Raw genomic sequence first — 54,514 nt, 5'->3', positions numbered from 1 at the left:
TCGATGACGTGCCACTGGCGCTGAATGTCACCGGGCTTCGGGGTGTACGTACGCACGTTAGTTTGCCTTCGTTCGGGTTCTCTCGGTGGCGCTAGTTGGGATCACGCCGTTTCTCGGTGTGCCGTCCGGGGCTCGGGTGAGGGCCGAGCTGCATCCGGTGCCCGAGACCCCGGTGCACCGGAGCGCCATGCGTCCTGCAACTGGACGGCGGATCCGGGTACACGTGAACCGAGGCGGGACACGCACAACAGCACCCCACGTTACCGGATCGGACGGGCAAAGACCACTCCGCGGCATACACCCGGACGGTGCGGCGGTCAATCCCGGTGCAGGGGGTCCCGGAGGGCGCGGGTGCGCTCGGCCCGCTCCCCCAGTCCGGCGTCGCCCGGGTAGCGCACCTCCTCGAGGACGAGGGCGTGCGGGGGCGCCAGGAGCACCCGCGCGTCGCGCACCCGGTCCGCCAGGCGGCGGCCCAGCCAGTCCCGGCCCTCGCGCCCGGCGCCCACGCGGGCCGCGGCGCCGACGACGGAGCGGACCATGTGGTGGCAGAACGCGTCCGCCTCGATGCCGAGCACCACCAGGCCGTCCCGGTCCCGCTCGACGGACACGGCGAGGACCTCCCGCACCGTGGTGGCGCCCTCCCGCGGCCGGCAGAAGGAGAGGAAGTCGTGCAGCCCGACCAGCTCCTGCACGGCGGCGGCCATCACGCCGGCGTCCAGCTCGTCCTTGGTCCACCAGGTCAGGTGGCGGGTCAGCGGGTCGTGGCCCGCCGCGCCGTCGTCGATCCGGTAGCTGTAGCGGCGCGAGACGGCCGAGAACCGGGCGTCGAAGCCCGCCGGCGCGGCCGCGGCGCGGCGCACCACGACCGCCCCCGGGCTCTCCGGCAGGCCGCCCTCGCGGCGGCCGCGCCCCAGCACGTGGCCGAGCGCACCGGTGAGCCGGCGCTCGAGCGCGGCCCCGGGGTCCTCCCCGCGGCCGCGGGCGAGACCGCGCCACTCCTCCGGGGTGAGGTCCAGGTGCACCACCTGTCCGCGGGCGTGGACACCGGTGTCGGTCCGGCCCGCCACCACGACCCGCACCTCCCGGCGCACCAGCACGGCCAGGGCGTCCTCGAGGGAGCCCTGGACGGTGGGCAGCCCCGGCTGGCGGGCCCACCCGGCGAAGGGCGCTCCGTCGTAGGCCAGGTCGATCCGCACCCGCACGGGGGACTCGGTCATGGGCGTTCCTCTCGATCGGGGGGCGGCGGCCGGGCTCGCGCTCGGGCGTGCGGGGCCGGGCACGGCAACGCCGCCGGGGACCAGGTCCCCGGCGGCGTGCGCGGTGTTCGTCCGGACGGACCCGCTCAGCGCAGCTTCTGCGCGGCGGACCCACCGGCCGGCTGGAAGCCGGCGGCCTCGGCGTTGGCCGGGGAGTCGAACCAGATCTCGGCGGTGGTGCCCGCGTACCAGCGCGAACCGGGCACGTGGTACTTCATCGAGTTCCGGTTGCCCTTGATCTCGAAGCCCTCGGGGGCCTCGCCGGACTCCAGCGGGGCGTGCGAGCCGGGGAACTCCGCCTCGGTGTTCTCGGCGGCGACCTCCGCGGCCTGCTCGGAGCCGACCTCGGGGGCCTGCTCCTCGGCGGGGATCTCCTCGGCGGCGACCTCGGCGGCGGTGCTGTCGGCCGGGGTGTCGACCGGGGCGGCGGGCGCCGGGGCGGCCTTCGCGGTGGCGCGCTCGGCCTCGGCCACGGTGGCCTTGGTCGCGACGGGCTCCATCACGAGCTCGATGACGGCCATGGGGGCGTTGTCGCCCTTGCGGTTGCCGATCTTGGTGATGCGGGTGTAGCCGCCGTTGCGGTCCTCCATCGCCGAGGCGATGGTGGTGAACAGCTCGTGCACCACGGACTTGTCGGTCAGCTGCGCGAGCACGCGCCGGCGGGCGGCCAGGTCACCGCGCTTGGCGAAGGTGATCAGCCGCTCGGCGTAGGGACGCATCCGCTTCGCCTTGGTGACGGTGGTGGTGATGCGCTTGTGCTCGAACAGCTGCTGGGACAGGTTCGCCAGCATCAGGCGCTCGTGGGCGGGGCCGCCTCCGAGGCGGGGTCCCTTGGTGGGAGTAGGCATGGTTGTTGATCTCCTGGAAGTTCGTCCCGCCCGGGCCGGGCGGCCGGTGGGACCTCAGCGGGAAGGACTAGTGGTCGTCGTCGTCGAACGGGTTCTCGTCGTCGATCGCGGCGGCGCGAGCGGCGAGGTCGAAGCCGGGGGGCGAGTCCTTGAGGGACAGGCCGAGGTCGACGAGCTTGGCCTTCACCTCGTCGATCGACTTGGCGCCGAAGTTGCGGATGTCCATCAGGTCCGCCTCGGAGCGGCCCACGAGCTCACCCACGGTGTGGATGCCCTCGCGCTTGAGGCAGTTGTAGGACCGCACGGTGAGCTCGAGGTCCTCGATGGGCAGCGCCATGTCGGCGGCCATCGCGGCGTCGGTCGGCGAGGGGCCGATCTCGATGCCCTCGGCGGCCGTGTTGAGCTCGCGGGCCAGGCCGAACAGCTCGACCAGGGTGGTGCCGGCGGAGGCCACGGCGTCACGCGGGGTGATGGCCTCCTTGGTCTCCACGTCCAGCACCAGCTTGTCGAAGTCGGTGCGCTGCTCCACGCGGGTGGCCTCCACGCGGAAGGTCACCTTGAGCACCGGCGAGTAGATGGAGTCGACCGGGATGCGGCCGATCTCCGCGTCGCCCGCCTTGTTCTGGGCGGCCGAGACGTAGCCGCGGCCGCGCTCGATGGTCAGCTCGAGCTCGAGCTGGCCCTTCGCGTTGAGCGTGGCGATGTGCAGGTCCGGGTTGTGGATCTCCACACCGGCCGGGGCCGTGATGTCCGCGGCGGTCACGACGCCCGGGCCCTGCTTGCGCAGGTAGGCGACGACGGGCTCGTCCTGCTCCGAGGACACAGCGAGCTTCTTGACGTTGAGGATGATCTCGGTGACGTCCTCCTTCACGCCCTCCACGGTGGAGAACTCGTGGAGCACCCCGTCGAGCCGGATGCTGGTCACGGCAGCACCGGGGATGGAGGAGAGCAGCGTGCGGCGGAGGGAGTTGCCGAGGGTGTAGCCGAAGCCGGGCTCGAGCGGTTCGATCACGAAGCGGGACCGGTTGTCGGCCACGACCTCTTCGGAGAGGGTGGGGCGCTGTGCGATGAGCACTGATGTTTCCTTTCAGCGGGCATCCGCTATATGACGCGCGCAAATGGTGGAAAACAGTTGATGGGTGCGGACCGGTGCCCGGTCCTTCAGTCGGCGTGCCCATCGGGACCCCGGCGGGGTCCCGATGGGCACGCTCGCATCAGACGCGGCGGCGCTTCGGCGGGCGGCAACCGTTGTGCGCGCTCGGGGTGACGTCCGAGATGGAGCCGACCTCGAGGCCGGTGGCCTGCAGGGAGCGGATGGCGGTCTCGCGCCCGGAGCCCGGGCCCTTGACGAACACGTCGACCTTGCGCACGCCGTGCTCCTGCGCGCGCTTGGCGGCGGCCTCGGCGGCCATCTGGGCGGCGAACGGGGTGGACTTGCGCGAGCCCTTGAACCCCATCTCCCCGGCGGAGGACCAGGAGAGGACGGCGCCGGTGGGGTCGGTGATGGTGACGATGGTGTTGTTGAACGTCGACTTGATGTGGGCCTGGCCCTGGGTGACGTTCTTCTTGTCCTTGCGGCGGGGCTTGCGGGCAGCCGCTGCGCGAGTCTTCGGGGGCATGGATGTCTCCTACAAAGTTTTCAGGAAGGGCGGTGAAGAGTGGTGGTGGGCCGCTCGGGGGACCGTGGGGTCCCGGCGTGCGAGCGGCAGCCGGCTACTTCTTCTTGCCGGCGACCGTGCGCTTGGGACCCTTGCGGGTGCGGGCGTTGGTCTTGGTGCGCTGGCCGTGCACCGGCAGGCCGCGGCGGTGCCGGATGCCTGGTAGCTGCCGATCTCGACCTTGCGGCGGATGTCGGCGGCCACCTCGCGGCGGAGGTCACCCTCAACCTTGTAGTTGTCCTCGATGTAGTCGCGCAGCTCCACGAGCTGGGCATCGGTGAGCTCGCGCACGCGCAGGTCGCCCGAGATGCCGGTGGCGCCCAGGGTTGCCAGCGCGCGGGTGCGGCCCACGCCGTAGATGTAGGTGAGCGCGACTTCCAGCCGCTTCTCACGGGGAAGGTCGACGCCTGCGAGACGAGCCATATCGGCGGTTCTCCTTGTGCTGTTCCAGAGGTCTGGAGCATCGCTGTCCGGTCGGTGACGTCATGTCCGTCCGCCGGTCCCCGGCCTCTGTACCGGGGGCGCCCGCCTGGATCTCTCCGGTCGGGAGCGGTGCCTTTCGTGGTTCCACTTGCGTGGGTGGTCGGGGCTGGTCAGCCCTGACGCTGTTTGTGGCGCGGGTTCTCGCAGATCACCATGACCCGCCCGTTGCGGCGGATCACCTTGCACTTGTCGCAGATCGGCTTCACGCTCGGTTGGACCTTCATCGCATTCCTTCGCGTCGTTCTCTCGAGTGGGTGCGGCCCGGACGGCCGCCGGTCCTACTTGTAGCGGTAGACGATACGACCGCGGGTGAGGTCGTACGGGCTCAGCTCCACCACCACGCGGTCCTCGGGGAGGATCCGGATGTAGTGCTGGCGCATCTTGCCGGAGATGTGGGCGAGGACCAGGTGACCGTTGTTCAGCTCAACGCGGAACATCGCGTTGGGCAGAGCCTCGACCACAGTGCCTTCGATCTCGATGACTCCGTCTTTCTTGGCCATATCCTCCGCTAACTTCAGGTGCCCCCCGCCGGGGCGGCGGGCAGGGTTTCGGGTGTACATCGTCGTTAAACGCCGCAGCGGACCTGTACGCGCGCACCATCACCGTTCGTGGTGCACGGTGAGGGTCGGCGGGGTCCGATGAGTGCGGAATCGCTGGAGCACAGACAACCAACAGAACACTCTACGTGATCGGGGGTGCCGCCCGCAACGCGGGAGGCACCCCCGGGCCGCGCCGCCCGGGACGACGCCCGCGCCACGGCTCAGGGCACGGCTCGGACCACGACTCAGACCACGGCGGCGAGCTGCCCGCAGGCGCCGTCGATGTCCGAGCCGCGGGTGTCCCGCACGGTCGTGGGGATGCCGTGGGCGCGCAGGCGCTCCACGAAGTTCTGCTCCACGCCCGGCCGGGACGCGGTCCACTTGGAGCCGGGGGTCGGGTTGAGCGGGATGGGGTTCACGTGCACCCAGCCGGCCCCCCGGGCGTTGAGCTTCTCCCCCAGCAGGTCGGCGCGCCAGCCCTGGTCGTTGATGTCGCGGATCAGGGCGTACTCGATGGACACCCGCCGGCCGGTGACGTCGTAGTACTCGCGGGCGGCGTCGAGGGCCTCGTCCACCTTCCACCGGGTGTTGATCGGGATCAGGTCGTCGCGCAGCTCGTCGTCCGGGGCGTGCAGGGACAGGGCGAGCGTCACGGGCAGCTTCTCCCGGGTGAACTTCCGGATCCCGGGGACCAGGCCGACGGTGGACATGGTGATCCCGCGCGCGGAGATGCCGAGGCCCTCGGGCGAGGGGTCGATCAGCCGGTGCACGGCGCCCAGGGTGGCCTTGTAGTTGGCCAGGGCCTCCCCCATCCCCATGAACACGATGTTGGAGACGCGCAGCGGCTCCTGCTCGGCCCGGCCCACCTTGCCGCCGCGCAGCAGGCGCGCGCCCTGGACCACCTGCTCGACCATCTCGGCGGTCGAGAGGTTGCGGGTCAGCCCGGCCTGCCCGGTGGCGCAGAACGGGCAGTTCATCCCGCACCCGGCCTGCGAGGAGATGCACATCGTCACCCGGTTGGTGTAGCGCATCAGCACCGACTCCACCATCGCCCCGTCGAAGAGCCGGTGCACGCTCTTGAGCGTGGCGCCCTGGTCCGCCTCGAGCGTGCGCACGGAGGTGAGCAGCGTGGGCAGGGCTTGCGCCACCAGCTCCTCCCGCCCGGCCGCGGGCAGGTCGGTCATGTCCTCGGGGGCCGAGGCGAGCCGGTCGAAGTAGTGCCGGGAGAGCTGCCCCGCACGGAAGGGCTTGTGCCCGAGCTGCGTCAGGAACTCGCGGCGGCCCGCGAGGTCGAAGTCGGCGAGGTGCTTCGGCGGCTTGCCCCGGCGCGGCGCGGTGAAGGTCAGCTGGCCGGGTTTCGGGCGGACGGTGAGCTCGACGGGCGTCGCGGTCCGGCCGTCGGCCGGGCCGCTCTGCTGCGGTGCCTGGGTCACGGTGGTCTCCTCGGGGGGTCGTGGGTCGGTCTGCCGGGTCACGGGCGGTCCTCCGGGATCGGGACGGGGGTGACGCCGAGCGGCTCGAGCTCCGAGGCGCCTCCGTCCTCGGCCGTGAGCACCCAGATGCCGTCGGCGTGCAGGGCCACGGAGTGCTCCCACTGGCTGGAGCGGGCGCCGTCGGTGGTGACCACGGTCCAGTCGTCGTCGAGCACGCGGGTGCCGATCCCCCCGCGCACGAGCATCGGCTCGATGGCGAGGGCCATCCCCGGGCGCAGCCGGGGCCCGCGGTCGGTGCTGCGGAAGTTCAGGACGTCGGGGGCCATGTGCATCTTGGAGCCGATCCCGTGCCCCACGTACTCCTCCAGGATCCCGAACCGGTGCCCGGAGACCTGGCGGACGTGGTCCTCCACGGCCGCACCGATGTCGCCGACGTGCGTGCCGCCGGCGACGGCGGCGATCCCGCGCCACATGGCCTGGCGGGTGACCTCGGACAGCTCCGCGTCGGCGGGGTCCGGGCGGCCGAGCAGCACGGTGCGCGCCGAGTCCCCGTGCCAGCCGTCGACGATCGCCCCGCCGTCCACGGAGAGGATGTCGCCCTCCTGCAGCACCTGCTCGCCGGGGATGCCGTGCACCACGACCTCGTTGACGGACACGCACACCGCGGCCGGGTAGCCGTAGTAGCCGAGGAAGTTGGAGCTCGCGCTGTGCTCCTCGAGCACGGAGCGGAACACGGCGTCGAGGGAGGCGGTGGTCACCCCGGGCACGGCGGCCGCCACGGCGGCGTCGAGGGCGCGCGACGTCACCACCCCGGCGCGCTGCATGGTGCGCAACTGGGCGTTGGTCTTGTACTCGATCCGGCGGCGGCCGAACATGCGGTGTTCCTTCCGGGCCGCTGCCCGAGGTCGGGTGCTCGCGGCGGTCGTGGGTTAAACGTGAGACCCCCGGGGGTGTCCGGGGGTGTCACGGAGTCGGCGGTGCGGGGCGTCCGGTCAGGACAGCTCCGCCAGGATCCGTGCGGTGACGTCCTCGACGCTGCCCAGCCCGTCGACCTCGCGGACGATCCCGCGCCGGTCGTAGAGGTCCACGACCGCGGCGGTCTCCGCGTCGTAGACGTCGAGGCGGTGCCGGATGACGTCCTCAGTGTCGTCCGTGCGACCCTCCTTCTGCGCCCGGCCGAGGAGCCGCTGGACGAGCTCGTCGCGGTCGGCGGTCAGCTTGAGCACGGCGTCGAGCTCCTGGTCCAGCTCGGCCAGGATCGCGTCGAGCTCCTCCACCTGCGCGGCGTTGCGCGGGTAGCCGTCGAGCAGGAAGCCGTCCGCGGTGTCCGTCTCGGCCAGCCGGTCGCGCACCATCCGGTTGGTCACCGAGTCCGGGACGAGGTCGCCGGCGTCGATGTAGCTCTTGGCCTCCTGGCCCAGGGCCGTCCGGCCCTTGATGTTGGCCCGGAAGATGTCACCGGTGGAGATGGCCGGCACGCCCAGCTTCTCCGAGATGCGCACCGCCTGGGTGCCCTTGCCTGCACCTGGGGGGCCGATGATGAGCATGCGGGTCATGAAGTCTCCTTGCGGTCGGGAATGGCTGCGGCCCCAGTCTACCGGGCGCCCTCCCCGGGGACCGGGGCCGGGCTCAGCGGAGCAGGCCCTCGTAGTTGCGCTGCTGCAGCTGCGCCTCGATCTGCTTCACCGTGTCCAGCCCCACGCCCACCATGATCAGCAGGGAGGGCCCGCCGAACGGGAAGTTCTGGTTGGCGTCCACCAGCACGAGCGCCACCAGCGGGATCATGGACACGATGCCCAGGTAGAGGGCCCCGGGGAAGGTGATCCGGCTCAGCACGTACTGCAGGTACTTCTCCGTGGGCCGGCCCGCCCGGATGCCGGGGATGAAGCCGCCGTAGCGCTTCATGTTGTTGGAGACCTCCTCCGGGTTGAACGTGATCGACACGTAGAAGTACGTGAAGAACACGATCATCAGGAAGTACAGCACCATGTACACGGGGTGGTCCCCGGTGACGAGGTAGGTGTTGATCCAGTTGACCCAGCCGGGGATGTCGGAGCCGTCGTCCGGCATGCCGAACTGGGAGAGCATGCCGGGCAGCATCAGCATCGAGGACGCGAAGATGATGGGGATGACGCCGGCCATGTTGACCTTGAGCGGGATGTAGGTGGTGGTGCCGCCGATCGTGCGCCGGCCCACCATCCGCTTGGCGTACTGCACCCGCACCCGGCGCTGGGACTGCTCCACGAAGACCACGCAGGTGATCACCACGAGACCCACGGCCAGCACCGACAGGAACACGCCCCAGCCCCGGGTGCGCAGGATCTCGCCGAGGGCGGAGGGGAAGGTCGCGGCGATCGAGGTGAAGATCAGCAGGGACATGCCGTTGCCCACGCCCTTCTCCGTGATCCGCTCCCCCAGCCACATGATGATGGCGGTGCCCGCGGTCATCGTGATGATCATGATGACGACCGTCAGGACCGTGTCGTTGGGGATGATCGGCAGCGGGCAGTCGCCCAGCAGGGCGCCCGAGCGGGCCAGGGAGACGATCGTGGTGGCGTTGAGCAGCGCCAGCCCGATCGTGAGGTAGCGAGTGTACTGGGTGAGCTGAGTCTGTCCCTGCGCGCCCTCCTCGTGCAGCTCCTGGAAGCGCGGGATGACCACGCGCAGCAGCTGCACGATGATGCTCGCGGTGATGTAGGGCATGACGCCGAGGGCGAAGACCGACAGCTGCAGCAGGGCGCCGCCGCTGAAGAGGTTCACCATGTCGTAGACCCCGCCGGTGGTGGTGCCCAGGGCCAGGCACTGCTGCACGTTGCCGTAGTCGACGCCCGGCGCCGGGATGAACGTGCCCAGGCGGTAGAGCACGATGAGGGCGAGGGTGAACCCCAGCTTGCGTCGCAGGTCGGGGGTTCGCAACGCCCGTCCGAAAGCGCTGAGCACATGTCCTCCTAGGAACTGGGTCCGACCGGCGTCCGGCCGCGGGGGTGGGGTGGGGCGGGAGCTCGGTCCTGCGGTCCGCGCGCGGGCGGGCACGGACGACTCCGGTCAGTCTAACGAACCCGCCGCGCCCGGGGCGGCCGGCGCGCGCCGGGCCGCGGGGCGGCCAACGGGTCAGGCCCCGCCCACGCTCGCGTGGACGGGGCCTGCTCCGACGGTGCCGTGGGCCCGGGCGTGCCCGGGCCCACGGCGCGCGCTCACAGCGCGGTGGTGCTGCCGCCGGCGGCGGCGATCTTCTCGGCCGCGGAGCCGGAGAAGGCGTGCGCCTTCACGTCGACCGCGACGGCGATGTCGCCGGAGCCCAGCACCTTGACGGGCTGGTTCTTCCGGACCGCGCCGCGGGCCACGAGCGACTCCACGGTCACCTCGCCGCCCTCCGGGTAGAGCTCGGAGAGCTTGTCGAGGTTGACGACCTGGTACTCCACGCGGAACGGGTTCTTGAACCCGCGCAGCTTGGGCAGGCGCATGTGCAGCGGCAGCTGACCGCCCGCGAAGCCCGCCTTGACCTGGTACCGGGCACTGGTGCCCTTGGTGCCGCGGCCGGCGGTCTTGCCCTTGGAGCCCTCACCGCGACCCACGCGGGTCTTGGCGGTCTTCGCGCCCGGGGCCGGACGCAGGTGGTGCACCTTGAGGGCGTGCACCTTCTCGGTGCCCGGAGCGGTGCTCCGGGTGCTGTTCTCTGCAGTGTTCTCTGCCATGGTTACTTGGCCTCCTCGACCTTGACCAGGTGGGCGACGGTGTTGACCATGCCCGCGGTCACGCCGTCGGCCTTGCGGACCACGACGTTGCCCGGCCGCTTGAGGCCGAGGGACCGCAGGGTGTCACGCATGTTCTGCTTCTGGCCGACCACCGAGCGGATCTGCGTGATGCGCAGCTCCGCCCCGTCGGGCTGGATACGCTTGCCGGACATCAGGCACCTGCCTTCTGGATCGAGCGCAGCAGCGGACCGGGGACGACCTCGTCGATCGGCAGCCCACGACGGGCCGCGACGGCCGCCGGCTCCTCGAGCTGACGGAGCGCCTCGATCGTTGCGTGCACGATGTTGATCTGGTTCGACGAGCCGAGGGACTTCGACAGCACGTCGTGGATGCCGGCGCACTCGAGCACGGCGCGGACCGGGCCACCGGCGATCACACCGGTACCGGGGGTCGCCGGGCGGAGCATGACGACGCCGGCAGCGGCCTCGCCCTGCACGCGGTGCGGGATGGTGCGGTCCTCGATGCGCGGGACGCGGAAGAAGTTCTTCTTCGCCTCCTCGACGCCCTTGGAGATCGCGGCCGGCACCTCCTTGGCCTTGCCGTAGCCGACACCGACCATGCCGTTGCCGTCGCCGACGACGACCAGGGCGGTGAAGCTGAAGCGACGACCGCCCTTGACGACCTTGGAGACGCGGTTGATGGTCACGACGCGCTCGAGGAACTTGTCCTTCTCCTCCTCGCGCCCGCCACGGCCGCCGCGGCCGCCGCGCTCGCCGCGGCCCCCGCGCTCACCGCGGCCGCCGCGCTCGCCACGGCCCCCGCGGTCGCCGCGGGAGTCCTGGGAGCGGTTGGCCTCGGTGGTCTGCTGGGCCCCGGTCGCCTCCGTGGAGGCAGTGCTCGCTTCGGTCACCTGGGTTTCCTTCTCGTTGTTCTGCTCGCTCACAGTGCCAGACCTCCTTCGCGGGCGCCGTCGGCGACAGCCGCCACGCGACCGTGGTACTTGTTGCCGCCGCGGTCGAACACGACGGCCTCGACACCGGCGGCCTTGGCGCGCTCGGCCACGAGCTCACCGACGCGCTTGGCCTTGGCGGTCTTGTCCGCCTCGGCACCGCGCAGGTCGGCCTCCATGGTGGACGCCGAGGCGACGGTGACACCCTTGGTGTCGTCGACGACCTGGACGAACACGTGGCGGGCCGAGCGGTTGACGACCAGGCGCGGGCGGGCGGCCGTGCCGGCCAGGTGCTTGCGCACCCGGACGTGGCGGCGGCTGCGCGCGGCGCCCTTGGACTTGCCCTTGATCTTCAGAGCCATGATTACTTACCAGCCTTTCCGGCCTTGCGGCGGATCTGCTCGCCGGCGTAGCGCACGCCCTTGCCCTTGTAGGGCTCGGGGGCGCGCAGCTTGCGGATCTTCGCGGCGACCTCGCCGACCTGCTGCTTGTCGATGCCGTTGACCGAGAGCTTGTTGACGCCCTCGACGGTGAACGAGATGCCGTCCGGGGCCTTGAAGGTGATCGGGTGGCTGTAGCCGAGCGCGAACTCGAGGTCCTGGCCCTTGGCCTGCACGCGGTAACCGGTGCCGACGATCTCGATGCCCTTGGTGTAGCCCTGGGTGACGCCCTGGATCATGTTGGAGATCAGGGTGCGGGTGAGCCCGTGCAGCGAACGGGACTCGCGCTCGTCGTTGGGGCGGGTGACGGTGAGGGTGCTGTCCTCGAGCGCGACGGCGATCGGGCTGGCAACGGTGTGCTGCAGCTCGCCCTTGGCGCCCTTGACGGAGACGACGTTGCCGTCGATCTTGATCTCCACACCGGCCGGCACAGAGATGGGGAGACGTCCGATACGTGACATGTTCTCTTCCTTTCTGTTCCGGGTTACCAGACGTACGCGAGGACTTCGCCGCCCACGCCCTTCTTCGCGGCCTGCTTGTCGGTCAGCAGCCCGGAGGAGGTGGACAGGATGGCGATGCCCAGGCCGCCCAGGACCTTGGGGAGGTTGGTGGACTTGGCGTAGACGCGCAGGCCCGGCTTGGAGATGCGACGGACGCCCGCGATGGAGCGCTCCCGGTTGGGACCGAACTTCAGGGACAGCGTCAGGGTCTTGCCGACCTCGGCCGCCTCTTCCTTGTAGTCCGCGATGTAGCCCTCGGTCTTGAGGATGTCCGCGACCCGGGCCTTGAGCTTCGAGTACGGCATGCTCACGGAGTCGTGGTAGGCGGAGTTGGCGTTGCGCAGACGCGTCAGCATGTCCGCGACAGGATCTGTCATTGTCATTTGGGGGCACGTGCCTTCCTCGTCCCGGTTTCCGCCGGCGCCGTGGGGCGCGCGAGCAGACCTGGAACGTAGCGAGATTAGTTGGTCTTGAAGGGGAAACCGAGCGCCTTCAGCAACGCGCGGCCCTCGTCGTCGGTCTTCGCGGTGGTGACCACCGTGATGTCCATGCCGCGGACGCGGTCGATGCGGTCCTGGTCGATCTCGTGGAACATCGACTGCTCGGTCAGGCCGAAGGTGTAGTTGCCGTTGCCGTCGAACTGGCGGTCGGACAGACCGCGGAAGTCGCGGATGCGCGGCAGGGCCAGGGTGACGAGACGGTCGAGGAACTCCCACATGCGGTCGCCGCGCAGCGTGGTGTGCGCGCCGATCGGCATGCCCTCGCGCAGCTTGAACTGCGCGATGGACTTCTTCGCCCGGGTCACGAGCGGCTTCTGGCCGGTGATCGCGGTGAGGTCGCGGACCGCGCCGTCGATCAGCTTCGAGTCCTTGGCGGCGTCACCGACGCCCATGTTCACGACGACCTTGACGACGCGCGGGATCTCCATGACGTTGCCGTAGCCGAACTGCTCCTGCAGCGCGGGGACGACGGTCTCGCGGTACTTGTCCTTGAAGCGCGGGGACACGCTGATCTCGGTGGTTTCGCTCATCACAGATCCTTGCCGGTGCTCTTGGAGACGCGGACACGGACGGTCTTCTGGCGTCCGTCGCGCTCCACGGTCTCGGTGCGGTAGCCGATGCGGGTCGGCTTGTTGGTCTCCGGGTCCACGAAGGCCACGTTGGACACGTGGATCGGGGCCTCGACCTTCTCGATGCCGCCGGCTTCGCCCTGCATGGAGGCCTTGCGGTGGCGGGTGACCACGTTGACGCCCTCGACGAGCACGCGGGAGGTCTCGGGGAACACGCGCAGGACCTTGCCCTGCTTGCCCTTGTTGTCCTTGCTGCCGGAGATGACCTGCACCAGGTCGCCGGTCTTGATCTTGAACTTCGCCATGGTCAGAGCACCTCCGGGGCCAGCGAGATGATCTTCATGAACTTCTTGTCGCGCAGCTCGCGGCCCACGGGGCCGAAGATGCGAGTACCACGGGGGTCCCCGTCGTTCTTCAGGATCACTGCGGCGTTCTCGTCGAACTTGATGTAGGAACCGTCCGGACGACGGCGCTCCTTCTTGGTGCGGACGATGACGGCCTTGACGACGTCGCCCTTCTTCACGTTGCCGCCGGGGATCGCGTCCTTGACGGTGGCGACGATGATGTCGCCGATGCCTGCGTAGCGACGTCCGGATCCACCGAGAACACGGATGGTGAGGATTTCCTTCGCACCCGTGTTGTCGGCGACCTTCAGTCGCGACTCCTGCTGAATCACTGATTACTCCTGTCGTCACGCCGGTTCCAACACCGATCGAGAGCACGGTGCGGGCCTTGCGGAACAGCTTGTCGGATGATGTGCCCTCCCCCGGCGTCGCACGCCGGACCGGGCCCAGCCCTCCATGCCAGGAGCATCTGAACCCGCCACCAGGCGGCGCGGAGGCGCCCTGCACGCGGTCATTATGCGCTGGCACGAAGAGCTGTGGGGTGCACGGGCAGACAAAAACGCCCATACAAGCTCACCAGCTTAGCACAGACGCCGCAGCGCCCGGGCCGCCGGGGAACGGCGGCGGCCCGCCCCTCGCACGGAGGGACGGGCCGTCGCCGCGGTGGCCGGCTCGGTGGAGCCGGTCCGGTCTACTTCGCCTTCTCGATGATCTCCACGATCCGCCACCGCTTGGAGGCGGACAGCGGCCGGGTCTCGGCGATCAGCACGAGGTCGCCGACGCCGGCGGCGTTCTGCTCGTCGTGGGCCTTGACCTTCGACGAACGGCGCATGACCTTGCCGTACAGGGCGTGCTTGACGTTGTCCTGCAGCTGCACGACGACGGTCTTGTCCATCTTGTCGGAGACCACGTAGCCGCGGCGGCTCTTGCGGTCACCGCGCTCGGGGGCCTGCTCGGCCCCGTTGTTGATCTGCTCGGTCACTTGGCGTCCTCCTCGGAGGTGGTCTCGGCGGTGGTCTCGGCGGAGCCCGCCTGGGGCCGGATGCCGAGCTCGCGCTCGCGCAGCACCGTGTAGATGCGGGCGATGTCGCGCTTGACCGCCTTCAGGCGGGCGTTGTTCTCGAGCTGACCGGTTGCGGACTGGAAACGGAGGTTGAACAGCTCCGTCTTGGCCTTGCGCAGCGCCTCACCCAGAGAGTCCTTGTCGAGGGCCGCGAGGTTCTCGATGCTGAGATCCTTGGATCCAACAGCCATTCTCATTCACCACCTTCGCGACGCACGATGCGTGCCTTCATCGGGAGCTTGTGGATCGCCAGGCGCAGGGCCTCGCGGGCGACCTCTTCGGAGACACCGGAGAGCTCGAACATCACGCGCCCGGGCTTGACGTTGGCGACCCACCACTCGGGCGAGCCCTTGCCGGAGCCCATGCGGGTCTCGGCGGGCTTCTTGGTCAGGGGACGGTCCGGGTAGATGTTGATCCAGACCTTGCCGCCACGCTTGATGTGGCGGGTCATGGCGATACGGGCGGCCTCGATCTGACGGTTCGTCACGTAGGCCGGCGTGAGCGCCTGGATGCCCCACTCGCCGAAGGCGACGGTGGTGCCGCCCTTGGCGGCGCCCGTGCGCTTCGGGTGGTGCTGCTTGCGGAACTTCACACGACGTGGGATGAGCATTTAGTTACCACCCTCTGCGTTGGTCGCCCCCGCGGCCGGGGCCTGGGAGGCGGGGGCGGAGTCGCCGCGCTCACGGCGTCCGCCACGGTCGTTACGGTCGGTGCGACGACGGTCGCCGCCGCCACGACGCTCACCCGGACCGCCGCGGCGGTCACGGTCGCCACCACGGCCGCGCGAGGGAGCGGCGGCCTGCTGGGCCGCCAGTTCCTTGGCGGTGAGGTCGCCCTTGTAGATCCAGACCTTCACGCCGATGCGGCCGAAGGTGGTCTTCGCCTCGAAGAAGCCGTAGTCGATGTTCGCGCGCAGGGTGTGCAGGGGCACACGGCCTTCGCGGTAGAACTCCGAGCGGCTCATCTCGGCGCCGCCGAGGCGGCCGGCGCACTGGATCCGGATGCCCTTGGCGCCGGCGCGCTGCGCCGACTGGATGGCCTTCTTCATGGCGCGGCGGAAGGCCACGCGGGAGGCGAGCTGCTCGGCGACGCCCTGGGCGACCAGCTGGGCGTCCACCTCGGGGTTCTTGACCTCGAGGATGTTCAGCTGGATCTGCTTGCCCGTGAGCTTCTCGAGCTCTCCGCGGATGCGGTCGGCCTCGGCGCCGCGGCGGCCGATGACGATGCCGGGGCGGGCGGTGTGGATGTCCACGCGCACCCGGTCCCGGGTCCGCTCGATCTCGACCTTCGAGATGCCGGCGCGCTCCATGCCCGTGGACATGAGCTTGCGGATCTTGATGTCCTCACGGACGTAGTCCTTGTACCGCTGGCCCTCCTTGGTGGAGTCCGCGTACCAGTGCGACACGTGGTCGGTGGTGATGCCCAGCCGGAACCCGTGCGGGTTGATCTTCTGTCCCACTTAGCGGACCTCCTCGCTGTCAGGGCTCGCCACGATCACGGTGATGTGGCTCGTGCGCTTGTTGATGCGGTAGGCGCGGCCCTGGGCGCGCGGCTGGAACCGCTTCATGGTCGGACCCTCGTCGACGAAGGCCTCGCTCACCACGAGCTCGTCCTCCTTGAACGGCAGGCCGTCGCGGTCGGCCAGCTGGCGCGCGTTGGCGACCGCCGACTGGAGGACCTTGAACACCGGCTCCGAAGCGCCCTGGGGGGCGAACTTCAGAATCGCCAGAGCCTCATTCGCCTGTTGGCCACGAATCAGGTTGACGACGCGCCGGGCCTTCATAGGCGTCACGCGGATGTAGCGCGCAGATGCCTTGGCTTCCATTGCTTTCCTTCTCTCGTCTTCTCGAAGTGCTCACGCTGCGGGATCCCGGAGGATCAGCGGCGCTTGCCCTTCTTGTCGTCCTTCACATGGCCGCGGAAGGTCCGCGTGGGAGCGAACTCGCCGAGCTTGTGCCCGACCATCGACTCGGTGATGAACACGGGGATGTGCTTGCGTCCGTCGTGCACGGCGATCGTGTGCCCGAGCATGTCGGGGATGATCATCGAGCGGCGGGACCACGTCTTGATGACGTTCTTGGTGCCCTTGTCGTTCTCCTTGGCGACCTTCAGGAAAAGGTGCTGATCGACGAAAGGGCCCTTCTTCAGGCTGCGTGGCATGTGTCAGGCTCCTTAGCGCTTGTTCTTGCCGGTGCGACGACGGCGGACGATGAGCTTGTCGCTCTCCTTGTTGGGGCGGCGGGTGCGGCCCTCGGGCTTGCCGTTCGGGTTGACCGGGTGGCGGCCACCGGAGGTCTTGCCCTCGCCACCACCGTGCGGGTGGTCGACGGGGTTCATGACCACACCGCGGACGGTCGGGCGGACGCCCTTCCAGCGGTTGCGGCCGGCCTTGCCCCAGTTGATGTTCGACTGCTCGGCGTTGCCGACCTCGCCGACCGTCGCGCGGCAGCGGACGTCGACGTTGCGGATCTCGCCGGAGGGCAGGCGCAGCTGGCCGTACTTGCCCTCCTTGGCCACGAGCTGCACCGACGCGCCGGCGGAGCGGGCGAGCTTGGCGCCGCCGCCCGGACGGAGCTCGACGGCGTGGATCACGGTGCCGACGGGGATGTTGCGCAGCGGGAGGTTGTTGCCGGGCTTGATGTCGGCGCCGGGGCCCGACTCGACGACGTCGCCCTGGGAGAGCTTGTTCGGCGCGATGATGTAGCGCTTGGAGCCGTCCACGAAGTGCAGCAGCGCGATGCGCGCCGTGCGGTTGGGGTCGTACTCGATGTGCGCGACCTTGGCGTCGACGCCGTCCTTGTCGTGGCGACGGAAGTCGATGACGCGGTACTGGCGCTTGTGCCCGCCACCCTTGTGCCGGGTGGTGATGCGGCCGGTGTTGTTGCGACCGCCCTTCTTGGGCAGCGGCCGGACCAGCGACTTCTCGGGGGTCGTGCGCGTGATTTCTGCGAAGTCGGCAACGGAGGAGCCGCGACGGCCCGGGGTTGTCGGCTTGTGCTTACGGATAGCCATGTGTCAGTTCCTCGTTAAAGTGGTCTCCGCTCAGGCGAGCGGACCGCCGAAGATGTCGATGGTGCCTTCCTTCAGGGTCACAACGGCACGCTTGGTGCCCTTGCGCTGACCCCAGCCGAAGCGCGTGCGCTTCCGCTTCCCGGCACGGTTGATGGTGTTCACGGTCTCGACCTTGACGCCGAAGATCTGCTCGACGGCGTACTTGATCTCCGTCTTGTTCGAGTCGGGCGCCACGAAGAACGTGTAGCGGCCCTCGTCGATGAGACCGTAGGACTTCTCCGAGACGACGGGTGCAATGATGACGTCGCGGGGATCCTTGATGGTGGTCGCGCTCACTTGGCGTCCTCCTGCTTCTTCTTGCCGGCGGCCGCCACGAAGGACTCGAAGGCGTCCTTGGTGAAGACCACGTCGTCGGAGACCAGCACGTCGTAGGTGTTGAGCTGGTCGGCGTAGACGGTGTGGACGTCGTCGAGGTTGCGCACCGAGAGCGCGGCCACGTCGTCGTTGCGGTGGAGCACGACCAGCAGGTTCTTCCGGTCGGTCAGCCCGCGCAGGGTCGCCGTGGCGCCCTTGGTGCTGGGGACGGAGCCCTCCACGACGGCCTCCACGACGTGGATGCGGCCGTTGCGCGCCCGGTCCGAGAGGGCTCCGCGCAGGGCGGCGGCCTTCATCTTCTTGGGCGTGCGCTGGCTGTAGTCGCGCGGGGTGGGGCCGTGCACCACGCCGCCGCCGGTCATGTGCGGGGCGCGGATCGAGCCCTGGCGCGCGCGGCCGGTGCCCTTCTGCTTGAAGGGCTTGCGGCCGGCGCCGGAGACCTCGGCGCGGTTCTTGGTCTTGTGCGTGCCCTGGCGGGCGGCCGCCAGCTGGGCGACGACGACCTGGTGCAGCAGCGGCACGTTGGTCTGGACGTCGAAGATCTCAGCGGGCAGGTCGACGTTGACGGTCTGAGTTGCCATGGCCTATCAGGCTCCCTTCACTGCGGTGCGGACGAGGACGACCGAACCCTTGGGGCCCGGCAGGGCGCCCTTGATGAGCAGCAGGGAGTTCTCGACGTCCACGGCGTGAACCGTGAGGTTCTGCGTCGTGTGACGGACGGCGCCCATGCGGCCCGCCATGCGCATGCCCTTGAACACGCGAGCGGGGTAGGACGCGCCGCCGATGGATCCCGGCTTGCGGTGGTTCTTGTGGGCACCGTGGGACGCGCCGACGCCGGAGAAGCCGTGACGCTTCATCACACCGGCCGTGCCCTTGCCCTTGGTCTTGCCGATGACGTCGACCTTCTGGCCGGCCTCGAAGAGCTCGACGGAGAGCTCCTGGCCCAGCTCGTAGGTGTCGGCGTCCGCGGTGCGGAGCTCGACGACGTGGCGGCGGGGGGTGACGCCGGCCTTCTCGAAGTGGCCGGCCAGCGGCTGGGTCACCTTGCGGGGGTCGATCGCACCGAACCCGATCTGCACGGCCGAGTAGCCGTCCCGGTCCTGGTTGCGCAGCTGGGTCACGACGTTGGAGTCCGCCTTGACGACGGTCACCGGCACGAACTTCCCGTTCTCGTCCCAGACCTGGGTCATGCCGAGCTTCGTGCCCAGCAGGCCCTTCACCTGGCGTTCGAAAGTGGTAGTCATTGGGATGCGATCCTCTTTACAGCTTGATTTCGATGTTCACGTCAGCCGGCAGGTCGAGGCGCATGAGCGAGTCGACGGCCTTCGGCGTGGGGTCGATGATGTCGATCAGCCGCTTGTGGGTGCGCATCTCGAAGTGCTCACGGCTGTCCTTGTACTTGTGCGGCGAGCGGATGACGCAGTACACGTTCTTCTCCGTGGGCAGCGGCACGGGGCCGACCACCGTGGCGCCTGCGCGCGTCACCGTCTCAACGATCTTCCGGGCCGAGACGTCGATGACCTCGTGGTCGTACGACTTCAGCCGGATGCGGATTTTCTGTCCCGCCATGGCGTCGTGACTCTCTTTCTTCAAGTACTTCCCTGTGACGGAGCATGTGCTCCTTGTGCATGGCGCCGCCTGCTGGGCGCCCCTCCACGCAGACTGAATCCGGAATCCTCCGGGTTCCTCACCCTGCTGGAGCTCCGACCCCCGAACTCGGGCGTGTCGCCGCGTGCAGCACACGCGGGCGCACCGAATCCGCTGAACGGGGTGGGCTGTATGTGGTCCGTACGTGGCAGCGTCTCGGGCAGCTGGCCCTCGGTTCTGCTTCGGGTCCCGACGACTTCTCGGGTGGTGCCGGTTCGAACCGCTGAGAGCACACGTCGGCGCTTGAACAACGTCGTCCATCCTGCCAGAGATGGGCACCCGGTGCAAACGCACGCGAGCCCGCGGCGGCGCCGGCACCACCGCCGGCACCACCGCCGGCACCACGGCGTACCCGACCGTGCCGCAACCGTGAGACTTCCGCGACCCGCGCCGGCGGGGGCGGCCGTATCCTGGCCGTGTCCGTGCACCGACGTCCGGGGAGATGGGTCCCATGCTGTCCACCACGCGACTGGTCGCGATCGTGCCCGTGCGGGACCTCGACCGCGCCCGTAACTTCTACGAGCAGACCCTCGGCCTCTCCCCCGCTGACGCCCCCGAACCGGAGGGCGTGCTGTTCAGCGAGGACGGGCACACCGGTCTGCAGCTGCTGCTGCGCCCGGACGCGCCCGTGTCGGAGCTGACGCAGGCCAGCTTCGAGGTCTCCGACGTCGAGGCCGCGGTCCGGGAGCTCGAGGGCCGGGGCGTCCGCTTCGAGGACTACGACCTCCCCGGCCTGCGGACCGTGGACCACGTGGCCACCACGGAGGGGATGCGGGCCGCCTGGTTCACCGACTCCGAGGGCAACGTCCTGTGCCTGCACCAGCGCACCGGCTGAGCCGGCCCCGGACATGGCAGGACCCCCGTCGCTGCGCGAGCGACGGGGGTCCTGCTGATCGGCAAGGAGCCCGGAGGGACTACTTGATGATCCTGGTCACGCGGCCGGAGCCCACGGTGCGGCCACCCTCACGGATGGCGAAGCCGAGGCCCTCCTCCATGGCGATCGGCTGGATCAGCGCGACCGTCATCTCGGTGTTGTCGCCGGGCATGACCATCTCGGTGCCCTCGGGCAGCGTGATGACGCCGGTGACGTCGGTGGTCCGGAAGTAGAACTGCGGACGGTAGTTCGAGTAGAACGGGTTGTGACGGCCGCCCTCCTCCTTGGAGAGGATGTAGACGTTGGCCTCGAAGTCGGTGTGCGGGGTGATGGAACCCGGCTTGCACACGACCTGGCCGCGCTCGACGTCGTCACGCTTGAGACCGCGCAGCAGCAGGCCGCAGTTCTCGCCCGCCATGGCCTCGTCCATCTGCTTGTGGAACATCTCGATGCCGGTGACGGTGGTCTTCTGGACCGGGCGGATGCCGACGATCTCGACCTCGGAGTTGATCGGCAGCGTGCCGCGCTCGGCACGGCCGGTCACCACGGTGCCGCGACCGGTGATCGTGAAGACGTCCTCGATCGGCATGAGGAACGGCTTGTCCATCTCGCGGATGGGGTCCGGCACGTTCTCGTCCACGGCCTCCATGAGCTCCTCGACCTTGGAGACCCACTCGGGGTCGCCCTCGAGGGCCTTCAGGGCCGAGACGCGCACGACCGGGGCGTTGTCGCCGTCGAAGCCCTGGTCGGAGAGGAGCTCGCGCACCTCCATCTCGACGAGGTCCAGCAGCTCCTCGTCGTCGACCATGTCGGACTTGTTCAGGGCCACCAGCAGGTAGGGGACGCCCACCTGGCGGGCGAGCAGCACGTGCTCGCGGGTCTGGGCCATGGGGCCGTCGGTGGCGGCGACCACGAGGATGGCGCCGTCCATCTGCGCCGCACCGGTGATCATGTTCTTGACGTAGTCGGCGTGGCCCGGGGCGTCCACGTGAGCGTAGTGACGCTTCTCCGTCTGGTACTCGATGTGCGCGATGTTGATGGTGATGCCGCGCTGCTTCTCCTCCGGGGCGGAGTCGATGGCGCCGAAGTCGCGCTGCTCGTTCAGGTCCGGGTACTTGTCCGCCAGGACCTTGGAGATGGCAGCCGTGAGCGTCGTCTTGCCGTGGTCGACGTGGCCGATGGTGCCGATGTTGACGTGCGGCTTGGTGCGCTCGAACTTGGCCTTCGCCATGGTTGTTCCTCCTAGAACATTTGTCGAAACTTGCTCAGCACTACCCCACCGGGTGTTGGTCGGGGGGAGCTGAGGCACTCAGCAGTACTGAAACCTCTGCAAGTCTACTTTGGCTGTGCGTGATTGATGAAATTCCCGGCCGGGGCCGAGGGGTGGTGCCTACTCGCCGCGGTTCTTCTGCACGATCTCCTCGGCGACGGCCTTCGGGACCTCCGAGTAGCTGTCGAACTGCATCGAGTACACGGCGCGGCCCTGGGTCTTGGACCGGAGGTCGCCGATGTAGCCGAACATCTCGGACAGCGGCACGAGGGCGCTGACCAGCTTGACGCCGCTGACGTCCTCCATGGACTGGATCTGGCCGCGGCGGGAGTTCAGGTCGCCGATGACCTCGCCCATGTACTCCTCGGGGGTGCGCACCTCGACCGCCATGAGCGGCTCGAGGAGCACGGGCTGCGCCTTGCGGGCGCCCTCCTTGAAGACCATGGAGCCGGCGATCTTGAACGCCATCTCGGAGGAGTCGACGTCGTGGTAGGCGCCGTCGAGCAGCGTGGCCTTGACGCCCACGACCGGGTAGCCGGCGAGGATGCCGAGCCGCATGGCGTCCTGGATGCCCGCGTCCACGGAGGGGATGTACTCGCGGGGCACGCGGCCGCCCGTGACCTTGTTGTCGAACTCGTAGAGCTCCTCGGCGTCCAGCGGGATCGGCTCGAAGGCCATCTGCACCTTGGCGAACTGACCGGACCCACCGGTCTGCTTCTTGTGCGTGTAGTCGATCTTCTCGACGGCCTTCTTGATCGTCTCGCGGTAGGCCACCTGGGGCTTGCCGACGTTCGCCTCGACCTTGAACTCGCGCTTCATGCGGTCCACCAGGATGTCCAGGTGGAGCTCGCCCATGCCGCCGATCTCGGTCTGGCCGGTCTCCTCGTTGAGGGACACGGTGAACGTGGGGTCCTCGGCGGAGAGCTTCTGGATCGCGACGGAGAGCTTCTCCTGGTCGCCCTTGGTCTTCGGCTCGATGGCCACCGAGATGACCGGGTCCGGGAAGGACATGGACTCCAGCACGATCGGGTTCTGGATGTCGCACAGGGTGTCGCCCGTGGTGGTGTCCTTGAGCCCGATGGCGGCGTAGATGTGGCCGGCCTGGATGGTGTCGACCGGGTTCTCCTTGTTGGAGTGCATCTGGAAGAGCTTGCCGATGCGCTCCTTCTTGCCCTTGGTGGAGTTCAGCACCTGGTCGCCGTTGCCGGCCTTGCCGGAGTACACGCGGATGTAGGTCAGCTGCCCGTAGAAGGGGTGGGTGGCGACCTTGAACGCGAGCGCGGAGAACGGCGCGGTCGAGTCGACCGGGCGGGTGAGGATCTCCTCCTCGTCGTTGAGCGCGTGGCCCTCGACGTTCGGCACGTCCAGCGGGGACGGCAGGAAGTCGATCACGGCGTCGAGCATCGGCTGCACGCCGCGGTTCTTGAACGCGGAGCCGCACAGCACGGGGTAGGCCTGGGAGTTGATGGTCAGCTTGCGGATGCCGGCCTTCAGCTCGTCGAGGGTCAGCTCCTCGCCGCCGAGGTACTTCTCCATCAGGTCGTCGTCGGCCTCGGCCACGGCCTCGACCAGCTCGTTGCGGTACTGCTCGGCCCGCTCCTGGAGGTCGGCGGGGATGTCCTCGATCTCGTACTTGGCGCCCATGGAGACGTCGCCCTTGGAGTCGCCGGGCCACACGAAGGCCTTCATGGTGAGCAGGTCGACGACGCCGGTGAACGCGGACTCGGAGCCGATCGGCAGCTGCATGACCAGCGGCTTGGCGCCGAGGCGGTTGATGATGGTGTCGACGGTGAAGTAGAAGTCGGCGCCCAGCTTGTCCATCTTGTTGACGAAGCAGATGCGGGGGACGTCGTACTTGTCGGCCTGGCGCCAGACCGTCTCCGACTGGGGCTCGACGCCCTCCTTGCCGTCGAAGACGGCGACGGCGCCGTCGAGCACGCGCAGGGAGCGCTCGACCTCGACCGTGAAGTCCACGTGGCCGGGGGTGTCGATGATGTTGATCTGGTTGTCGTGCCAGTAGCAGGACGTCGCGGCCGACGTGATGGTGATGCCGCGCTCCTGCTCCTGCGCCATCCAGTCCATGGTGGAGGCACCATCGTGGGTCTCGCCGATCTTGTGGGAGATACCGGTGTAGAACAGGATGCGTTCGGTGGTGGTGGTCTTCCCGGCATCGATGTGGGCCATGATGCCGATGTTGCGGACCTTCTTGAGGTCGGTAAGCACGTCAAGTGCCACGGTGTTTCCCTTCAGGAGATGGTGCCGGCGGCCTGTCGGCCCGGTGGGGCCGACAGGCCGAAGAAGATTCTACCAGCGGTAGTGGGCGAAGGCCTTGTTGGACTCCGCCATCTTGTGGGTGTCCTCGCGGCGCTTCACGGCGGCACCGAGACCGTTGGACGCGTCCAGGATCTCGTTCTGCAGACGCTCCGTCATGGTGTTCTCGCGGCGGAGCTTGGAGTAGCCCACGAGCCAGCGCAGGGACAGGGCCTGGGCGCGGCCGGGCTTGACCTCCACGGGCACCTGGTAGGTGGCGCCGCCGACGCGGCGGGACTTCACCTCGAGGGCCGGCTTGACGTTCTCCAGCGCCTTCTTGAGGGTGGCGACGGGGTCGGCGCCGGTCTTGCCGCGGACGCCCTCGAGGGCACCGTAGACGATGCGCTCGGCGGTGGACTTCTTGCCGTCCTGGAGGACCTTGTTGATCAGCTGCGTGACGACCGGGGAGCTGTAGACCGGGTCGACGACGAGCGGGCGCTTGGGAGCGGGACCCTTACGAGGCATTACTTCTTCTCCTTCTTGGCGCCGTAGCGGGAACGGGCCTGCTGGCGGCCCTTGACACCCTGGGTGTCGAGCGCGCCGCGGACGATCTTGTAGCGGACACCGGGGAGGTCCTTCACGCGACCGCCGCGGACGAGCACGATGGAGTGCTCCTGGAGGTTGTGGCCCTCACCGGGGATGTAGGCCGTGACCTCGACGCCGCCGTTGAGCTTCACGCGGGCGACCTTGCGCAGCGCGGAGTTCGGCTTCTTGGGGGTGGTGGTGTACACGCGGGTGCACACACCGCGCTTCATGGGGCTGCCCTTGAGTGCGGGCGCCTTGGTCTTGACGACCTTCGGGGTCCGGCCCTTGCGGACCAGCTGCTGGATTGTAGGCACAGTGTCTCCTGATTGGACGGGCCGCGGCAGCGGCCCGCTGGATGGTCGGCTCCCCCGTGACCGGCCGGGGCCGGGAACGGGTGCAGCGCCTGGCGTGGGCCCGGCGGGCAGGCACCACGGCGTCCGCGCTGCCGGCACGTGGGCAGACGAAAAGGATGGCATTTTGGTACACACCGCGTACCAGAGGACCGAGTCCGTTCTGCCATGGATTCCCGCGGCCCCCGGCGGCGCTGGTGAGCGCCGGCGGACGACCGTGCAATTCCTCGACAGCCTATCAGATCGGCCCGTTCCGGGAAAACAGGGGGCCGGGCGGGCTCAGCGCCCGGTCGCGGCGAGGTCCGCGGAGATCCGCCGGGCGCACTCGAGCAGCGCCGGGACGACGTCGCGCACGGGGTCCCCCGCGCTCGCGCCCGGCATGCCCACGCGCATGGACACGTTGACGGCCGCGACCACGCGCCCCGCCCGGTCCCTGACGGGGGCGGCGAGCGAGCGCAGGCCGATCTCCAGCTCCTGGTCCACGAGCGCCCACCCCTGGGCGCGGACCCGCCGCAGGTCGGCCTCGAGGGCGGCGGGGTCCGTGAGGGTGTGCTCGGTGAGGCGCTCGAGCCGGGCCGTGCGCAGGTATTCGGCGAGCTGCTGGGCGTCGAGTCCGGCGAGCAGGACCCGGCCCATGGACGTGGCGTGGGCCGGGAAGCGGGTGCCGACGGCGATCGCCACGGTCATGATCCGGTGCGTGGACACCCGGGCCACGTAGACGATGTCGGAGCCGTCCAGCACGGAGGCGGAGGTGGACTCCTCGACCTGCGCGGACAGCGCCTCCAGGTGCGGCCCGGCCAGGGCCGGCAGCGACAGCGCGGAGAGGTAGGAGAAGCCCAGCTGGAGCACCCGGGGGGTGAGCTCGAACAGGCGCCCGTCCGTGCGGACGTAGCCCAGCTCCTCCAGCGTCAGCAGGAACCGGCGGGCGGTGGCCCGGGTCAGGCCGGTGCGCCGGGCCACGTCGCTGAGGGTCATGCGGGGGTGCCGGGCGTCGAAGGCGGTGATCACCTGCAGCCCGCGGGCGAGGGACTGCACGAACTGCCCGGGCGTCCCCCGCTCCTCCGCGGGGTCGGTCCGGTCCTGCTCGGTCATCGGTGGCCTCCTCGGAGCCTGGGGCGGGTGCGCGGCGGGCCGCCGCGCACCCGGTGCCGGGCCGTGCTCAGCGGGCGGGCCGCAGCGGGACGTCGACGATCCGCCGCAGCTCCTCGAAGCTCGTGCCGAAGGTCTCGCGCACGCTCAGCCCGTCCGCCTCCACGAGGAAGACGGCCTGGTCGGTGTAGATCCGGGACACGCAGCCCACGCCGGTGAGCGGCATGGTGCACCGCTCCACCAGCTTGGCCTGTCCTCCCCGGCTCTGCAACGACATCATCACGAAGGTCTGCTTCGCCCCGGTGGCCAGGTCCATCGCCCCGCCCACGGCCGGGATCGCGTCCGGGTTGCCGGTGTGCCAGTTGGCGAGGTTGCCGTGCACGTCGACCTGGAAGGCCCCGAGCACGCAGCAGTCGAGGTGGCCGCCGCGCATCATGGCGAAGGAGTCGGCGTGGTGGAAGTAGGAGCACCCGGGGGTCTCGAGCACGGGGATCTTGCCGGCGTTGATGAGATCGGGGTCCACCTCCTCGCCCTGGGCCGCGGGGCCCATGCCGAGCATCCCGTTCTCGGTGTGCAGGGTGACGTCGTCCTCCGCGGTGAGGTGGTCGGCGACGAGGGTCGGCTGCCCGATCCCCAGGTTGACGTAGGACCCCGCCGGGATGTCCCGGGCCACGACGCGGGCCAGCTCCTCCGGGCGCAGGGGCGTCGGGGACGTCATGGGCACGACGCCCGCGCGCTCCTGGCCCGTGCTGTCCTGGCCGGCGCGCTCCTGGCCCGTGCCGTCCTGGCCCGCGCCGCCGGTCCCGTCCGTGCCGGTGCCGGGGTCCGTCCCGCTGCTCGGGTCCGTGCCGCTGTTCGGGTCCGTGCCGGTGTGCTTGCTCATGTCAGCGCTCCTCTCGGGGGTCGGTCCGGGCCGGGGCGGGGATCCGCACGACCGTGTCCACGTAGATGCCGGGGGTGACGACGACCTCGGGGTCGAGCGCCCCGCGTGCGACGACGTCGGTGACCTGCACGATCGAGGTGCCGGCCGCGGCGGCCATGACGGGGCCGAAGTTGCGCGCCGTCTTGCGGTAGACGAGGTTGCCCGCCAGGTCGGCGACGTGCGCCTTGGTCAGGGAGAAGTCGGCCCGGAGGGGGTGCTCCAGGATGTGGTGCCGGCCGTCGATCTCCCGGACCTCCTTGCCCTCGGCCAGCGGGGTGCCGTAGCCGGTGGGCGTGAAGAACGCCCCGATGCCGGCCCCGGCGGCGCGGATCCGCTCGGCCAGGTTGCCCTGGGGCACGACCTCGAGCTCGATCTGCCCGGCCCGGTACTTCTCGTCGAAGTGCCACGAGTCGGACTGCCGCGGGAAGGAGCAGACGATCTTCCGGACCCGGCCCAGCTGGATCAGCCGGGCCAGCCCCACGTCACCGTTGCCGGCGTTGTTGTTGACGACGGTGAGATCGCCGGCGCCGTGCTCGATCAGCGCGTCGATGAGCTCGACGGGCTGGCCGGCCACGCCGAAGCCGCCGATCATGACGGTGGCGCCGTCGTGGATCGGGGCCACGGCCTGCGCGCAGCTCTCTGCGATGTTCAGCATGCGGTGTGCCTTCCTTCGGTGGTCTGGGTGCGGCCCGGCCGGGGTCTCAGGCGTTCTCGTTCTCGAGCACGACGGCCAGCCCCTGCCCCACGCCGATGCAGATGGCCGCCACGCCCCAGCGGGCCCCGGAGGCCTGCAGGGACCGCGCCAGGGTGCCGAGGATCCGCGTGCCGGAGGCCCCGAGCGGGTGGCCGATCGCGATGGCCCCGCCGTGCCGGTTGACGATGCCCGGGTCGACGCCCCAGGCGTCGAGACAGGCCAGGCTCTGGGCGGCGAAGGCCTCGTTGAGCTCCACGGCGGCGACGTCGTCGCAGCCGATCCCGGCCCGGGCCAGCGCGAGGTTCGCGGCCTCGACCGGGGCGAAGCCGAAGTACTGGGGCTCGTTGGCGGCGGCCCCCCGGCCGGCGATCCGGGCCAGAGGCGCCAGGCCGGTGAGCTCGGCGGCCCGCTCCGAGCCCAGCAGGGCGGCCGAGGCCCCGTCGTTGAGCGGCGAGGCGTTGCCGGCGGTCACGGTGCCGCCCTGCTCCGGGGTGCGGAAGACGGTCCTCAGCCCGCCCAGCTTCTCGACGGTGGAGGAGGCCCGCACGGACTCGTCGCGGGTCAGCTCCGTGCCGGGCACCGGGACGGTGAGGTCGTCGTAGAAGCCCTCGTCCCACGCCTGCTGGGTGCGCTGGTGGGAGCGGAACGCGAACTCGTCCATCCGCTCGCGGGTGATCCCGTGCCGTTCGGCCAGCTGCTCCGTGGCCTCGCCCAGGGACACCGTCCACTCGGGGTCCATGTTCTTGTTCACGAGCCGCCAGCCCAGCGTGGTGGAGGCCAGGGCCAGGTCCCCCGCCGGGTAGGGCCTCTCCGTCTTCGGCAGCACCCAGGGCGCCCGGCTCATCGACTCGACCCCGCCCACGAGCACCACGTCGGCCTCGCCGGCGCCGATCTGCCGGGAGGCGATGATCGCCGCGTCCAGGGAGGAGCCGCAGAGACGGTTGACGGTGGTGCCGGGGATCCCCACCGGCAGGCCGGCCAGCAGCGTGGCCATCCGGGCGACGTTGCGGTTCTCCTCCCCCGCGCCGTTGGCGTTGCCCAGGACCACCTCGTCGATCGCGGCCGGGTCGAGCCCGGGAGCGCGCCGCACCTGCTCGCCGATCACCAGGGCGGCCAGGTCGTCGGGGCGCACCCCGGCCAGGGAGCCGCCGAAGCGGCCGAACGGGGTGCGCACGGCGTCGTAGATGTAGGCCTCGCTCATGGTGGTCCTTCCTGGCGTACGGGTCACGTCGGTCACGGGGTGTCGGTCACAGGGTGTCGGGCGGGGCGCGGCGGGAGGTCAGGAGGCCGGGGGCACGGAGTCGCCGGCGGCCTCCGCGTCGAGGGCGTCGAGGACCTGCTTCGCGTGCTTGAAGGCGTTGGCGGCGGAGGGCACGGAGAGGTAGATCGCCGACTGCAGCAGGATCTCCTGGATCTCCTCCTGCGCCAGGCCGTTGCGCAGCGCGGCGCGCACGTGCATCTCGAACTCCTCCCAGTGCCCGGCGGCGATGAGCGCGGTGAGGGTGACGGCGCTGCGCATCCTGCGGTCCAGTCCGGGGCGGGTCCAGATCTCGCCCCAGGCGTAGCGGGTGATGAGGTCCTGGAACGGCGCGGTGAAGGCGTCCTTGCCGGCCTCGGCGCGGTCCACGTGGGCGTCGGAGAGCACCTCGCGGCGCACGGCCATGCCCTCGTCGTGCGCCTGCTGCTCGGTGCGGCGGGGGTCCTGGCTCATGCCCGGGCTCCTTCGGGGTCGGTGGGGACGGCGGCGAAGTGCCCGGCCAGCAGGCGGGCGACCTCCAGCGGCGCCTCGGCGGGCAGCAGGTGGGCGGCGCCCTCGAGCACCACGGTGCGCCCGCCGGTGGCGGCGGCCAGCTCCGCCACGGCCTCGGGCGGGACCGGCTGGTCGTGCGCGCCGGCCACCGCCAGCACGGGCGCGTCCACGGCGGCGAGCCGTCCGCGGACGTCGAAGGCCCCGAGGGCCTCGCAGACCCGGGCGTAGGAGGCGCGGTCCGCGTCCTGCAGGTCGTGCAGCAGCTCCGTGGCCGTGACCGGGTTCCGCTGGAGGAACCCGGGGGCGAACCACCGCCGGGCCGAGCCCTCGACCTGGGTGGGGGTGCCGGCGGCGGCCACGAGCCGGGCGCGCTCGGCCCACCCGGCGGGCTCGCCGACGCGGGCGGCGGTGCCCAGCAGGACGGCGGCGCGCACCCGGCCGGGGGCGTCGAGGAGCAGCTGCTGGCCGACGCAGCCGCCCACGGAGTTCCCGGCGTAGAAGAACGGTCGTTCGACCGAGGTCGCCTCCTGGAAGCGGTCGACGGCATCGAGCACCCCCTGGGCGAGCTCGGCCATGCCGAAGGCTCCCGGGCAGGCCGGCGAGGCGCCGTGGCCGGGCAGGTCCCAGCCGACCACCCGGTAGTCGCCCTCGAGCGCGCGGGCGGTGGCCGACCACAGCGAGGTCACGGAGGTGCCGAGGGAGGGCCCGAGCACGACCAGCGGCGCGTGCGCCGAGGGGGCCGGGCGGTCGGTGAACTCGACGAGGGTCAGGGCGGGGACGCTCATGCGGGTGCTCCTGGGGTCGGGCGGGCGGCGGGCGGGGGGCTTCCGGCGGTGCGGCGGTGGCGCTCGAGCACGCGGTCGATCAGCAGGTCGTGGGCGCCGAGGTAGCCGGTGGGCTCCAGCAGCCCGGCCACGGTGGTTCCGTCCACCGGTGTCCCGTCGGGCAGGGTGGTGCCCGCGGCGAGCCGGAGCAGGGCCTCCTCCAAGGCCTGCCGGTCGGTGGCGTGCTCCCGCACGGCCGCCTGCACCTGCTGCGCGCCCGTGCTGCCGTCCGCCGCGGGCGGCAGCAGCGGGGCGAGCGCGGCGCTGATCCGCTCGGCGAGCACCCCGGGACCGGAGGCCTCGAGGTGGGCCCGCATCCGGGAGGCGTCCACGCCCAGCCCGGCGGTGAGCTCGGCCGCGTGCGAGGACGCCGCGACGGCCAGCCGGGCGAGCTCCCGCAGGGCGGGCCACTCGGCGTGCCAGGCTCCGTCGGGGCGCTCGTCCACGACCGCGGCGGCCGCGACGTGGAGCTGGGCCACGAGCTGCGGCGCGGTGAGCGCGGTGCGCTTGAGCAGCACCGACAGCACCGGGTTCTGCTTCTGCGGCATCGCGGAGGACACGCCCCGGCCGGCGGCGGCCGGCTCGCGCAGCTCCCCGAGCTCGGGCCGGGAGAGCAGCAGCACGTCGTTGGCGATCCGGCCCAGCGCCGAGCAGACGGCCGCGAAGGCGTGGGCGGCCCGCAGCACGGGCCGTCGGGCGGTGTGCCACACGTGGGGCGGGCGGTCCAGGCCGAGCTCCCCGGCCCAGGCCCCGGCGAGGTCCAGGGCCTGCTGCGCGGCGTCCGGGGAGCCGGGGAAGAGGGCCACGGTCCCGGCGAGGGTGCCGGCGGCCCCGCCGCAGGCCAGCGGGGGCCGGGCGAGCTCGGCGAGGTCCTCCTCGAGGTCCTGCAGCCCGGCGAGCCAGCCGGCCGCCTTGAGCCCGAAGGTGGTGGGCAGGGCGTGCTGGGTGAGGGTGCGGGCGGCCTGGACGGTGCCGCGGTGCTCGTCGGCGAGGCGGGCCAGGGCGTCCTGGGCAGCGCACAGGTCCCGGGTGAGGGGTTCGGCGGCGCGGCGGACGACCAGCATCATCGCGGTGTCCATGACGTCCTGGCTGGTCAGCCCGCGGTGGACGAAGCGCACCGCGTCCGGGTCGAGCCGCCCCAGCCGGCGGCGGTAGTCGGCCAGCAGCGGGATGACCGGGTTGCCGCCGCCCTCGGCCCGCCGGGCCAGGTCCGCGGCGTCGTAGTCCTCGGCCCGGGCGGCCGCCCGGGCGGCGTCGGCGGCGGCCGCCGGGGCCAGTCCGGCCCCGGCCTGGGCGGCGACCCAGGCGGCCTCGGCGTCGAGCAGCGCCTGGAGGACCGCGGTGTCGTCCGTGGCCGCGGCGCCGCGGTGGGCTCCGGGGCTGAGCAGCCCGACGTCGGTCATGCGGGTCCTCCTGGGTGGTCGGCCGGCCGGCGCCGGTGCGGTGGGGGCGGCTCCCCGCACAGGGGGCCCGGTCCGGCCGGGCCCCTGTGCGGGGAGGTCACTGCTGGTGGCGGGTCACTGCTCGTGGCGGGGATAGGTGAGGAAGACGGTCTCCCCCTCCCCCTGCAGCCGCAGGTCGAAGCGCAGGGAGCCGTCGGCCTCCCGCTGGGCGATCAGGGTGCGGCGGCGCTCCTGCGGCAGCGAGGCCAGCAGCGGGTCCTGCGCCAGCGCCTCGGCGTCCTCCGGCAGGTAGACGCGGGTGAACAGCCGGTTCGTGACGCCGCGGCCGAAGAGGGTCAGCGCGATGAACGGTGCCCGGCCCGGCTCGGTCGGGCCGGGGTCGACGGTCGTGAAGGTGTAGTGCCCTGCGTGGTCCACGGCCGCGCGGCCGAAGCCGGTGAAGGTCCAGCCGTCCCGCCGCAGCGAGCCCGGCGCGGAGGGGACCTCGCCGTTGCCGTCGGCCTGCCAGATCTCCAGCAGGGCGTCGGGCACCGGCGCCCCGTGGCCGTCGACGACGTCCCCGTGCAGGCGCACCGCCTGCGGGTGCCCCAACGGCACGAGCTGCTCGCCGCCCTCGTAGGGCAGCGCGTAGCCGAAGAACGGCCCGACGGTCTGGCCGGGGGTGGCCGGCAGCTGGGTCCTCGTGGGGGTCTCATGCATCGGAGTCGCCTTCCGTCCAGGTGCGGTGGGAGCCGCTGAGCACGATGTCCCACCGGTAGCCGAGCAGCCACTCGTGCTCGGAGATCTCGTGGTCGTACCGCGCCACGAGCCGCTCGCGGGCCGCGGGGTCGACGATCGACCGGTAGATCGGGTCGAGGTCGAACAGCGGGTCGTTCGGGAAGTACATCTGGGTGATCATCCGCTGGGTGAAGTCCGTGCCGAACAGGGAGAAGTGCACGTGCGCGGGACGCCACGCGTTGCGGTGGTTCTTCCAGGGGTAGGGGCCGGGCTTGATGGTGACGAACTCGTAGGAGCCGTCCTCGCCGGTGAGGCACCGGCCCACGCCCGTGAAGTTCGGGTCGACGGGCGCCGGGTGCTGGTCGCGCTTGTGGATGTAGCGCCCGGCGGCGTTGGCCTGCCAGATCTCCACCAGCTGGCGGCGCACCGGGCGGCCGTCGCCGTCGAGGACCCGCCCGCGGATCTTGATCCGCTCGCCGATGGGCTCCCCCTGCGCCTGGACGGTCAGGTCCGACTCGAGCACGTGCACGTCCCGGTCGCCGAAGGCGGGGGCGTGCAGCTCGATGGTCTCCGGGTCCGCGTGGTGCAGGTCCTTGGTGGGGTGGCGCAGCACCGAGCTGCGGTAGGGCGCGTAGTCCAGGCGGGGCTGCGTCTCTGCGGCCCCCGAGGCGGCGTACTCCTCACCGATCCGGTCCATCTCCCGGCTCAGCTCCGCCTGGGTCTCGGCCGCGTCGTCGGCGCCCCGGGTCCACGAGACCGGCTCGAAGGCGCCGTCGAGCGCGTCCTGGTCTTCCTCTGCCATGGTTCAACTCCTCTGTTGCGGGGTGGCTGCGCTGGTGCAGGAGGGCTGCCGCACCGGACGGCCGTCCCGGCGGAGGACTCTCCGCACTCTAGCGCATCGGTGCGTCCTTCGTACAAGTGTTCGTGATGCGAACACGGCGGCAGGTGCCGGGCGACAGCTGCGGGTCAGTCCTCGGGCCAGCCGGTGTAGCACTCGGCGAAGTAGGCGGCGCCGCGGGCGGACGAGGTGATCGCGGTGAACTCCCCGTGCCGGCGCTTCTGGTGGAAGGGGTTCTCCCCCGGCTGGGCGTGCAGCAGGTTGGTCGCCCAGTAGGAGAAGTTCTGCGCCTTCCAGACCCGCTCCAGGGCGGTGGCCGAATAGCCGGCCAGCCCGGAGTCGTCGCCGTCCCGGAAGAAGCCGATCAGCGCCGGGGCCAGGGCGCGGACGTCACAGAACGCCAGGTTCAGCCCCTTCGCCCCGGTCGGCGGCACCGTGTGGCCGGCGTCGCCCACGAGGAAGAGGCGGCCGTGGCGCAGCGGCTCGCAGACGTAGGAGCGGAACTTCAGCACGGTCTTGTCGAAGATCGGCCCCTGCTGCAGCCGCAGACCGTCCGGTCCGTCGACGCGGCGCTGCAGCTCGGCCCAGATCCGCTCGTCGTCCCACTGGGCGACGTCCTCCTCCGGGTCGCACTGGAAGTACATGCGCTGGACGCTCTCGCTGCGCGAGGAGATCAGGGCGAAGCCGTGCTCGGAGTTCGCGTAGATGAGCTCGGGGGCGCTCGGCGGGGCCTCGGTGAGGATGCCGAACCACGCGAAGGGGTACTCGACGAAGTTGTCGGTGCGCGCGTGCTCCGGGATCGCGCGGCGGCAGACGCTCTGGGATCCGTCGGCGCCCACGAGGACGTCGCAGCGGACCTCGCACGGCGCGCCCTCGGCGTCGGTGAAGCGGATCCGCGGCCGGTCCGTGTCCAGGTCGAGGACCTCGGTGTCCGTGACCGACCAGCGGACGTCCCCGCCGTCGCGCTCGCGGGCCGCGGCCAGGTCCCAGAACACCTCGTTCTGCGGGTAGAGCCACACGGAGTGGCCGACGAGGTCCTGGAAGTCGATGCGGTGGCTCTCGCCCTGGAAGCGCAGGACGGTGCCCCGGTGCTCGTGGCCCTCGGTGAGCACGCGCCCGTCCACGCCCGTCTCGGTGAGCATCCGCACCGTGGCGGCCTCCAGGATGCCGGCGCGGTGGGTGGCGTGGATCGTGTCCCGGTCGCGCTTCTCCACCACGATGCTGTCGATCCCGGCCCGGTCCAGGAGATGGGCGAGCATGAGCCCCGCCGGGCCGGCGCCGACGATGCCGACGCGGGTCGAGGAAACGGTGCGCTCGGTGCTCATGGGTGCTCCTGGGACGGCGGACGGGATGTGTCCAGTCTCTCAGCGCCCTGTGGGGGCCACCACAGGGCTCCCGTTCAACGGGACAGGAGCGGGCCGCTCACTCGGTCGTGTCCCGGCGGGTCTGCCGCAGCGTGCGCCGGATGCCGTGCGCCGCGGTGTGCAGGGCCTGGACGATGGCCCCGGCCCGGGCGGCGGGGTCGCCGGCGGGCGTGATCACCCCCAGCCCCGCCACCACCTGCTCGCCCCGGCCGCGCACGGGGACGGCGATGCCGGCCGTGTCCGTCTCGAGGTAGCCCGTCTGCAGGGCGTGCCCGGCGCTCCGGATGCGGGCGAGCTCCTCCGCGAGCACCCCCGGGTCCGTGGGCGAGAGCTCGGTGAGCGCGGGGAGCGGGCCCTCGAGGTAGCTCTCCCGGAACTCCTCGGCGGCGTGGGCCAGCAGCACCAGCCCCGTGGCCGACAGGTGCAGGGGCAGCCGTCCCGCCACCGCGGACCGGACGGGGACCGCCCGCGGGTGGGACAGCCGTTCCACCAGCAGCACCTCCCGGCCCTCCACGATGCCGAGCTGCACGTGCTGGCGCAGCACCGCGTGGATGTCCCCCATGAACGGGCGGGCGGCCTGCGCCAGGCCGAGCTCCCGGGAGGAGCGGTTGGCCAGCTCCCACAGCCGGGTGCCGACGACGTAGCGCCCGCCCTCGACGCGGTCGAGCCACCCCCGGCGGGCCATCTCCCGCACCAGGCGGTGGGCCGTGGCCGGGGGCAGTCCGGTGCGGGCGGCGATGCCGGCCCCGGTCAGCCGGGGCTCCTCCGCCGTGAAGGCCGCGAGGATGCGGTCCGCGCGCTCGAGCACGGACTCCCCGCTGGGTGAGTTGGCCATGGTCCTGCTGGTTCCTTTCCGGAGGCGGAGGGCGCACGCCGGGCGGCGCGCCCGGCGTGCGCCCTGCCGTGCAACGGCGGCAGCCCCGCCCCGGAGGTGCTCCTCCGGGGCGGGGCTGCCGTGCTGATCACCGCGTGATCACGTCCCTGGCAGGACGCCGACCTCAGTTGGACCCGAAGTCGTAGTCCTCCAGCGGGATCGCCTGGAACTCGGCCGGCGCGGAGTTCTCCTCCGCGTAGCTGAAGTCCGAGAACGCCCCCGGCTCCGTGAACAGCGAGGCCTTCGCCTCGTCCGTCGGCTCCACGTCGATGTTGTTGTACCGCGCGAGCCCGGTGCCGGCCGGGATCAGCTTGCCGATGATCACGTTCTCCTTGAGGCCCACCAGCGGGTCGGACTTGCCCTCCATGGCCGCCTGCGTGAGCACGCGGGTGGTCTCCTGGAAGGACGCGGCCGACAGCCACGAGTCGGTGGCCAGCGAGGCCTTGGTGATGCCCATCAGCTCCGGTCGGCCGGCGGCGGGCCGGGTGCTCTCGGCCACCGCCTTCCGGTTGGCCTCCAGGAAGCGGACGTTCTCGACGAGCTCGCCCGGCAGCAGGTCCGTCTCGCCGGACTCGATGATCGTCACGCGGCGCAGCATCTGCCGCACGATGACCTCCACGTGCTTGTCGTGGATGCCCACGCCCTGCGAGCGGTACACGCGCTGCACCTCGTCCACGAGGTGCTTCTGCGCCTGCCGCGGACCGCGGATGCGCAGCACCTCCTTGGGGTCGACGGCGCCCGAGACCAGCTGCTGGCCGACCTCGACGTGGTCGCCCTCGGTGACGAGCAGCTTGGCGCGGCGCAGCACCGGGTAGCCGATCGCCTCGTCCCCGTTGTCCGGGGTCACGACGACCTTCAGCGACTTCTCGGTGTCCTCGAGGCTCACCCGCCCGGCGACCTCCGAGATCGGCGCGACGCCCTTGGGCGTGCGGGCCTCGAAGAGCTCCTGGATACGGGGCAGACCCTGGGTGATGTCACCGTCCGAGGACGCCACACCACCGGTGTGGAAGGTGCGCATCGTGAGCTGGGTGCCCGGCTCGCCGATCGACTGCGCGGCGATGATGCCCACCGCCTCGCCGATGTCCACGAGCTGGTTGGACGCCAGGGAGCGGCCGTAGCACGCCGCGCACACGCCGACCGCGGACTCGCAGGTCAGCACGGAGCGCACGCGCACCGTGTCGATCCCGCCGTTGAACAGCGCGTGGATCAGCGGGTCGGAGAGGTCCGTGCCGGCCGAGGCGAGGATCTCCCCGTTCGCGTCCACCGCGTCCACCGCGAGCACGCGGCCGTGCACGGTGTTCTCGATGTCCTCGTGCAGGGTGCGCGCACCGGTCTCCGCCACGTCGGCGAGCGGCAGGTTCAGGCCGCGCTCCGTCATGCAGTCCGCCTCGCGCACGATGACGTCCTGGGAGACGTCCACCAGGCGACGGGTCAGGTAGCCCGAGTTCGCCGTGCGCAGCGCGGTGTCGGCCAGGCCCTTGCGGGCACCGTGGGTCGCGATGAAGTACTCCAGCACCGACAGGCCCTCGCGGTACGAGGACTTGATCGGGCGGGGCATGATCTCGCCCTTCGGGTTGGACACGAGCCCGCGGATGCCGGCGATCTGGCGGACCTGCATCCAGTTGCCTCGGGCGCCGGAGGACACCATGCGGTTGATGGTGTTCAGCGGCGAGAGGTTGGCCTGCATGGCCTCGGCGACCTCGTCGGTGGCCTTGGTCCAGATGTCGATGAGCTCCGAGCGGCGCTCGTCGTCGTCGATCAGACCGCGGTCGTACTGGCCCTGGATCTTCGCGGCCTGCGCCTCGTAGCCCTCCATGATGGCGGGCTTCTCCGGCGGGGTGGCGATGTCGGAGATCGCCACGGTCACGCCCGAGCGGGCCGCCCAGTGGAACCCGGCGTCCTTGAGCTCGTCCAGCGTGTGCGCCACGGTCACCATCGGGTACCGCTCCGCGAGGTCGTTGACCAGCGCGGACAGGTGCTTCTTGTCCGCGACGGCCTCGTCCCAGGGGTAGTCCTCCGGCAGCGTGTCGTTGAACAGCACGCGGCCCAGGGTGGTCTCCACCAGGACCGGACGGCCCGGCTCCCAGCCCTCGGGTGCGGTCCAGCCCTCGAACGGCACGAAGTCGTCCAGCTCGATCCGGCACAGGGCGTTCAGGTGCAGCTTGCCCGCGTCGTGGGCCATGATCGCCTCGGCCACGGAGGAGAACGAGCGGCCCTCCCCCACCTCGCCCTCGCGGACGGTGGTGAGGTGGTACAGGCCGATGATCATGTCCTGCGAGGGCAGGGCGATCGGCTTGCCGTCCGAGGGCTTCAGGATGTTGTTCGAGGACAGCATCAGGATGCGGGCCTCGGCCTGGGCCTCCGGGGACAGGGGCAGGTGCACGGCCATCTGGTCGCCGTCGAAGTCGGCGTTGAACGCGCCGCACACGAGCGGGTGGAGCTGGATGGCCTTGCCTTCGACGAGCTGCGGCTCGAACGCCTGGATGCCCAGACGGTGCAGGGTGGGGGCACGGTTGAGCAGCACGGGGTGCTCGGTGATGACCTCCTCCAGCACGTCCCACACCTGGGGGCGGTAGCGCTCGACCATCCGCTTGGCCGACTTGATGTTCTGCGCGTGGTTGAGGTCCACGAGCCGCTTCATCACGAACGGCTTGAACAGCTCGAGCGCCATCTGCTTGGGCAGGCCGCACTGGTGCAGCTTCAGCTGCGGGCCGACCACGATGACCGAGCGGCCCGAGTAGTCGACGCGCTTGCCGAGCAGGTTCTGGCGGAACCGGCCCTGCTTGCCCTTGAGCATGTCGGACAGCGACTTCAGCGCACGGTTGCCCGGCCCGGTGACCGGGCGGCCGCGGCGGCCGTTGTCGAACAGCGAGTCCACGGCCTCCTGGAGCATCCGCTTCTCGTTGTTGACGATGATCTCCGGGGCGCCGAGGTCCAGCAGCCGCTTGAGGCGGTTGTTGCGGTTGATCACGCGCCGGTAGAGGTCGTTGAGGTCCGAGGTGGCGAAGCGGCCGCCGTCGAGCTGGACCATGGGGCGCAGTTCCGGCGGGATCACCGGGACGGCGTCCAGGACCATGCCCAGCGGGGAGTTGTCCGTGGTCAGGAACGCGTTGACGACCTTCAGCCGCTTCAGGGCACGGGTCTTGCGCTGGCCCTTGCCCGTGGCGATGGTCTCGCGCAGGGACTCGGCCTCCGCCTCGAGGTCGAAGGTCTCCAGGCGCTTCTTGATCGCCTCGGCGCCCATCGAGCCCTCGAAGTACATGCCGTAGCGGTCCACCATCACGCGGTAGAGCGCCTCGTCGCCCTCGAGGTCGTTGACCTTGAGGTTCTTGAAGCGGTCCCAGACCTGCTCGAGGCGGTCGATCTCCAGGTTGGCGCGCTTGCGCACGTTGGCCATCTGGCGGTCGGCGGAGTCGCGGAGCTTGCGCTTCTCCGCGGCCTTGCCGCCCTCCTCCTCGACGCGGCCGAGCTCGGTCTCGAGGTCGCGGGCGATCGCGGCGATGTCGGCGTCGCGGGTGGCCTCCATCTGGGCCTTCTCCCGGTCCACGGCGGCCTGCAGGTTGGGCAGGTCGTCGTGGCGGGCGTCCTCGTCCACCGAGGTGATCATGTACGCCGCGAAGTAGATGACCTTCTCGAGGTCCTTCGGGGCGAGGTCCAGCAGGTAGCCCAGCCGCGAGGGCACGCCCTTGAAGTACCAGATGTGGGTCACGGGAGCGGCGAGCTCGATGTGGCCCATGCGCTCACGGCGCACCTTGGCACGGGTGACCTCCACGCCGCAGCGCTCGCAGATGATGCCCTTGTAGCGCACCCGCTTGTACTTGCCGCAGTAGCACTCCCAGTCCCGGGTGGGGCCGAAGATCTTCTCGCAGAACAGGCCGTCCTTCTCCGGCTTGAGCGTGCGGTAGTTGATGGTCTCCGGCTTCTTGACCTCGCCGTACGACCAGGTCCGGATGTCCTCCGCGGTGGCAAGACCGATCCGCATGAGGCCAAGTGAAGATTCGTTGGACATGAGGGTCCTTTATCTCTTTCTCTGGAAAGTTTGACGTCTCGTCGGGGGTGGAACGGAGGGTCTCAGACCTCTTCGACCGAGCTGGGCTCGGAGTGCGAGAGATCGATGCCCAGTTCCTCGGCCGCCCGGAAGACCTCGTCATCCGAATCGCGCATCTCGATGGTGTTGCCGTCGGCCGAGAGCACCTCGACGTTCAGGCACAGCGACTGCATCTCCTTGATGAGCACCTTGAAGGACTCGGGAACACCCGGCTCGGGGATGTTCTCGCCCTTGACGATGGCCTCGTAGACCTTCACGCGCCCGTGCACGTCGTCGGACTTGACCGTCAGCAGCTCCTGCAGCGTGTAGGCGGCGCCGTACGCCTCGAGCGCCCAGACCTCCATCTCGCCGAAGCGCTGGCCGCCGAACTGCGCCTTACCGCCCAGCGGCTGCTGGGTGATCATGGAGTACGGGCCGGTCGAGCGCGCGTGGATCTTGTCGTCGACCAGGTGGTGCAGCTTCAGGATGTACTGGTAGCCCACCGACACCGGGTCGGGGAACGGCTCGCCGGAGCGTCCGTCGAACAGCCGGGCCTTGCCGGACCGGTCGATCAGGCGCACGCCGTCGCGGGTCGGGTTGGTGTGGTCGAGGAGGTCGAAGATCTCCTCCTCGCGCGCGCCGTCGAACACCGGGGTCGCCACGTTCGTGGGACCCGACTGCTTCGGGAAGTTCGGCAGCCGGTCCAGCCACTCGGGGTCGCCCTCGATGGTCCAGCCCTGCTTGGCCAGCCAGCCGGTGTGCACCTCGAGGACCTGCCCCAGGTTCATGCGGCCGGGCACGCCCAGCGGGTTGAGGATGATGTCCACCGGGGTGCCGTCCTCCAGGAACGGCATGTCCTCCAGCGGCAGGATCTTCGAGATGACGCCCTTGTTGCCGTGCCGGCCGGCGAGCTTGTCGCCGTCGGTGATCTTGCGCTTCTGCGCCACGTACACCCGGACCACCTGGTTGACGCCCGCGGGCAGGTCGTCGTCCTCGTCGTCGCGGTCGAAGACGCGCACGCCGATGACGGTGCCGGACTCGCCGTGGGGCACCTTCAGGGACGTGTCGCGCACCTCGCGGGACTTCTCGCCGAAGATCGCGCGCAGCAGCCGCTCCTCCGGGGTGAGCTCGGTCTCGCCCTTGGGCGTGACCTTGCCGACCAGGATGTCGCCGGCCTGCACCTCGGCGCCGATGTGGATGATGCCGCGCTCGTCGAGGGCGGACAGCACCTCCTCGGACACGTTGGGGATGTCCCGGGTGATCTCCTCGGCGCCCAGCTTGGTGTCGCGGGCGTCGATCTCGTGCTCCTCGATGTGGATCGAGGTGAGCACGTCCTCGGAGACCATCCGCTGGGAGAGGATGATCGCGTCCTCGTAGTTGAGGCCCTCCCAGGACATGTAGGCCACCAGCAGGTTCTTGCCCAGGGCCAGCTCGCCCTGGTCCGTGGAGGGGCCGTCGGCGATGACCGAGCGCTCCTCGACACGCTCGCCCTCGGAGACGATCACGCGCTGGTTGTAGGTGTTGCCCGGGTTGGAGCGCGTGAACTTGTTGATCGGGTAGACGGTGGTCGTCCCGTCGTCGTTGAGCACGCGCACCAGGTTGGCGGAGACCTCCTCGACCACGCCGGCCTTGCGGGCCAGCACCGAGTCGCCGGCGTCCAGGGCCGCGTAGCGCTCCATGCCGGTGCCCACGAGCGGGGCCTCGGACTCGAGCAGCGGCACGGCCTGGCGCTGCATGTTGGCGCCCATGAGCGCGCGGTTGGCGTCGTCGTGCTCGAGGTACGGGATGAGCGCGGTCGCCACGGACACCATCTGCCGCGGGGACACGTCCATGAACTGCACGGCGGTCGGGTCGACCAGCACGGCCTCGCCCGAGCCGTCGGCGGCGCGCGCGAGCACGGCGTCCTCGGCGAACCGGTTGTCGGTGGTCAGCGGGGCGTTGGCCTGCGCGATCGTGACGCCGCGCTCGTCGTCGGCGGTGAGGTACTCGACGTCGTCGGTCACGACGCCCTCCACGACCTTGCGGTACGGGGTCTCGATGAAGCCGAACGGGTTGATCCGCCCGTAGGTCGCCAGCGAGCCGATGAGGCCGATGTTGGAGCCCTCAGGGGTCTCGATCGGGCACATGCGGCCGTAGTGCGAGGGGTGGACGTCACGGACCTCCATGCCGGCGCGGTCGCGGGAGAGACCGCCCGGGCCCAGCGCGGACAGGCGCCGCTTGTGGGTCAGCCCCGCCAGCGGGTTGTTCTGGTCCATGAACTGCGACAGCTGCGAGGTGCCGAAGAACTCCTTGATCGCCGCCACGACGGGACGGATGTTGATCAGGGTCTGCGGGGTGATCGCCTCCACGTCCTGGGTGGTCATGCGCTCGCGCACGACCCGCTCCATGCGGGAGAGCCCGGTGCGGATCTGGTTCTCGATCAGCTCGCCGACCGCGCGGATGCGGCGGTTGCCGAAGTGGTCGATGTCGTCGACGTCCACGACGATCTCCCGGGCCTCGCCGTTGCGCACGCCCTGGATGGTGCCGCCGCCGGCGTGCAGGGTCACGAGGTAGCGGATCATCGCGACGATGTCGTCGACGGACAGCACCGAGGCGTCCTCGTCCTCGAACGCCTTGTCCAGGCCCAGCTTCCGGTTGATCTTGTAGCGACCCACCTTGGCGAGGTCGTAGCGCTTGGCGTTGAAGTACATGTTGTCCAGCAGCGCCTGCGCGGCGTCGACCGTGGGGGGCTCCCCCGGGCGCAGCTTGCGGTAGATGTCCAGCAGCGCGTCCTCGCGCGAGTCGACGGTGTCCTTCTCGAGGGTGGCGCGGATCGAGTCGAACTCCCCGAACTCCTCGAGGATGCGGGACTCGCTCCAGCCCAGGGCCTTGAGCAGCACGGTGACGGACTGCTTGCGCTTGCGGTCCAGGCGCACGCCCACCTGGTCCCGCTTGTCGATCTCCAGCTCGAACCAGGCCCCGCGGGAGGGGATGATCTTGGCGGAGTAGATGTCCTTGTCCGAGGTGCGGTCCTGGCCGCGCTCGAAGTAGGCGCCCGGGGAGCGGACGAGCTGGGACACGACGACACGCTCGGTGCCGTTGATGACGAAGGTGCCCTTCTCGGTCATCAGCGGGAAGTCGCCCATGAACACGGTCTGCTGCTTGATCTCGCCCGTGTTGTTGTTCATGAACTCGGCCTTGACGTACAGGGGCGCCGAGTACGTGGCGTCCCGGTCCTTGCACTCGTCCATGGTGTACTTGGGCTCGTAGAACTCCGGCTCCGAGAAGGACAGGGACATGGTGCCCTGGAAGTCCTCGATCGGGGAGATCTCCTTGAAGATGTCGGAGAGCCCGGAGGTGCGGGCGATGCCCTGCTCACCGCTCTCGACGGCCTGCTGGACGCGGGCCTGCCAGCGCTCGTTGCCGACGAGACGGTCGAAGCTGTCCGTCTGGAGGGCCAGCAGGTTCGGCACGTCCAGCGGTTCGTGGATCTTGGCGAAGGAGATGCGGCGCGGGAGGTTCCCGTCTGCCGGGCGGTTAGCGGTTACGTTCGAATCGGTGCTCGAGGCGACCAAGATGGATTCCTTCCACAGACCTGCAGTTGAATCGCGCAGTTCCCGAGATCGGGGTTACGGGTGTGCGCGGGCCAGCGCGCTGAGCCGCTGGTTCGCGCCCCGGGGGTGCCCACCGCTATATGAAGGCACGCAGAATGAGGGACAACGCAAATATCCAGCATAGGCCGGAGTGGCCGGTCTGTCCACCCGGCCGGTGGACGCGGGCGCCCACCGGCCGTAGGATGAGGAATTTCGTGCCGTGCGTCTCAGCTGCGGCGATAGAAGGGCAGCCCGACGACCTCCACGGGGGCGCGGCGGCCCCGCACGTCGGCCTCGAGCGGGACCCCGGCCTCCAGCGCCGCCGGCTGCACGAGGGCCATGGCCACCGGGTGGCCGAGGGTCGGTGACGGGACGCCGCTGGTGACCTCGCCGACCGTCTCGTCCCCGGCGAGCACCGTGTTGCCGGCCCGGACGGGGCGGCGGGTGAGCCCCCGCAGGCCCACCAGCACCCGGGCCGGGGGCGCGGCCGCCTGCTCCTCGAGCGCCGCCCGCCCCACGAAATCGCCCTTGCTCCGCAGCGCCGCCTCCACGAGCCGGCCCAGCCCGGCCTCGAACGGCGTGATGTCGGGGCCGAGCTCGTGGCCGTACAGCGGCATCCCCGCCTCGAGGCGCAGCGAGTCGCGGGCGGCGAGCCCGGCGGGCACGACCCCGCGGTCCTCCCCCGCCGCGAGCAGCGCGTCCCACACGGTGCGCGCGTGCTCGGGGGCCACGTAGAGCTCGAAGCCGTCCTCGCCCGTGTACCCGGTGCGGGCCACGAGCGCGGGCGCCCCGGCGACCTCGGTGGTCGTGCAGGCGTAGTACCCCAGCTCCCGCACGGCGTCCGGGTCGGCGCAGCCGGCGGCGAGCAGCGTGTCCTGGGCCGCGGGGCCCTGGACGGCCACCAGGGCGGTGGCCTCCGTGCGGTCCTCGACCGCGACGTCGTGGCCGTCCGCGCGCTCCTCCAGCGCTCGCAGCACGGTCGCCGTGTTCGCCGCGTTGGGCACCACCAGGAACCGGTCCTCGGCCAGGCGGTAGGTGATGAGGTCGTCCAGGACCCGGCCGGCCTCGTCGACGAGGAGCGAGTACTTCGCCCGGCCGGGGGCCACGGCGCTCATCCGGGCGACGACCGCCGCGTCCAGGAACGCGGCCGCGTGCGGGCCCTCCACGGCGATCTCGCCCATGTGGGACAGGTCGAAGACCCCGGCGGCCCGGCGCACCGCGTGGTGCTCGGCGACGTCGTTGCCGTACTTGAGGGGCATCTGCCAGCCGCCGAAGTCGGTGCTCACGGCACCGGCCTCCCGGTGGGCGGCCTCCAGCGGAGTGGTGCGGGGGCTCATCGGGCGCCTCCGCCGGCGCGGCCGAGGCGAAGGCCTCGATCGGCGGGCAGCTGCAGACCAGGTTGCGGTCCCCGGCGGCGTTCTCCACCCGGCCCACGGGCACCCAGTACTTCGCCAGCCGCAGCTCGGGCAGGGGGTAGGCGGCCTGGGAGCGCGGGTAGGCGCGCTCCCAGGAGTCGGCCGTGAGCACCTCCGCGGTGTGCGGGGCGTGGCGGAGCACGGAGTCCTCGAGCGCCACCTCGCCGTCGGCCACGGCCTGCATCTCGGCGTGGATCGAGCGCATCGCGGCCACGAAGCGGTCCAGCTCGGCGAGGTTCTCCGACTCGGTGGGCTCGACCATGAGGGTGCCGGCCACGGGGAACGCGAGCGTGGGGGCGTGGAAGCCGTAGTCGACCAGCCGTTTGCACACGTCCTCGGCGGTGACCCCCGAGGCCTTGGTGAGGGGGCGCAGGTCGAGGATGCACTCGTGGGCCACGAGCCCGCCGGGGCCGGTGTACAGCGTCGGGAAGACGTCCGCGAGCCGGGCCGAGACGTAGTTGGCGCTGAGGATCGCGGTGCGCGAGGAGGCGGTGAGCCCCTCGGCGCCGGCCATGGCGATGTACATCCAGGAGATCGGCAGCACCCCGGCTGAGCCGTAGCGGGCCTGGGAGACGGGGAAGGTCTCGGCGCCCGCGCCCGCGTCCGCGGCGGCGGGGTCCTCGGGCAGGAACGGCACCAGGTGCTCGGCGACCGCCACCGGCCCCACCCCGGGTCCGCCGCCCCCGTGCGGGATGCAGAAGGTCTTGTGCAGGTTCAGGTGGGAGACGTCCCCGCCGAAGCGGCCGGGACGGGCCAGGCCCATGAGGGCGTTGAGGTTGGCGCCGTCCACGTAGACCTGCCCGCCGGCGTCGTGCACGGCCGCGCAGACGGCGGTGACCTGCTCCTCGAACACCCCGTGCGTGGAGGGGTAGGTGATCATGATCCCCGCGAGCTCGTCCCCCACGGCCGCGATCTTCGCGTCGAGGTCGTCCAGGTCCACGGAGCCGTCCGCGGCCGTGGCCACCACCACGACCTTCAGGTCGGCGAGCACCGCGGACGCCGCGTTGGTGCCGTGGGCGGAGGACGGGATGAGGATGGTGGTGCGCCGGTCGTCCCCGCGGGAGAGGTGGTAGCGGCGGATCGCCAGCAGACCGGCGAGCTCCCCCTGCGACCCGGCGTTGGGCTGGACGGACACGGCGGCGTAGCCGGTGATCTCCGCGAGCCAGGACTCCAGCTGGGCGATGAGCTCCCGGTAGCCGACGGTCTGCTCCTCGGGGGCCAGCGGGTGGATCGAGGCAAACTCGGGCCAGCTGATGGGCTCCATCTCCGCGGCCGCGTTGAGCTTCATGGTGCAGGAGCCCAGCGGGATCATGGTCCGGTCCAGGGCCAGGTCCTTGTCCGCGAGGGAGCGCAGCCAGCGCATCATCGCGGTCTCGGAGCGGTGCAGGGTGAACACCGGGTGGGCGAGGTAGGAGTCGGTGCGCAGCAGCGCGGCCGGCAGGTCCCAGACGGCGGTCCCGTCCGCGGGGGCGGAGGTCCCGAAGGCGGCCAGCACCGCGTCCACGTCGCGCTCGTCGTGGGGCTCCCCCACCGAGACGGACACGTGGTCGGCGTCGGCCCGGCGGACGTTGACGCCGCGCTCGGCGGCGGCCGCGACGACCGCGTCGGCGCGGCCGGGCACCTCGGCCAGGACGGTGTCGAAGAACGTGCCGTGCACCACCGGCACCCCGGCGGCGGAGAGCCCCTCGGCCAGCCGCGCGGCGAGCCCGTGCACGCGCTCGGCGATGGCGCGCAGCCCGTCCGCGCCGTGGTAGGCGGCGTAGGCGCCGGCGACGATGGCCAGCAGCGCCTGGGCCGTGCAGATGTTGGAGGTGGCCTTCTCGCGGCGGATGTGCTGCTCGCGGGTCTGCAGCGCCAGGCGGTAGGCCGGCCGGCCGGAGGAGTCCACCGAGACGCCCACCAGGCGGCCGGGCAGATTGCGCTCCAGGCCCTTGCGGCAGGCCATGAACGCGGCGTGGGGCCCGCCGAAGAACAGGGGCACCCCGAAGCGCTGGGCGGAGCCGACGGCGATGTCCGCGCCCTGCTCCCCCGGGGAGCGCAGGAGGGTGAGGGCCAGCAGGTCGGTGGCGACGGCCACCAGCGCGCCCTGCGCGTGGGCCTGCTCCGTGCGCTCCGCCAGGTCGGCGACGTCCCCGTCGACGCCGACCTGGGTCAGGACCACGCCGAAGAACTCGCCCTCGGGCAGGCCCTCGGCGAGGTCGGCGACGACCAGGTCGATGCCCACGGCCCGGCAGCGCCCGCGCAGCACGGCGAGGGTCTGCGGCAGGGTGCGGGAGTCCACGGCGACGCGGCGGCTGCCGGACCTGCGGTTGGCGCGGCGCATCATGAGCACGGCCTCCGCCACGGCGGTGGCCTCGTCGAGCAGGGAGGCGTTGGCCAGGTCGAGGCCGGTGAGGTCCATGACGGCGTTCTGGAAGGTCAGCAGGGCCTCGAGGCGGCCCTGGGAGATCTCCGGCTGGTACGGGGTGTAGGAGGTGTACCAGGCGGGGTTCTCGAGGATGTTGCGGCGCAGCGCGGGCGGGGTGACGGTCTCGGCGTAGCCTGGCCGATCATCTGGGTCATCACCCGGTTCTTCGCCGCGATCCGGCGCAGGGCGGTGAGCGCCTCGTGCTCCGACATGGGCTCCGGCAGCCGCAGGGGCTCGTCGCCGGCGATGCTGCGGGGGACCGCGCGGGCGACGAGCTCGTCGAGGTCGGCCGCGCCGATGGTCTCGAGCATGATCCCGGTCTCGGCCGCGTCCGGTCCGAGGTGGCGTGGAAGGAAGGACAAGGTCAGCTCCTCGTGGTTCGAGGCCCGGTGGGGCCCGTCCGGCCCTCCCCGCTCTGTTCGCTGACCTGAGAGTTTTCACCGGCTCCGCGCGGGGGCCGGCTTGCACCGTCGGTGGTCCCCGCCCGGGGCCGGTGGCCGGGGGCGGTTGACCTCTTCAGAGTGGCCTGCTCGCAGCGGTACGGGTGCCTGAGAGATTCCCGGGGAGGATTTGCTCCTTCGGCGCCGCCGGCCGTCCGGGGGCGGACGGCGGCGGACTCTCCCGCTGCGGGTGGGCGGCCGATGTGGTTGTGCCTCCAGTGTCCCACACCCCGGCGGGCACGGCACGAGCCCCGGACGCCGTGCGTCCGGGGCCTCGTGGGATCGGGTGCGCCGTGGCGCCTCCGGGAGGGTCCTACTTGAGGGTGACGGTGGCGCCGGCGCCCTCGAGGGCCTCCTTGGCCTTGTCCGCGGCCTCCTTGTTGGCGCCCTCGAGGACGGCCTTGGGGGCCGAGTCCACGAGGTCCTTGGCCTCCTTGAGGCCGAGGGAGGTCAGCGCGCGGACCTCCTTGATGACCTGGATCTTCTTGTCGCCGGCGGCCTCGAGCACGACGTCGAACTCGGTCTGCTCCTCGGCCTCCTCGGCGGCGGCGGCCGGAGCGGCGGCACCGGCGACGGCCACGGGGGCGGCGGCGGTGACGTCGAAGGTCTCCTCGAAGGCCTTGACGAACTCGGAGAGCTCGATGAGGGAGAGCTCCTTGAACGCGTCGATCAGTTCAGCGGTGGTGAGCTTGGCCATGGTGTGGCTCCTTTTCGATGGTGTGCCCCGGCCGGGTTCGTCGGCGCGGGACGGTCTGGTTCCGTGGTGAGAATGTGCCTCGCGGCGGGGTGCTGGTCAGGCGCCCTGCTCCTCGACCTTGGCGCGCAGCGCCTCGGCCGTACGGACGGTCTTGGACAGCGGGGCCTGGAACAGCGCCGCGGCCTGGGACAGGGACGCCTGGGCGGCACCGGCCACCTTGGCCAGCAGCACCTCGCGGGACTCGAGGTCCGCGAGCTGCTTGATCTCCGCCTCGCTGAGGGCCTTGCCCTCGAGGTAACCGCCCTTGACGACGAGCTGCGGGTTCGCCTTGGCGAAGTCACGCAGGCTCTTGGCGGCCTCGACGGGGTCCCCCGAGATGAAGGCGATCGCGCTCGGGCCGGCGAGCTGGCCGTCGAACGCGTCGATGCCCATCTCCTTGGCCGCGATCGCGGTCAGCGTGTTCTTCACCACGGCGTATTCGGCGTTCTCACCGAGCGAGCGGCGCAGCTCCTTGAGCTGGGCCACGGTGAGGCCGCGGTACTCAGTCAGGACAGCGGCGTCCGAGTTGGAGAACAGTTCCTTCAACTCGGCGACCGCGGCTGCCTTTTCCGGGTTCGCCATGGTACTCCTTCCGGTCTTCGATGCCGGCCGCTGCCGGAAGGGCCCGGACACAGAAAAAGCCCCGCGCAGATGCCCGGGGCTCCGCGGCCCACCCCTGGTCCGGGGCGTGCTCGCTGTGCTGGTTCACCTGCGCTGGCCGTTCCTGGCGGAACTCTTACGGCTGCTCCCCGTTCCGCACGCTCCTGAACGGGGCGCACGAGGCAGGGAGAACACGACCGGCGGTCTTTGGTACAGCCCACCCTACCCGAGGGCCCCGGGCCCGCCAAATCGGCGCCGCCCGCGCGAAGCGGCTCGGTCCCCGGGCGGTCAGGCCGCCGGGAACTCCCGGGACCACACCCCGCTGCGCCCGGCGACCCGGAAGCCGAGGCGGTGGTTGACCCGGCTCATCCGGTCGTCGCCGCTGTGGGACCACGAGTACACGGTGCGCACGGCCGGGGCCAGCCGTTCGAGCTGCTGCAGGTTCGCGAGCTTGAGACGGGTGGCGAGCCACCGGCGGCGGTGCTCGCGCAGCACCACGGTCTCGTCCTGCATCCCGATCACCGGGTCCTCCCCCGCCAGGACGATCTCCGTCATCCCGACCAGGCGCCCGGTGGTCCCGTGCTCGGCGACGGCGACCAGCGACACGTTGCCGGCCTCGGCGCGCAGCTGCTCGGTGCGGCGCACCCGCTCGGCGTCCCAGGGCTCCGGGTCGGCCTCCACCGGGGCCAGGAAGGAGTCGGCGGCCATCCGCGAGTGCAGGGCGGCGAGCTCGTCGAGCCGCTCCTCGGGGGCGGGCCCGGTCCACACGTGGATGCGGTACGCCTCCGGAGCCGGCGAGGCCGCGACCTCGCGCAGCAGGGCCTGCACGCGGGCCGGCGGCAGGGGGACCTCCAGGACGCCGAAGTCGCTGACCGACTCCAGCCGGTACCCGGCGTGGAGGGCGAAGCGGGTCTGCCGGTTGGAGACGGGCAGGCGGCCGGAGCCGTCCGCGGCGTCGACCCATTCGACCATCCCCGGGGTGATCACGGGGAAGACCCCGGTCACGCTGCCGTCGCCCTGGATCTCCTCCGGGCCGGGGTGCTCGGTCTGGATCCGCAGGTGCCGGCGGGACTCGCCCACCGCGAGCTGCTCGGCCGCGCCGAGCAGCTCGCTGCCCGTGCCCTGCGAGGTGACGTCGGGGTCCACGTCGACGGTGATGTGCGCGGTCCCGGTGGAGGCCACCAGGGGCATGCGCACCTCGGCCCGGCCCGCGAGCCGGTCCCCGGCCCAGGCCAGCAGCACCACGACCCGCTCGAAGGGGTCCAGCAGGTCCCGGTAGAGCTCCTGCGCGTCGCCCGTGAGGTCCGAGATGCCCCACACGTGCTGACGGGACCGGCGCACCAGACCGGCGACCCGGCCCAGCAGCTCCTGGGCGGCGTCGTCGAAGTCGTCGGGGATGCGCATCTGCTCGATCCGCACTGGGGGGTGCTCGATCACGGGGACTCCCTTCCGGAGGGCGGCGGTGCCCCCGGGCTCGCGTGGGTGGAACGACGGGGGGCCCGGCCGCAGCGGCCGGGCCCCCCGTGCGGGCCCGCTGGGGCCCGGTGTGCGGCGTCAGGCGCCGACGACGACCTCGGTGGCGTTCGGGTCGACCGGGATGCCCGGGCCGAACGTGGTCGAGACGGTCGCCTTGGTGATGTAGCGGCCCTTCGAGGCGGAGGGCTTCAGGCGCAGGATCTCCTCGAGCGCGGCGCCGTAGTTCTCGGCCAGCTTCTCGACCTCGAAGGAGGTCTTGCCCACGATGAAGTGCAGGTTCGAGTGCTTGTCGACGCGGAAGTCGATCTTGCCGCCCTTGATGTCGTTGACGGCCTTGGTCACGTCCATGGTGACGGTGCCCGTCTTCGGGTTCGGCATGAGGTTGCGCGGACCGAGCACCTTGCCCAGGCGCCCCACCTTCCCCATCATGTCCGGGGTCGCCACGGCGGCGTCGAAGTCGGTCCAGCCGCCCTGGATGCGGGCGATCAGGTCGTCGGAGCCCACGTGGTCGGCGCCGGCCTCCTCCGCGGCGGCGGCCTTGTCGCCGGTCGCGAAGACGACGACTCGGGCGGTCTTGCCGGTGCCGTTGGGCAGGTTGACCGTGCCGCGGACCATCTGGTCCGCCTTGCGGGGGTCCACGCCGAGCCGGAGGACGACCTCCACGGTGGAGTCGGTCTTGGCGGTGTCGATCTCCTTGGCCAGGGCCACGGCCTCGGCCGGGCTGTAGAGCCCCTCGCCGATCCGGGCCGCTGCCGCCTGGTATGCCTTGCTGCGCTTTGCCATCTGCTTCTTCTCCTTGTGCAGTTGTGGTCTGCGGACCGCGCTCGGTCCTGCCACGTCAATAACGGTGGGTGGTGTCAGCCGAGGCTGATCACTCGACCTCGATGCCCATCGAGCGGGCGGTGCCGGCGATGATCTTCGCCGCGGCGTCGATGTCGTTGGCGTTGAGGTCTTCCTTCTTGGTCTCGGCGATCTCCCGGACCTGGTCCATGGTGAGCTTGCCGACCTTCTGGGTGTGCGGGACGCCGGAGCCCTTGGCGACGCCGGCGGCCTTCTTGATGAGCTGCGCGGCGGGCGGGGTCTTGGTGACGAACGTGAACGAGCGGTCCTCGTACACCGTGATCTCCACGGGGACGATGTTGCCGCGCTGGGACTCCGTGGCCGCGTTGTAGGCCTTGCAGAACTCCATGATGTTGACGCCGTGCTGACCGAGGGCCGGGCCCACGGGGGGCGCCGGGTTGGCGGCGCCTGCCTGGATCTGCAGCTTGATGAGGCCGGAGACCTTCTTCTTCTTGGGAGCCATGTGCTGGTCCTTCTTCTGCTGGACGTACCGGCGCACAGGAGCGTACGACGGCGGGTGGCCGCCGTGGCGCGGCGGCCGGTCGGCCCCGGCGGCGAAGCATGCGCCGCGGGGACGGGAACGGTGGGCGGGCGGTCGCGCCCGCCGGGTCAGATCTTGGAGACCTGGTTGAAGCCGAGGGTGACGGGGGTCTCGCGCTCGAAGATCGACACGAGGACGACGAGCTGCTGGGACTCCACCTTGATCTCGGAGATGGTGGCGGGAAGGGTCTCGAAGGGACCCTCCTTGACGATCACGGACTCCCCGACCTCGAAGTCGACGTCGATCTGCGGCTGCGCGCTCGGCTGGGCGGCGGCCTCGCCGCCGGCGCCCTGCGGGGCCTCGAACACCGGGTTGAGCATCTCGAAGACCTCGTCCAGGCGCAGGGGGACGGGGTTGTACGCGTCCTGGCCCACGAAGCCCGTCACGCCCGGGGTGTGGCGCACCGCGCCCCAGGAGGCGTCGGTGAGGTTCATGCGCACCAGCACGTAGCCGGGGATCCTCACCCGGCGGACCACCTTGCGCTGGGCGTTCTTGATCTCGACGACCTCTTCCATGGGCACCTCGATCTGGAAGATGTCCTCCTCCATGTTGAGGGACTGGATGCGGGTCTCGAGGTTCGTCTTCACACGGTTCTCGTAGCCGGCGTAGGTGTGGATGACGTACCAGTCACCCTCCTGGCGGCGCAGCTTGGACTTGAACTCCTCGACAGGGTCCACCGCGGGGGCCTCGTCCGGAACGGGCGCCTCCTCGGCGAGGGGTGCCGCCGCGGACTCCTCCGGGGCGTGGGCGGCCGCGAAGTCCTCCTCCTGCACGGAGGACTCGGACTCCGGCAGCGCCGGGGCCTGCTGGTCGACCTCGGCCGGTGCCTCGGTGCCGTTTTCGAGCTCGTGCTCGGTCACTGGATCTCCCTGTTCTGTCGTGGATGTCGTGCTCTGCTGGGCCACGGTCGCCGTGCGCGGTCCGTGCGCCGCCCGGGTCATCCGGCGGCGTCGCCCTGCCCGAAGATCCACAGCGCGGCCTGCCCGAACGCGAGGTCCAGGACGGAGATGAGCACCATCATGAACGCGACGAACACGAGGACGACCAGCACGTAGTTCACCAGTTCGCGCCGCGTGGGGGTGACGACCTTCCGGAGCTCCCCGACGACCTGGCGCAGGAAGAGGAACAGGCGCCCGAAGATGCCGCGAGGACTCTCGGCGCCCTGCCCCGGGGGCTGGCCCGACGCCCTGCCGGCGGTGGTCTGCGACATCGGCTCTCCCTGTGTGGACTCGTGCGGGCCGTGCGGTGCTGCCGGCCCGCCGTCGCCGTGCGGGCCCGGCACCCCCCGGAGGGGGCGCCGGATCCGCTCCGGACTGGAGCAGGGCAGACAGGACTCGAACCTGCAACCTGCGGTTTTGGAGACCGCTGCGCTACCAATTGCGCCACTGCCCTTCGCGCCTCACGGCCTTGACCGGCGTGCGCACGCCGGCCTCGATCGCTCGGACCCGGTCACCGACTCTACCACCCGGCACCGCCGCGACGGCGCGCCCGGGCAGGCGTCGATGACACCAGTCGTCCATCCTAGGGGACCGGGGCGCGCCGGTGCAATCCGCCCGGGAACGGCGGCGCGCCCCGCCCCCGGGCCCCCGGGCGGCCCCGAGTAGCATGGGGCAGGTCCGCACCGCCGCCGCCGCGCACGGCGGCGCCCGTCCGTCCCCCTTCCAGGAGGCCCCCGGTCATGACCGCATCCCGCATCTCCCGGCGCGTCGGCGCCATCGCAGAGTCCGCGACGCTCGCGGTGGACGCCAAGGCGAAGGCGCTCAAGGCCGCCGGCCGCCCCGTGATCGGCTTCGGGGCCGGGGAGCCCGACTTCCCCACCCCGCAGTACATCGTGGACGCCGCCGCGGCGGCCCTGCAGGACCCGGCCAACTTCCGGTACACGCCGGCCGCGGGCCTGCCCGAGCTGCGGAAGGCGGTCGCCGAGCAGACCGCGCGGGACGACGGGTACGCCGTGGAGCCCTCGCAGGTGCTCGTCACCAACGGCGGCAAGCAGGCCGTGTTCCAGGCCTTCGCCACGGTCGTGGACGAGGGCGACGACGTCCTGCTCCCCGCCCCGTACTGGACCACGTACCCGGAGGCCATCAAGCTCGCCGGCGGCAACCCGGTGGAGGTCTTCGCCGGCCCGGAGCTCGGCTACAAGGTCACCCCGGAGCTGCTCGAGGAGGCCTGCACGGAGCGCACCAAGGCGCTGCTGTTCTGCTCCCCGTCCAACCCCACCGGCGCGGTGTACTCCCCCGAGGAGACCGCCGCCGTGGGCCGCTGGGCGGCCGAGAAGGGGATCTTCGTGCTCACCGACGAGATCTACCAGCACCTCACCTACGACGGCGTCCCGTTCACCTCGATCGCCGCCGCCGTGCCCGAGCTGGGCGACCGGGTGGTGATCCTCAACGGCGTGGCCAAGACCTACGCGATGACCGGCTGGCGCGTGGGCTGGATGATCGCGGCCCCGGACGTGGTGAAGGCCGCCACCAACCTGCAGTCCCACCTGACCTCCAACGTCAACAACGTCGCCCAGCGCGCGGCGCTGGCCGCGGTGTCCGGGCCCCTCGACGAGGCCCACCGGATGCGGGAGGCGTTCGACCGCCGGCGCCGGACCATGGTGGAGGCGCTGAACGCCGTCGAGGGCGTGGAGTGCCCCGTGCCCACCGGCGCCTTCTACGCCTACGCCGACGTGCGCGGGCTGCTCGGCCGCCGCTTCGGCGACGCCGTGCCGCAGACCTCGGCGGAGCTGGCCGAGCTGATCCTCGAGCGGGCCGAGGTCGCCGTGGTGCCCGGCGAGGCGTTCGGGCCCTCCGGCTTCCTGCGGCTGTCCTACGCCCTGGGCGACGACGACCTCGCCGAGGGCCTGCGCCGGCTCCAGGAGTTCCTGGGGAGCGCCGCGTGAGCGCCCTCGACGGCGCCGTGGCCGCGGCGGAGTCGGTGCCCGCCGCCGTGCTCGTGACCGGCGGGCTGATCGGCGGCTACGCGACCGCCCGGGCGACCGGCGTTCGCCCCCTGGGCGGGGCCGTGCTGGCCGCCGCGGGGGCGGCGGCCGCCCACTCGTGGTGGCACCGCGGCGGCCCGGCGGCCACGGCCGCGCTCGGTGGGCTCTACGTCCTGGGCTTCGGGCTCTCGCACCCGCTGGCCAAGCGGATCGGCGCCTGGCCCTCGGTGCTGGCCGTCACCGCCGTCAACGCCGCCGCCAACGCCGTGCTGGTGGACCGTCCCGGCCGCTGAGCCGCGCCGACCCGCGACGCCGCCCGTCCCCTCCCCGGGGACGGGCGGCGTCGTCGTCGGCCGGGCCGGGGCTCAGTCGCCCACGGCGTCGCGGCCGCGCCGGACGATCAGCGGGTCGGGCGGATAGAC

The 54,514-nt window shown here is 71.1% G+C and carries 59 protein-coding genes, 1 tRNA gene, 2 pseudogenes and 1 riboswitch (1 of these 63 cut by a window edge); of the genes and pseudogenes, 3 read left to right on the top strand and 59 right to left on the bottom strand.

Annotation, left to right across the window (positions count from 1 at the left end; translation table 11 throughout):
- From rplM to rpsJ, 32 genes and pseudogenes are all read right to left on the bottom strand, one after another.
- Positions 1-56 carry the start of a 50S ribosomal protein L13 gene (gene rplM, locus BJF77_RS01795; RefSeq protein ID WP_075871103.1) on the bottom strand. 388 nt of this gene lie to the left of the window's left edge, so the window shows 56 of its 444 coding nt (coding positions 1-56); it begins with the start codon at positions 54-56; its stop codon lies off the left edge, out of view.
- Positions 57-317: 261 nt separating this feature from the next.
- On the bottom strand, positions 318-1,217 hold the full coding sequence (truA, locus tag BJF77_RS01790; RefSeq protein ID WP_075871102.1) for a tRNA pseudouridine(38-40) synthase TruA: 900 nt from the start codon (positions 1,215-1,217) through the stop codon (positions 318-320).
- Between the two features lie 125 nt (positions 1,218-1,342).
- The gene (gene rplQ, locus BJF77_RS01785; protein ID WP_047804307.1) at positions 1,343-2,104 is read right to left on the bottom strand and encodes a 50S ribosomal protein L17; all 762 of its coding nucleotides are present in this window, start codon (positions 2,102-2,104) and stop codon (positions 1,343-1,345) included.
- Positions 2,105-2,171: 67 nt separating this feature from the next.
- Positions 2,172-3,179, bottom strand: a complete 1,008-nt coding sequence (locus tag BJF77_RS01780; protein ID WP_047804308.1) for a DNA-directed RNA polymerase subunit alpha — start codon at positions 3,177-3,179, stop codon at positions 2,172-2,174.
- A 139-nt stretch (positions 3,180-3,318) separates the two neighbouring features.
- A complete protein-coding gene (gene rpsK / locus BJF77_RS01775) occupies positions 3,319-3,723 on the bottom strand; it encodes a 30S ribosomal protein S11 (RefSeq protein WP_047804309.1) in 405 nt (134 codons plus the stop codon).
- Positions 3,724-3,817: 94 nt separating this feature from the next.
- Positions 3,818-4,185: pseudogene (gene rpsM, locus BJF77_RS01770) on the bottom strand (30S ribosomal protein S13).
- A 170-nt stretch (positions 4,186-4,355) separates the two neighbouring features.
- The gene (rpmJ, locus tag BJF77_RS01765; protein ID WP_017833320.1) at positions 4,356-4,469 is read right to left on the bottom strand and encodes a 50S ribosomal protein L36; all 114 of its coding nucleotides are present in this window, start codon (positions 4,467-4,469) and stop codon (positions 4,356-4,358) included.
- 54 nt (positions 4,470-4,523) lie between these two features.
- Positions 4,524-4,745: a translation initiation factor IF-1 gene (gene infA, locus BJF77_RS01760; protein WP_017833319.1), complete on the bottom strand. Its 222-nt coding sequence runs from the start codon at positions 4,743-4,745 to the stop codon at positions 4,524-4,526.
- Between the two features lie 284 nt (positions 4,746-5,029).
- Positions 5,030-6,217 (bottom strand): 23S rRNA (adenine(2503)-C(2))-methyltransferase RlmN, encoded by a 1,188-nt coding sequence (rlmN, locus tag BJF77_RS01755; protein WP_075871114.1) that lies wholly within the window; start codon positions 6,215-6,217, stop codon positions 5,030-5,032.
- Positions 6,218-6,255: 38 nt separating this feature from the next.
- Positions 6,256-7,092 carry a type I methionyl aminopeptidase gene (gene map / locus BJF77_RS01750; protein ID WP_075871100.1) on the bottom strand — a complete coding sequence of 279 codons (837 nt, stop codon included), beginning with the start codon at positions 7,090-7,092 and terminating at the stop codon, positions 6,256-6,258.
- A 117-nt stretch (positions 7,093-7,209) separates the two neighbouring features.
- Positions 7,210-7,773: an adenylate kinase gene (locus tag BJF77_RS01745; RefSeq protein ID WP_047804312.1), complete on the bottom strand. Its 564-nt coding sequence runs from the start codon at positions 7,771-7,773 to the stop codon at positions 7,210-7,212.
- Positions 7,774-7,846: 73 nt separating this feature from the next.
- A complete protein-coding gene (gene secY / locus BJF77_RS01740) occupies positions 7,847-9,157 on the bottom strand; it encodes a preprotein translocase subunit SecY (RefSeq protein WP_047804313.1) in 1,311 nt (436 codons plus the stop codon).
- A gap of 254 nt (positions 9,158-9,411) precedes the next feature.
- A complete protein-coding gene (gene rplO, locus BJF77_RS01735) occupies positions 9,412-9,912 on the bottom strand; it encodes a 50S ribosomal protein L15 (RefSeq protein WP_075871099.1) in 501 nt (166 codons plus the stop codon).
- Between the two features lie 2 nt (positions 9,913-9,914).
- Positions 9,915-10,124, bottom strand: a complete 210-nt coding sequence (gene rpmD, locus BJF77_RS01730; protein ID WP_047804314.1) for a 50S ribosomal protein L30 — start codon at positions 10,122-10,124, stop codon at positions 9,915-9,917.
- On the bottom strand, positions 10,124-10,855 hold the full coding sequence (gene rpsE / locus BJF77_RS01725) for a 30S ribosomal protein S5 (RefSeq protein ID WP_047804315.1): 732 nt from the start codon (positions 10,853-10,855) through the stop codon (positions 10,124-10,126). The genes rpmD and rpsE overlap by 1 nt, the downstream gene beginning before the upstream one ends.
- Positions 10,852-11,223, bottom strand: coding sequence for a 50S ribosomal protein L18 (rplR, locus tag BJF77_RS01720; RefSeq protein WP_047804316.1), 372 nt, complete (start codon positions 11,221-11,223; stop codon positions 10,852-10,854). The genes rpsE and rplR overlap by 4 nt, the downstream gene beginning before the upstream one ends.
- 2 nt (positions 11,224-11,225) lie before the next feature.
- Entirely contained in the window at positions 11,226-11,762 is a 537-nt protein-coding gene (gene rplF / locus BJF77_RS01715) for a 50S ribosomal protein L6 (protein ID WP_075871098.1), read from the bottom strand.
- A 23-nt stretch (positions 11,763-11,785) separates the two neighbouring features.
- The gene (gene rpsH / locus BJF77_RS01710; protein ID WP_047804318.1) at positions 11,786-12,184 is read right to left on the bottom strand and encodes a 30S ribosomal protein S8; all 399 of its coding nucleotides are present in this window, start codon (positions 12,182-12,184) and stop codon (positions 11,786-11,788) included.
- Positions 12,185-12,261: 77 nt separating this feature from the next.
- Positions 12,262-12,831 carry a 50S ribosomal protein L5 gene (rplE, locus tag BJF77_RS01705; protein ID WP_047804319.1) on the bottom strand — a complete coding sequence of 190 codons (570 nt, stop codon included), beginning with the start codon at positions 12,829-12,831 and terminating at the stop codon, positions 12,262-12,264.
- Complete coding sequence (gene rplX / locus BJF77_RS01700; RefSeq protein WP_047804320.1) at positions 12,831-13,175, bottom strand: 50S ribosomal protein L24; 345 nt, start codon at positions 13,173-13,175, stop codon at positions 12,831-12,833. Before rplX ends, rplE begins: the two co-directional genes overlap by 1 nt.
- Positions 13,176-13,177: 2 nt before the next feature.
- Positions 13,178-13,546, bottom strand: a complete 369-nt coding sequence (gene rplN, locus BJF77_RS01695; protein WP_017833306.1) for a 50S ribosomal protein L14 — start codon at positions 13,544-13,546, stop codon at positions 13,178-13,180.
- 359 nt (positions 13,547-13,905) lie between these two features.
- Complete coding sequence (gene rpsQ / locus BJF77_RS01690) at positions 13,906-14,196, bottom strand: 30S ribosomal protein S17 (RefSeq protein ID WP_047803929.1); 291 nt, start codon at positions 14,194-14,196, stop codon at positions 13,906-13,908.
- Positions 14,193-14,468 (bottom strand): 50S ribosomal protein L29, encoded by a 276-nt coding sequence (gene rpmC, locus BJF77_RS01685; protein WP_047803928.1) that lies wholly within the window; start codon positions 14,466-14,468, stop codon positions 14,193-14,195. The genes rpsQ and rpmC overlap by 4 nt, the downstream gene beginning before the upstream one ends.
- A 2-nt stretch (positions 14,469-14,470) precedes the next feature.
- Positions 14,471-14,887 (bottom strand): 50S ribosomal protein L16, encoded by a 417-nt coding sequence (gene rplP / locus BJF77_RS01680; RefSeq protein WP_047803927.1) that lies wholly within the window; start codon positions 14,885-14,887, stop codon positions 14,471-14,473.
- Positions 14,888-15,736, bottom strand: a complete 849-nt coding sequence (rpsC, locus tag BJF77_RS01675; protein WP_047803926.1) for a 30S ribosomal protein S3 — start codon at positions 15,734-15,736, stop codon at positions 14,888-14,890.
- On the bottom strand, positions 15,737-16,102 hold the full coding sequence (gene rplV / locus BJF77_RS01670; protein WP_047803925.1) for a 50S ribosomal protein L22: 366 nt from the start codon (positions 16,100-16,102) through the stop codon (positions 15,737-15,739).
- Between the two features lie 53 nt (positions 16,103-16,155).
- On the bottom strand, positions 16,156-16,437 hold the full coding sequence (gene rpsS, locus BJF77_RS01665; RefSeq protein WP_047803924.1) for a 30S ribosomal protein S19: 282 nt from the start codon (positions 16,435-16,437) through the stop codon (positions 16,156-16,158).
- 12 nt (positions 16,438-16,449) lie between these two features.
- Positions 16,450-17,289 (bottom strand): 50S ribosomal protein L2, encoded by an 840-nt coding sequence (gene rplB / locus BJF77_RS01660; protein WP_017833299.1) that lies wholly within the window; start codon positions 17,287-17,289, stop codon positions 16,450-16,452.
- Between the two features lie 30 nt (positions 17,290-17,319).
- Positions 17,320-17,625, bottom strand: coding sequence for a 50S ribosomal protein L23 (gene rplW, locus BJF77_RS01655; protein ID WP_047803923.1), 306 nt, complete (start codon positions 17,623-17,625; stop codon positions 17,320-17,322).
- Positions 17,622-18,245, bottom strand: a complete 624-nt coding sequence (gene rplD / locus BJF77_RS01650; protein WP_047803922.1) for a 50S ribosomal protein L4 — start codon at positions 18,243-18,245, stop codon at positions 17,622-17,624. Before rplD ends, rplW begins: the two co-directional genes overlap by 4 nt.
- Positions 18,246-18,251: 6 nt before the next feature.
- Entirely contained in the window at positions 18,252-18,908 is a 657-nt protein-coding gene (rplC, locus tag BJF77_RS01645) for a 50S ribosomal protein L3 (protein ID WP_047803921.1), read from the bottom strand.
- 16 nt (positions 18,909-18,924) lie between these two features.
- Positions 18,925-19,233 carry a 30S ribosomal protein S10 gene (gene rpsJ, locus BJF77_RS01640; protein ID WP_003803825.1) on the bottom strand — a complete coding sequence of 103 codons (309 nt, stop codon included), beginning with the start codon at positions 19,231-19,233 and terminating at the stop codon, positions 18,925-18,927.
- A 529-nt stretch (positions 19,234-19,762) separates the two neighbouring features.
- Between rpsJ and BJF77_RS01635 the strand changes: the two genes are divergently transcribed.
- Entirely contained in the window at positions 19,763-20,146 is a 384-nt protein-coding gene (locus BJF77_RS01635) for a VOC family protein (RefSeq protein WP_075871097.1), read from the top strand.
- Positions 20,147-20,225: 79 nt separating this feature from the next.
- On the opposite strand, the gene tuf is transcribed toward BJF77_RS01635, so the two are convergent.
- From tuf to BJF77_RS01500, 27 genes and pseudogenes are all read right to left on the bottom strand, one after another.
- Positions 20,226-21,416, bottom strand: a complete 1,191-nt coding sequence (tuf, locus tag BJF77_RS01630; protein ID WP_075871096.1) for an elongation factor Tu — start codon at positions 21,414-21,416, stop codon at positions 20,226-20,228.
- A gap of 159 nt (positions 21,417-21,575) precedes the next feature.
- Positions 21,576-23,690, bottom strand: coding sequence for an elongation factor G (gene fusA, locus BJF77_RS01625; protein ID WP_047803918.1), 2,115 nt, complete (start codon positions 23,688-23,690; stop codon positions 21,576-21,578).
- A gap of 69 nt (positions 23,691-23,759) precedes the next feature.
- Entirely contained in the window at positions 23,760-24,230 is a 471-nt protein-coding gene (rpsG, locus tag BJF77_RS01620) for a 30S ribosomal protein S7 (protein WP_047803917.1), read from the bottom strand.
- Positions 24,230-24,604, bottom strand: coding sequence for a 30S ribosomal protein S12 (gene rpsL / locus BJF77_RS01615; protein WP_017833291.1), 375 nt, complete (start codon positions 24,602-24,604; stop codon positions 24,230-24,232). The genes rpsG and rpsL overlap by 1 nt, the downstream gene beginning before the upstream one ends.
- 315 nt (positions 24,605-24,919) lie before the next feature.
- Positions 24,920-25,732 (bottom strand): IclR family transcriptional regulator C-terminal domain-containing protein, encoded by an 813-nt coding sequence (locus BJF77_RS01610; RefSeq protein WP_075871095.1) that lies wholly within the window; start codon positions 25,730-25,732, stop codon positions 24,920-24,922.
- 67 nt (positions 25,733-25,799) lie between these two features.
- Positions 25,800-26,447, bottom strand: coding sequence for a 3-oxoacid CoA-transferase subunit B (locus BJF77_RS01605; RefSeq protein WP_075871113.1), 648 nt, complete (start codon positions 26,445-26,447; stop codon positions 25,800-25,802).
- A 166-nt stretch (positions 26,448-26,613) separates the two neighbouring features.
- Complete coding sequence (locus tag BJF77_RS01600; RefSeq protein WP_047803915.1) at positions 26,614-27,306, bottom strand: 3-oxoacid CoA-transferase subunit A; 693 nt, start codon at positions 27,304-27,306, stop codon at positions 26,614-26,616.
- Positions 27,307-27,352: 46 nt separating this feature from the next.
- Positions 27,353-28,546, bottom strand: coding sequence for a thiolase family protein (locus BJF77_RS01595; protein ID WP_075871094.1), 1,194 nt, complete (start codon positions 28,544-28,546; stop codon positions 27,353-27,355).
- Between the two features lie 78 nt (positions 28,547-28,624).
- Positions 28,625-29,056: a 4-carboxymuconolactone decarboxylase gene (pcaC, locus tag BJF77_RS01590; RefSeq protein WP_075871093.1), complete on the bottom strand. Its 432-nt coding sequence runs from the start codon at positions 29,054-29,056 to the stop codon at positions 28,625-28,627.
- Positions 29,053-29,880: an alpha/beta fold hydrolase gene (locus tag BJF77_RS01585; protein ID WP_047803912.1), complete on the bottom strand. Its 828-nt coding sequence runs from the start codon at positions 29,878-29,880 to the stop codon at positions 29,053-29,055. The genes pcaC and BJF77_RS01585 overlap by 4 nt, the downstream gene beginning before the upstream one ends.
- Entirely contained in the window at positions 29,877-31,322 is a 1,446-nt protein-coding gene (locus tag BJF77_RS01580) for a lyase family protein (RefSeq protein ID WP_075871092.1), read from the bottom strand. Before BJF77_RS01580 ends, BJF77_RS01585 begins: the two co-directional genes overlap by 4 nt.
- A 114-nt stretch (positions 31,323-31,436) precedes the next feature.
- Positions 31,437-32,021 (bottom strand): protocatechuate 3,4-dioxygenase subunit alpha, encoded by a 585-nt coding sequence (pcaG, locus tag BJF77_RS01575; RefSeq protein ID WP_075871091.1) that lies wholly within the window; start codon positions 32,019-32,021, stop codon positions 31,437-31,439.
- Complete coding sequence (gene pcaH, locus BJF77_RS01570) at positions 32,014-32,736, bottom strand: protocatechuate 3,4-dioxygenase subunit beta (RefSeq protein ID WP_304440972.1); 723 nt, start codon at positions 32,734-32,736, stop codon at positions 32,014-32,016. The genes pcaG and pcaH overlap by 8 nt, the downstream gene beginning before the upstream one ends.
- 269 nt (positions 32,737-33,005) lie before the next feature.
- Complete coding sequence (locus tag BJF77_RS01565) at positions 33,006-34,202, bottom strand: 4-hydroxybenzoate 3-monooxygenase (protein WP_075871089.1); 1,197 nt, start codon at positions 34,200-34,202, stop codon at positions 33,006-33,008.
- 97 nt (positions 34,203-34,299) lie between these two features.
- A complete protein-coding gene (locus BJF77_RS01560; RefSeq protein WP_075871088.1) occupies positions 34,300-35,076 on the bottom strand; it encodes an IclR family transcriptional regulator in 777 nt (258 codons plus the stop codon).
- Positions 35,077-35,239: 163 nt separating this feature from the next.
- On the bottom strand, positions 35,240-39,124 hold the full coding sequence (locus BJF77_RS01555) for a DNA-directed RNA polymerase subunit beta' (RefSeq protein ID WP_075871087.1): 3,885 nt from the start codon (positions 39,122-39,124) through the stop codon (positions 35,240-35,242).
- A 62-nt stretch (positions 39,125-39,186) separates the two neighbouring features.
- The gene (rpoB, locus tag BJF77_RS01550) at positions 39,187-42,696 is read right to left on the bottom strand and encodes a DNA-directed RNA polymerase subunit beta (RefSeq protein WP_075871086.1); all 3,510 of its coding nucleotides are present in this window, start codon (positions 42,694-42,696) and stop codon (positions 39,187-39,189) included.
- 245 nt (positions 42,697-42,941) lie between these two features.
- On the bottom strand, positions 42,942-44,051 hold the full coding sequence (gene gcvT / locus BJF77_RS01545) for a glycine cleavage system aminomethyltransferase GcvT (RefSeq protein ID WP_075871085.1): 1,110 nt from the start codon (positions 44,049-44,051) through the stop codon (positions 42,942-42,944).
- Positions 44,052-44,073: 22 nt separating this feature from the next.
- A pseudogene (gene gcvP / locus BJF77_RS01540) lies at positions 44,074-46,898 on the bottom strand (aminomethyl-transferring glycine dehydrogenase); the annotation flags it as partial.
- A 164-nt stretch (positions 46,899-47,062) separates the two neighbouring features.
- Positions 47,063-47,170, bottom strand: a riboswitch (glycine riboswitch).
- A 119-nt stretch (positions 47,171-47,289) separates the two neighbouring features.
- Positions 47,290-47,673, bottom strand: a complete 384-nt coding sequence (rplL, locus tag BJF77_RS01535) for a 50S ribosomal protein L7/L12 (RefSeq protein WP_047803902.1) — start codon at positions 47,671-47,673, stop codon at positions 47,290-47,292.
- Between the two features lie 96 nt (positions 47,674-47,769).
- Complete coding sequence (rplJ, locus tag BJF77_RS01530; protein WP_062734975.1) at positions 47,770-48,294, bottom strand: 50S ribosomal protein L10; 525 nt, start codon at positions 48,292-48,294, stop codon at positions 47,770-47,772.
- Positions 48,295-48,600: 306 nt separating this feature from the next.
- Positions 48,601-49,749, bottom strand: a complete 1,149-nt coding sequence (locus BJF77_RS01525) for a GNAT family N-acetyltransferase (protein WP_047803900.1) — start codon at positions 49,747-49,749, stop codon at positions 48,601-48,603.
- A 117-nt stretch (positions 49,750-49,866) separates the two neighbouring features.
- Entirely contained in the window at positions 49,867-50,571 is a 705-nt protein-coding gene (gene rplA, locus BJF77_RS01520; RefSeq protein ID WP_047803899.1) for a 50S ribosomal protein L1, read from the bottom strand.
- A gap of 88 nt (positions 50,572-50,659) precedes the next feature.
- Positions 50,660-51,091, bottom strand: a complete 432-nt coding sequence (gene rplK, locus BJF77_RS01515) for a 50S ribosomal protein L11 (protein ID WP_047803898.1) — start codon at positions 51,089-51,091, stop codon at positions 50,660-50,662.
- A 146-nt stretch (positions 51,092-51,237) separates the two neighbouring features.
- Complete coding sequence (gene nusG, locus BJF77_RS01510) at positions 51,238-52,029, bottom strand: transcription termination/antitermination protein NusG (protein WP_047803897.1); 792 nt, start codon at positions 52,027-52,029, stop codon at positions 51,238-51,240.
- Positions 52,030-52,106: 77 nt separating this feature from the next.
- A complete protein-coding gene (gene secE / locus BJF77_RS01505; protein ID WP_047803896.1) occupies positions 52,107-52,379 on the bottom strand; it encodes a preprotein translocase subunit SecE in 273 nt (90 codons plus the stop codon).
- A 109-nt stretch (positions 52,380-52,488) separates the two neighbouring features.
- Positions 52,489-52,561 (bottom strand) — tRNA-Trp (locus tag BJF77_RS01500).
- Positions 52,562-52,847: 286 nt separating this feature from the next.
- Here BJF77_RS01500 and BJF77_RS01495 point away from each other — a divergent pair.
- Both BJF77_RS01495 and BJF77_RS01490 read left to right on the top strand, forming a co-directional pair.
- On the top strand, positions 52,848-54,053 hold the full coding sequence (locus BJF77_RS01495; protein ID WP_047803895.1) for a pyridoxal phosphate-dependent aminotransferase: 1,206 nt from the start codon (positions 52,848-52,850) through the stop codon (positions 54,051-54,053).
- Positions 54,050-54,385: a hypothetical protein gene (locus BJF77_RS01490; protein WP_082157441.1), complete on the top strand. Its 336-nt coding sequence runs from the start codon at positions 54,050-54,052 to the stop codon at positions 54,383-54,385. Before BJF77_RS01495 ends, BJF77_RS01490 begins: the two co-directional genes overlap by 4 nt.
- The last annotated feature ends 129 nt before the right edge of the window (positions 54,386-54,514 follow it).

This window comes from Kocuria sp. CNJ-770, from assembly GCF_001942375.1.
GTDB lineage: Bacteria > Actinomycetota > Actinomycetes > Actinomycetales > Micrococcaceae > Kocuria > Kocuria oceani.
Note: the sequence above shows the minus strand (reverse complement) of the source record. Positions and strands in the feature narration are given on the sequence as shown.

What these genes read in the sequence shown, in the direction of transcription:
- truA (WP_075871102.1), bottom strand. Translation starts at nt 1,217, where the DNA reads ATGACCGAGTCCCCCGTGCGGGTGCGGATCGACCTGGCCTACGACGGA.
- rplQ (WP_047804307.1), bottom strand. Translation starts at nt 2,104, where the DNA reads ATGCCTACTCCCACCAAGGGACCCCGCCTCGGAGGCGGCCCCGCCCAC.
- rpsK (WP_047804309.1), bottom strand. Translation starts at nt 3,723, where the DNA reads ATGCCCCCGAAGACTCGCGCAGCGGCTGCCCGCAAGCCCCGCCGCAAG.
- rpmJ (WP_017833320.1), bottom strand. Translation starts at nt 4,469, where the DNA reads ATGAAGGTCCAACCGAGCGTGAAGCCGATCTGCGACAAGTGCAAGGTG.
- infA (WP_017833319.1), bottom strand. Translation starts at nt 4,745, where the DNA reads ATGGCCAAGAAAGACGGAGTCATCGAGATCGAAGGCACTGTGGTCGAG.
- map (WP_075871100.1), bottom strand. Translation starts at nt 7,092, where the DNA reads ATGTTCGGCCGCCGCCGGATCGAGTACAAGACCAACGCCCAGTTGCGC.
- BJF77_RS01745 (WP_047804312.1), bottom strand. Translation starts at nt 7,773, where the DNA reads ATGACCCGCATGCTCATCATCGGCCCCCCAGGTGCAGGCAAGGGCACC.
- rplO (WP_075871099.1), bottom strand. Translation starts at nt 9,912, where the DNA reads ATGGCAGAGAACACTGCAGAGAACAGCACCCGGAGCACCGCTCCGGGC.
- rpmD (WP_047804314.1), bottom strand. Translation starts at nt 10,124, where the DNA reads ATGTCCGGCAAGCGTATCCAGCCCGACGGGGCGGAGCTGCGCATCACG.
- rplR (WP_047804316.1), bottom strand. Translation starts at nt 11,223, where the DNA reads ATGGCTCTGAAGATCAAGGGCAAGTCCAAGGGCGCCGCGCGCAGCCGC.
- rplF (WP_075871098.1), bottom strand. Translation starts at nt 11,762, where the DNA reads ATGTCACGTATCGGACGTCTCCCCATCTCTGTGCCGGCCGGTGTGGAG.
- rpsH (WP_047804318.1), bottom strand. Translation starts at nt 12,184, where the DNA reads ATGACAATGACAGATCCTGTCGCGGACATGCTGACGCGTCTGCGCAAC.
- rplE (WP_047804319.1), bottom strand. Translation starts at nt 12,831, where the DNA reads ATGAGCGAAACCACCGAGATCAGCGTGTCCCCGCGCTTCAAGGACAAG.
- rplX (WP_047804320.1), bottom strand. Translation starts at nt 13,175, where the DNA reads ATGGCGAAGTTCAAGATCAAGACCGGCGACCTGGTGCAGGTCATCTCC.
- rpmC (WP_047803928.1), bottom strand. Translation starts at nt 14,468, where the DNA reads ATGGCTGTTGGATCCAAGGATCTCAGCATCGAGAACCTCGCGGCCCTC.
- rplP (WP_047803927.1), bottom strand. Translation starts at nt 14,887, where the DNA reads ATGCTCATCCCACGTCGTGTGAAGTTCCGCAAGCAGCACCACCCGAAG.
- rplV (WP_047803925.1), bottom strand. Translation starts at nt 16,102, where the DNA reads ATGGAAGCCAAGGCATCTGCGCGCTACATCCGCGTGACGCCTATGAAG.
- rpsS (WP_047803924.1), bottom strand. Translation starts at nt 16,437, where the DNA reads ATGCCACGCAGCCTGAAGAAGGGCCCTTTCGTCGATCAGCACCTTTTC.
- rplB (WP_017833299.1), bottom strand. Translation starts at nt 17,289, where the DNA reads ATGGCTATCCGTAAGCACAAGCCGACAACCCCGGGCCGTCGCGGCTCC.
- rplD (WP_047803922.1), bottom strand. Translation starts at nt 18,245, where the DNA reads ATGGCAACTCAGACCGTCAACGTCGACCTGCCCGCTGAGATCTTCGAC.
- rplC (WP_047803921.1), bottom strand. Translation starts at nt 18,908, where the DNA reads ATGACTACCACTTTCGAACGCCAGGTGAAGGGCCTGCTGGGCACGAAG.
- rpsJ (WP_003803825.1), bottom strand. Translation starts at nt 19,233, where the DNA reads ATGGCGGGACAGAAAATCCGCATCCGGCTGAAGTCGTACGACCACGAG.
- BJF77_RS01635 (WP_075871097.1), top strand. Translation starts at nt 19,763, where the DNA reads ATGCTGTCCACCACGCGACTGGTCGCGATCGTGCCCGTGCGGGACCTC.
- tuf (WP_075871096.1), bottom strand. Translation starts at nt 21,416, where the DNA reads ATGGCGAAGGCCAAGTTCGAGCGCACCAAGCCGCACGTCAACATCGGC.
- rpsG (WP_047803917.1), bottom strand. Translation starts at nt 24,230, where the DNA reads ATGCCTCGTAAGGGTCCCGCTCCCAAGCGCCCGCTCGTCGTCGACCCG.
- BJF77_RS01610 (WP_075871095.1), bottom strand. Translation starts at nt 25,732, where the DNA reads ATGACCGAGCAGGACCGGACCGACCCCGCGGAGGAGCGGGGGACGCCC.
- BJF77_RS01605 (WP_075871113.1), bottom strand. Translation starts at nt 26,447, where the DNA reads ATGACGTCCCCGACGCCCCTGCGCCCGGAGGAGCTGGCCCGCGTCGTG.
- BJF77_RS01600 (WP_047803915.1), bottom strand. Translation starts at nt 27,306, where the DNA reads ATGCTGAACATCGCAGAGAGCTGCGCGCAGGCCGTGGCCCCGATCCAC.
- BJF77_RS01595 (WP_075871094.1), bottom strand. Translation starts at nt 28,546, where the DNA reads ATGAGCGAGGCCTACATCTACGACGCCGTGCGCACCCCGTTCGGCCGC.
- pcaC (WP_075871093.1), bottom strand. Translation starts at nt 29,056, where the DNA reads ATGAGCCAGGACCCCCGCCGCACCGAGCAGCAGGCGCACGACGAGGGC.
- BJF77_RS01585 (WP_047803912.1), bottom strand. Translation starts at nt 29,880, where the DNA reads ATGAGCGTCCCCGCCCTGACCCTCGTCGAGTTCACCGACCGCCCGGCC.
- BJF77_RS01580 (WP_075871092.1), bottom strand. Translation starts at nt 31,322, where the DNA reads ATGACCGACGTCGGGCTGCTCAGCCCCGGAGCCCACCGCGGCGCCGCG.
- pcaG (WP_075871091.1), bottom strand. Translation starts at nt 32,021, where the DNA reads ATGCATGAGACCCCCACGAGGACCCAGCTGCCGGCCACCCCCGGCCAG.
- pcaH (WP_304440972.1), bottom strand. Translation starts at nt 32,736, where the DNA reads ATGGACCGGATCGGTGAGGAGTACGCCGCCTCGGGGGCCGCAGAGACG.
- BJF77_RS01565 (WP_075871089.1), bottom strand. Translation starts at nt 34,202, where the DNA reads ATGAGCACCGAGCGCACCGTTTCCTCGACCCGCGTCGGCATCGTCGGC.
- BJF77_RS01560 (WP_075871088.1), bottom strand. Translation starts at nt 35,076, where the DNA reads ATGGCCAACTCACCCAGCGGGGAGTCCGTGCTCGAGCGCGCGGACCGC.
- BJF77_RS01555 (WP_075871087.1), bottom strand. Translation starts at nt 39,124, where the DNA reads ATGTCCAACGAATCTTCACTTGGCCTCATGCGGATCGGTCTTGCCACC.
- gcvT (WP_075871085.1), bottom strand. Translation starts at nt 44,051, where the DNA reads ATGAGCCCCCGCACCACTCCGCTGGAGGCCGCCCACCGGGAGGCCGGT.
- rplL (WP_047803902.1), bottom strand. Translation starts at nt 47,673, where the DNA reads ATGGCCAAGCTCACCACCGCTGAACTGATCGACGCGTTCAAGGAGCTC.
- rplJ (WP_062734975.1), bottom strand. Translation starts at nt 48,294, where the DNA reads ATGGCGAACCCGGAAAAGGCAGCCGCGGTCGCCGAGTTGAAGGAACTG.
- rplA (WP_047803899.1), bottom strand. Translation starts at nt 50,571, where the DNA reads ATGGCAAAGCGCAGCAAGGCATACCAGGCGGCAGCGGCCCGGATCGGC.
- rplK (WP_047803898.1), bottom strand. Translation starts at nt 51,091, where the DNA reads ATGGCTCCCAAGAAGAAGAAGGTCTCCGGCCTCATCAAGCTGCAGATC.
- secE (WP_047803896.1), bottom strand. Translation starts at nt 52,379, where the DNA reads ATGTCGCAGACCACCGCCGGCAGGGCGTCGGGCCAGCCCCCGGGGCAG.
- BJF77_RS01495 (WP_047803895.1), top strand. Translation starts at nt 52,848, where the DNA reads ATGACCGCATCCCGCATCTCCCGGCGCGTCGGCGCCATCGCAGAGTCC.